The organism is Desulfovibrio subterraneus, assembly GCF_013340285.1.
In the GTDB taxonomy this organism is placed as follows: domain Bacteria; phylum Desulfobacterota; class Desulfovibrionia; order Desulfovibrionales; family Desulfovibrionaceae; genus Halodesulfovibrio; species Halodesulfovibrio subterraneus.
Genome location: NZ_BLVO01000012.1, coordinates 460253 through 517923, shown reverse-complemented (window position 1 = coordinate 517923; position 57671 = coordinate 460253). Strand labels below are relative to the sequence as shown.

The following is a 57671-nucleotide window of genomic DNA, read 5'->3' as shown; positions in this document are numbered from 1 at the left end:
CGTCCGGAACACGGCAGACCAAGACCATACGGGGAACAGCATGGGTTGAAGAGCATGAAAACAAGCTGCTCATGGTGACACACGAATCCAGCACCACCACGACCTGCAACGTGGAGACCTTTGAATCGGTCTGGCGAAGCCTGCGCGTTCGCTGACGCTGACGCGGTCCTGCCCGGAGACAGAGTCGGATACGCTTCGACATTGTGCCGGAAGCCGGACCAGATCACACTCCGGCAGACGCACTGCCCTGCGCAATATTCCTGAAAAACCGACGCATTCGCAGTCGGGTCTCTTATCTGTTCCCTTTTTTCCCCTGCAGGGGGACTGGTGAAAAGCGGGACGGATAGTCGCGCCTACAAATCTTGCCGAAGAATCTTACCGGACAATCTTGCCGGACAATCTTGCCGGACAATCTTGCCGATACTCTTGCCGGATACTCTTCCATACAAATCACGCCGGACAAGCATGCTGCCCAATCAAACCAGACCAGTAAGTCTGGATACCAAGTCTGGCTGCGGGCCCAATACCTGGACCAGACAATTCGACCAGAAAAGGGGATCTGGCAAATGGACCTGATAAGTGGACCCGATATGTGTATCTGATGAGAGGATCTGCAGATTGGGCTAAACGATTAGGCCAAATGACCGCGCCCGACGATCTTGCCAAACGATTTGGCCCTAGGACCTTGCCAAACGATCTTGCCAGACAATTGGGCATGATTTCGGGCAGTACCGCCATGCACGGCAGCACACAGCATCAGCAGGCGACCGAATCAGCAGACGGCTGATACTTATTCGTCAGATTCCGGCTGCGGTTCATCGCCGAACAGCATGGCGCGCAGTTCCGGCATGCTGCGTCCTGTCTTGCGGGCAAAGGCAGCCAGAGCCTCATATTCCGGCTTCTCCAGTTTCTCACCATCAAGCGAATAGACCTTGGATTCCACATCCCCGAAGGGAGCCCGCATGGTGGATGCCTGACGCTGCAGCACAACACGCTCCACGCAACTGCGGCGTATGCCGAGGGTATGCGTATGCCTGAAAAATGCCTCCTGCACAGAGTCCGCGTTATCCTGCGCGCACAGTACTCGCAGCACACCACCCGGCCTGTTCTTTTTCATGATACCGGGCAGATAGAGCACGTCCAGCGCACCGGCCTGCATCAGCGCTTCAAAGCCAAAGCCGATATCCTCACCCGTGAGGTGGTCCACGTTGCTTTCCAGCTGCACCACAGTCTCGACCGTCATGCACGAAGCATGAGCATCGGCACCGGAACGCATTCCCGCCTGTTCCAGCAGAAACACACGCAGCCCGCCGCCCGATTCGCGCGTGCCATAGCCAAGGCCGCTGCCACGCAGTGTACCCTGCGGCCCTTCCGCAAAACGGTCTGCCAGAGCGTCTACAAGCAGCGCGCCGGTGGGAGTTATCATTTCCTGCGTAAAACCGGTCGGGTGTACGGGCTTGCCCTGCATGAGGCGCAACGTTGCCGGTGCGGGCAGCGGCAGGGTGCCATGCTCACATTCCACGGTGCCGGTAAACCACGGCAGGGATGAACAGACCACCTCACACACGCCAAGCTGTTCCAGCGCCCAGAAGGTGCCAACCAGATCAACCAGCGTATCCACGGCACCCACTTCATGAAAGTGTACCGATTCCACCGGCACACCATGCACGGCAGCCTCAGCTTCAGCCAGTTTGTGCAGGGCCTTCAGACTCTTTTCCCTGACCGGACCGGACACAGCCAGGCGCTGAAAGATATCTTCAAGTTCCGGCAAATGCCTGAGCGGCTGCCCGTCTTCCCAGTGAATGCGCATGACGTTCCCGACAATTCCCTGCCGGGATACAGGCATGGGCCTGATCTCCACGGGAATGCCCGCCCCCGCAAACAGGGCTTCCAAGGGGGGGTATTCCACGCCGAGACCGTGCAACGCTGCAAGCAGCATGTCGCCGCCCAGACCAAAGGAGCAATCGAGAAACAGTGATCGCATGCCTACTCCTGATGACTGTTATACAAAACCCGTGCACGGATACCACCAGCGCACCAGCCGGAAGCACGTTCCGCCGAGCATACTGTAATGCAAAAGCGTGTACCGCGCGAACGGGCAGAGCGACACCCAACCTCAACCGACCTCACCGCACCGAACCTGGCCGAACCTGACCGAACAGCAACGACAGCGAGAATGGCAGCGGGAACGGCAGCGGGAACGGCAGAAGACGCGCCTTGCCGGACAATGCACAAACGCACAGAAAATCAGCCCCGTGCGGAGTTCCGGTAAATATCATCACCATAACATGTTATGGTGATTATTTTTTCTTGTTTGCCGTGCCAAAAGATGATTATAGTAAACCTACGGAAAATGAAACCAACGGCCCATGCCTAACATACTTTTCTGGCAGAGCAAGGAGGAGTCCCCATGCTTATTCGCGACTGGATGACAAAGAATGTACTGTCCGTCACCCCTGACACGTCCATGATGAAGGCCTCCAAGATACTCAAGGAGCACGACATCAGCAGACTGCCCGTGGTTGACGCCAACAACCGCGTTGTCGGCATCGTTTCCGATCGCGATATCAAGGAAGCATCGCCATCCAAGGCGACCAGCCTTGACGTACACGAGTTGTACTATCTGCTTTCCGAAATCAAGGTGAAGGACATCATGACCGTGGACCCCGTGTGCGCCAAGCCGCTCGACACGGTGGAAAATGCGGCTGTCCTCATGATCAGCAAGAAGATCGGCGGCATGCCTGTCGTAGACGACAACAACGTTCTGCAGGGCATCATCACCGACAGCGATATCTTTGAAGTGCTGATCACCATCACCGGTGTCCGGTACGGCGGCGTGCAGTTCGCCTTTGAGCTGCCCAACACGCCAGGCACCCTCAAGCCCATCGTGGATACCCTGCGCGAACACAACGCGCGCATCATCTCCATCCTCACTTCCATGGAAGGACCGGAGAAGAACAAGGAGAGCCGCGTGGTCAACATCCGCATCATGCCCATGGACCGCACGGCCGAAAACAAGATCATCGAAGAACTGAAAGCCAGACACAAGATGCTGTTCTGGGCACGCGATCACGTACACACCGTGTCATAGTGCCGACACAGCGACTTGACGTAACACCTGCATGCAAAGGGGAGAGCGAACGCTCTCCCCTTTTTCAGTCCGGATCTTTTTCCGCCCCAAGCGGCGCCCCATTTTCCTTCACTGCATATTCAATCACCAGCAACACGCTGAAATACAATAAAAAACATTCGAACGACTTCTCTTGAAATTTTAATTTCGTTGTGGCATGTTAGGCGACACTTACGGGGTGAAAAGAAATCAGATCGGCACGCGCAGATACAGTGCCACATCCCCCGCAAGGCAACGGGTCTGCAGCGCACACGATGCGCTTTTTTCAGGCAGACCATTGACAAACTCCTATATCCGGCCTTATCCAGTGCGGGATAATAGCTGAAGATTGACCATTCATGCTTTTGAATGGTTTATCATTACCTGTGTGGAAACAAGTAGCGGACAGCTGCTTACATTGGTTGCCGGATTCCATTCCGGTTTCCGGCATAGTCCAGCTCGATACACGCTGAAGAGCATGTCCAAGGAGGACACAAATGGCTGAAGTTTCTTTTAAGGGTAAGAATTTTGAGGTTGATGAAGACGGCTTCCTGCTTCGCTTCGAAGAATGGTCCCCCGAGTGGGTTGAGTTCGTAAAGGAATCCGAAGGTATCGCTGAGATCACCGAAGATCACCAGAAGATTCTGGACTTCCTGCAGGACTACTACAAGAAGAACGGCATCGCTCCCATGGTTCGTATTCTGTCCAAGAACACCGGCTTCAAGCTGAAGCAGGTATACGAACTGTTCCCCTCCGGTCCTGGCAAGGGTGCTTGCAAGATGGCCGGTCTGCCCAAGCCCACTGGCTGCGTTTAGTCGCTACCAGCGCGCAAGTGCACACAAGGCGGAAGCTTCGGCTTCCGCCATTTTTTTTTGCCTTTCCGGCAATGGAACAGACAAAGGCCCCCGCAAGAATCATCTTGCGGAGGCCTTTGGCAATGCAGCATTTCGCATCCTGCTAATGCTCGGTACCGCCGTTGCAGTCATCCATCAGCAGATCCCAGGCTCTCGCGCGGGATATGTGCTCATTGGCCAATGCGCTTGCAACGGAAACGTGCGTCTTGCGCACTGCACCAAACATGGATTCCACGTGCCCGACTATGGAGAGCATCACATCAGCGGGCACTATGAAATCACCATCCTCCGTTCTCTCCACCGCTCGCAGCGTCCCGGCGAACTTGGCGAAGTCCTTCCCCAATTTTTCGATCATATCTTCCATGCAGTTCTTGCGCACAACATCCTCCTGTTACTCTGTCTCGCAGCGGGTTTTCCACATACTTCACACCGCCGTGCAGCAGCGATTGATGCAGAATACCGACAAGCACGTTTTTACTGGGAAAAGGCCGAGTGCAAGAATTAACATACTGCAAATAAATGCAATTTGCTTACTACAAGACACTCCCTAAAACGCCCCCCTTCTCCCTTGAAAGGCAAGCTAGCGCCGACAGGTCGGACCAACAAGTATATTTTTTTCCACATCAGGAGGGGATACTTAGGAACAACTGCAAGAATCTCAGGCACTGAGATTATGCAAAAACGAAATAGAACCGGATCAAATCCGAAAAAAATGTTGCCACAAGTTTTCGGAAACGATAACAGATATTCTTTTTAACTTTCGCCTAACATGTATCCCGCAAAGAAAGTACGCCCCACCCAATACAACAATCCGCCCCGGAATCGCCTATTTCCGGGGCGGATGCCAACCAACCGCACACCATTACGGTGCAACGGTCAACGCGGTGGGGAAATCTGGCACCAAACCTTGGGGCGTGGTGCAATACGGTCCAGCAGCATGCGGCAGATACCGCCCTGCTGCCTAGAACAGGCTCAGCAGCATCTTGGTTGCCACGGCATACAGCAGAATGGCGAATATGCGCTTAAGCTTGGATACGGGCAGACTGTGTGCCAGCCTCGCGCCAAACGGCGCAGTCAGAACGCTGGCGGCAATAATGCCGAGAAGGGCCGGAATGTAGACGAACCCGATGGTCCAGTCCGGCAGACCGGCAACGCCCCAGCCGTTGACCACATACCCGAGCGTCCCGGCAAGGGCGATGGGCAGGCCGATGGCCGATGCGGTGCCGATGGCCACATGCATCTGCACGTTGCACCAGGTCATGAAGGGAACGGTCAGCGTGCCGCCGCCAATACCTACAATGCTGGAAACACACCCGATAATACTGCCTGCGCCGAAGATGCCGGTGGTGCCGGGAATCTCGCGGGTGGGCTTGGGCTTGATGCCCATGAGCATCTGCGTTGCCACATAGTACAGGAAGCAGACAAACACGACCTTGAGAATGCCGGTGGACATGCGGGCGGCAAGCCACGATCCGAGCAGGGTGCCCACGATGATACCCGGCGTGATGCTGCGGAAAATATCCCAGCGCACGGCACCGAGCTTGTCATGCGCCCTATAGCTGGCAACAGAGGTCATGATGATGGTGGCGAGGGATGTACCCAGCGCCATGTGCATCTGGTGTTCGACAGGCAGCCCCTGCCACTGGAATGCAAAATGAAGCATGGGCACGATGACAAGACCGCCACCGATGCCGAGCAGTCCGGCAAGAATGCCTGCAACCGCACCAAGGGCAAGATACAGAATAAGAGTGGTAAACATGGTTCCTCGACAATGCAGCAACCATGCATAAAGCCGCCCCGTAAGGAGCAGGCATGAGGCGCTGCCGGCGTGTGTTCATCAGATGGGGCTGCCGCGTATCTACCGGCTCCCCTGAAGGCGCAGACGGCAGATGTTTATTCCGCCGTCCACCGGTGATGTGCTACTGGCCCAGTTCCTTCAGTGCCAATTGCTCCACGTAGGCAATATGATCGTGCATTTCCCTGTAGGCGGCATCAGGATCACGATCCATCAACGCCTTGAGAATGCGCTCGTGGGTTTCCACAGCCCAGTCACGCCTGTGATCATTCTGCAACGTGAAATCTCTGCTTTCCGCAACAAGGTCGTGAATTCGGGTAACCATCTCCAGCAACACGCTGTTTCCCGTGGCTGCAGCAATGAGCTTGTGAAATTCGCAGTCCGCTTCAGAGCCGGTGTTGCCGTGGCGGATATCTTCAATCTGCGCGTCCAGCTGGGCTCTCAGCCCCACCAGTTCCTCATCGGTGACATTGCGTGCCGCCAGTGAGGCTATCTGGGGTTCTATGAGCTTGCGCAGTTCAAGCACTTCCGCCAGCTTGCCACGGCATCTTTCCAACGCTGTGGCCAGGGGCTCTATCACCTGTTCTTCTTTCTTCTCAAGAACATAGGTTCCGTCGCCCAGACGGCTGGTCACTATCTGCTGCTGCTCAAGCGCCCGTATGGCTTCACGCACGGAGTGACGCGAAACACGGAATATTTCCGCCAGCCGTCGCTCCGCCGGAAGCTTGTCTCCGGACTTCAATTCGCCCTGCGCGATCAGCTCGCGAATCTGGGCCACAATCTCTTCATGCAGGCGCACGCGGCGCGTTGTCTTGGTTTCCACTATTTCCGACTTCATGCGTACCTTACCACGGGAGGAATGCCTCCCGCAAACTGGTCTGACCAATATGGACCAGGTCAGAACTGATTGTCAACTCAAACCCTGCGCGTAAATCTGCGCGACACACCCTGTGCGATACCTCAAGCGCGAGCAACCGGCATGAGGCCCCGATCGTTACTGGTGCACACCTTCCACCATGCGGCCTTCGGAAATGAAGGAAATGCCCTGCGAGTTCTGCGTGCCTATCATAACGGATTGCGCAAGGGGAGCACTGACCGGGCGTGCAGCCTTCCACCGGATGATGAAGCAACCACCCACCCCGGCCTCTTCGTCCGACTCGTCAACGGTCAGTTCCACCGCAGCCAGCGGGCCAAGCGTCTGGGGGGCTGTCAGGTACTGCCGCAGGGTCTTGCCTGCAGAGCTGACGTAGCGCACTTCATGAATTTCTATGGGCGTTGCTGCATCGGTGTTGCGCAAGCTCACCGTGACAGCCACATTGAAAAGGCGCGTCCGCTTTTTCTGGTTGCCGAAATATACGCTTGAATAGACGGGAAGATAGATGGTCTGCGAATACCACTTCTCCGCGAAGGGAACGCCCGCAGCCCCGGCCTGTCGGGGCACGGGTGCAAACAACGTTATGGCGACAAGCAGACTCAGAACCATAAGGCATCGGGTACGCATGTTTCCTCCTGATCTTCCCGCCCGCCAAAGGCGCAGGCAGTGTTCTTTTTCGCAATATGCGCCATAATGCCCCTCTCTTCAAGGAAAACCGGTGACAAAGAATAAAATGTGAATTACGATTCACAAAACACGAACAAGCCGGCTTCTTTCACTGGAAGCATTGCAAGCCGGATGCTATACAAAAAGAGCCGTACTGTAACCGCAGCTCTGCCCTGCCCGACTAGAACAGGAGGCCTGCGGACCCGCAGGCACATAACCAGCCAACACAGGTGCATCATGCGTATATCACTCACAAGAAAACAACTCATATTTCCCGCCATCGCCGCAGGCATACTCTGCCTGTTCGTTCTCATAAAGACTGCCCGCAAGCCCGAACGTATCGATGTGGCGGAACGCATCACTGCCGTCCGGGTAATACAGGCCCCCCGGCTTGCCGTGGTGCCTCGGGTTATCGGCTATGGCCACATACAGGCCGGTCAGGAATGGCAGGCAGTAACGGAAGTAAGCGGGCAGATTGTTGAAATCAACCCGCACTTCAAAAAGGGGGGGCTGCTCGCCAAAGGGGACATGCTGGTACGCATAGACCCTGCCAAGCGGCTCACCGCCCGCCGCCAGTCAACGGCGGATGTGAACAAACTGCTCGCGCAGCTGCGGGAACTGGAACAGACGGAAAAAGACACGCGCCACTCCCTTGAGGTGGAACAGAAATCACTTGCGCTCTACCGCAAGGACTACGAGCGCATGCGCAGCCTGATGGATTCCGGCACCATTGCCCGTTCCGAGATGGAAAGCACCGAACGCCAGTTGCTGACACAGGAAAACAAGGTGCAATCCTACCGCTCCACACTCAACGGCATTCCTGCCCAGAAGCAGGCCCTGCTGGCCAATATTGCAGCCAGCCGCAGCCGCCTCGAAGAAGCGGAAATAGACCTTGGCAAGACTTACATCAGCGCTCCGTTTGACTGCCGCATCACCGAAGTTTCCGTAGAAAAGGGACAGGCGGTCTCCTCCGGCCAGACCATAGCCAAAGCTGATTCCATAGGACTCTCCGAGGCTGTGGCGCAGATGCCCTTATACATGTTCCGCTATGTGGTCCCGAGAGGTGCCAATCCCATTGCGCAGGGAGAAAAGCTGGATACGGAGACATTCCAGCGCTTTCTTTCTCTCGACGCGCTGGTACGCATAGAACTGGGGAACGACACCATTACATGGAAGGGCCACGTCGCCCGCATGAACGATTCCATCGATTCGGTCACACGCACCATAGGTGTCTATGTGGCGGTGGAGGATTCCTATATCAAGGCAGAACCGGGCAAACGTCCGCCGCTGCTTCCCAACATGTATTGCGAGGTGGAACTGCGCGGCAAACCCATCGATCCGGCAATCACCATTCCGCGCTCCGCCCTGCACGGTGACACCGTATATGTGATGAATGCGGACAACCGGCTGGAGCTTCGCAAGGTTTCCGTGGATTTTCCGCAGGGGCACATTGCCGTCCTGCGCTCTGGGCTTGAGGAAGGCGAACAGGTGGTGCTCACCGACGTTATCCCTGCCATGGAGAACATGCTTCTCAACCCCGTAACGGATGAGAAGGTGCTGGAGGCGGTAAAGCGTGAGGCCCTTGGTGAAGGGGATGTCCGATGAAGCGCATTCTTGAATATTTCACCTCGCACCCCACGGCGGCAAACCTGCTCATGGCGGCCTTTCTGCTCATGGGCCTGCTTGCGGCCCCCAAGCTGCTGCGCGAGACATTCCCGAGATTCACGCCGGACAAGGTGCAGATTTCCATCCTCTACCCCGGCGCCACCGCCGAAGACGTGGAAGAATCCGTGTGCGAACGGGTGGAGGAAGCACTTGAAGCCCTGTCTGAGGTGGCAGAGGTAACCAGCGAGGCGCGCGAAGGGTCTGCCGTGATCATTGCGGAGATGACCGAAGGCGGCGATATAGACCGCTTTCTGAACGATGTGCGCACCGAAGTGGATGCCATTGACGATTTTCCCGAAAAGGTGGAAACGCCCATCATCACCCAGCTGAACCGGCTGGATTTCGTGATGTCCGTGGCGGTTACCGGCCCCATGTCCGCGCCGGACCTCAAAGCCTATTGCGATCAGCTCAAACGGCAGCTGCTTTCCGAAACCGACATAACGCAGGTTACCGTGGCCGGTTTTTCCGACCATCAGATTCGCATCGAAGTGCCTGCACAGGCACTCATGCAGTATGGACTTTCGGCTTCCGACATTGCTGATACCGTGGCGGCACAGAGCCTTGACCTGCCCGGCGGCACACTGCAGACCGACACAGGTGACGTGCTCATCCGATTCAAGGACCAGCGGCGTACCATACAGGAATTTGAAGAACTGGTCGTGGTGGCCGGTTCGTCCGGAGCGGAAATACGGCTCGGCGACATTGCGACCATTACCGACCGGTTCGAGCTGGACGAAGACAAGGTCATTTTCAACGGGCTGCGTGCGGGCATTCTGCAGATCAACAAAACCCAGCAGCAGGATGCGCTGGACCTTGTGAGCGAGGCCGAATCATTTCTGGAAAATGAACGCCATCAGGCACCGCCCGGCGTGCACCTGACCGTGACCAAAAACGTTTCCGACATTGTTTCCGACCGCCTCAACATGCTGCTCGAAAACGGCGTGCAGGGTCTTGTTCTCGTTTTTCTCACCATGTGGCTGTTCTTCAGCTTCCGATACGCCTTCTGGGTTTCCATGGGGCTGCCGGTTTCCTTTCTGGCTTCCCTGTACGGCATGCAGGTGACAGGCATGACCATCAACATGATGACCATGGTGGGCCTGCTGCTGGCAACCGGTCTGATCATGGACGACGCCATTGTCATTGCGGAAAACGTGGCCTCGCATATCAAAAGGGGCAAACGTCCCTTCGAGGCGGTGGTGGACGGCACACGGGAAGTCGCAGCGGGAGTTACCGCATCATTTATCACCACAGTGCTCATCTTCGGCTCGCTGGCCGTGTTTATGGAAGGCAATATCGGCAAGGTTCTCTGGGTCATGCCCTTTGTGCTCATTCTTTCGCTGGGGGTCAGCCTTGTTGAGGCCTTTCTCATTCTGCCTCACCATCTGGCGCATTCGCTCGGCGGCATGCGGCAGGACCGTCAGAGCCGCTTCCGCCTTCGATTCGACGCCATGTTCGAGCGTTTTCGCGAGGAAAAGCTGGGCAAAGCCGTAGATGCCGTTGTCCGCTGGCGCTACCTCTTTGTAGGCTTCGTTGTCGCTTTGCTGCTCATCAGCGTGGGCATGCTGGCGGGCGGCCGCCTGAAATTCAAGGTATTCCCCGATCTTGAAGGCGATCAGGTGGAAGCCCGCGTTCTGCTGCCGCAAGGGACTCCCCTTGCGCGAACCGAAGTCGTGGCAGAACGGCTGGTAGCCGCCCTCAAGAGCATTGATGCCGAATACGCCCCGCAGCAGCCCGACGGGCAGCACCTCATCAAAAATATCGCCATATATTACAACACAAACTCGGATGCCGATGAAACCGGCCCGCACGTGGTAACCGTATCCGCCGACCTGCTGGCATCGGACCAGCGCACCGTCCGCCTTGACGACATGACGGCCATGTGGCGTGAACGCACGGGTGTGGTGCCGGATGTCATCTCCATGGTGTGGAAGGAACCCGTTATCGGCCCCGGCGGTGTACCGCTGAGTTTCCGGCTCAAGGGCGAAGATCTGCACCAGCTCAAGGCGGCCTCACTCGATCTGCAACTCTGGCTGTCACAATACAACGGTGTGGTGGATCTGCAGGACGACCTGCGGCCCGGCAAACCGGAACTGCGGGCCACACTGAAAAACGGAGCCAAGTCTCTGGGTATAGACGCACGGCGCATCGCCTCTCAGCTTCGCACTGCATTTTTCGGCGCAACTGCCACCGAACTGCAGCATAACGGTGAATCCTATGAAGTGGACGTGCGGCTTGCCCCCAAGGACAAGGACAGCCTTGCCGATCTGGACTACTTTCACGTCACGGATGCTGCCGGCAACCAGATACCGATCGGCAGCGTCGTCAACATTGAAACCGGCCGGGGCTGGGCACGTATCGCCCGCGTGAACGGTTTGCGCACAGTCACGGTGGAAGGGGACGTGAACACCGCCCTTGCCAATGCCAACCAGATACGCAACGACACCTTGCGCAATTACATTCCCGAACTGCTCAAAAAATATCCCGGCATCCGCATGTCGCAGGAAGGCGAAGCCAAGGAAGGTGCCAAGACAGGCGGTTCCATGAGCACAGCGTTCATAGTGGGCATTGCAGGCGTATTCATGCTGCTGAGTTTTCAGTTCAAGAGCTACTCCGAGCCCATATGCGTGCTCACGGCCATACCCATGGCGCTTATCGGCGTTATTTGGGGGCATATGCTCATGGGGCTCGACCTGACCATGCCGTCCATGATGGGCTTTATCTCCCTTGCCGGGATCGTGGTGAACGACTCCATTCTGCTGGTGGAATTTCTCAAACTCCGCCTTGAGGAAGGCATGGAGCCTCAGCGTGCGGCCCCCGCAGCCAGCCGGAACCGGCTACGCGCGGTATTACTCACCTCGCTGACCACCATCGCAGGCCTGCTGCCGTTGCTTACGGAAACCAGCATTCAGGCACAGGTGCTCATACCCCTTGCCTGCAGCATCATCTTCGGGCTGGGCATGTCCACGATCATGGTGCTCTTTCTCGTCCCGGCGCTCTACTGCGTGCTGGACGATCTGGGACTCACCGGTCCGTCACGGGAGCGCAGGCAACGCCAGAATCAGGCATAATACCATAAAAAAGCCACCAGTTCCGGTGGCTTTTTCTTTCATGAACATCCTCTGGTGCTATTCCCGAATATGTTCCAGTCCCTGCATGAGCAGGCTGGTGACATGATCGTCGTCCAGTGAATAGAACACGTTCTTGCCTTCCTTGCGGAAACGAACCAGCTTGGCCGCCCGCAAATACCTGAGCTGATGCGAAACAGCCGACTGCGACATGCCTATGACAGCAGTAAGATCGCACACGCACAGTTCGCGTCTGGCCAGCGCCAGAAGCATGCGCACGCGGGTACCGTCCCCCAGCAGTTTGAACAGCTCTGCAAGTGCGGCGACATGAGCATCGTCCGCCATGGAGGCACGCACTTCATCTATAGCATCGGTGTGCTCGCAAAAACTCTGACAGACCGGATTCACTTCGGACAAGATTAACTCCCTGCACTGGTCGTGGTAGAGGTTTCGGACGTTGCCAGGGGCACCAGCGCCCTCACCTGTGTGCCAATGCCCTTTTCCGAAAGTATGTGCAACTGTCCGTCCACAAGTTCAAGGCGTTCGCGCATACTGTCAAGCCCTATGCCAGATCCGGACAATTCCTGCGGATCAAAACCGACACCGTTGTCGGCAATGGTCAGGCAGCAGTACCTCCCTTCCTGCAACAGCGTAAAACTTACGGCGTCTGCCCCGCTGTGGCGCACGGCATTTGCCAACGCCTCCTGCGCTATGCGGAACAGAACGGACTTCTGCCGCTCGTCCAGCAGTTCCTCGTGCATATCCGTAAGCAGACGGATGCCTATATGCCCGTGCATGGTGGAAAATTCATCCTGCAGCCAGCGTAACGCCGAGTGCAGGCCAAGATCGTCCAGCACAGTGGGGCGCAGGTCCATGATGATGCGGCGCAGTTCGATTATAGCCCCTTGCAGCAAAGACACTACCTTGCGGGCCACATGCGTATCGTGCGGCAGGGCAGCCCGTTCCTTTTCGGCAAGATCCGCCTCCATCATGAACTTGATGCCGGAAAGGGTCTGCGCCATGCTGTCATGCAGCTCGCGGCCGATGCGCTTGCGCTCATCTTCCTGCGCCGAGAGAACACGGGCGGAAAGCCAGCGCACGCGCTCTTCCGCCTTCTTGCGGGCGGAAACATCCTTGCCGTAGAGAGCAATGCCCCCGACAGCGCTCTTGATATCCAGCACGGGGTAACAGGTAACATCCCACACGGCATCATCCGAACAGTATTCCTCGCGCCGTGGAATACCGCTTTCCATCACCATTTCGATGATTCTCCGCAGGGTTGTTTCATCCTTGGGGGCCACCCTTCCAAAGAGATTCGCACCCACAAGCTCTTCTTCAGTCGCATCCAGCACCTTGGCGGCTGCGGTATTAAGCGTGATGATCCTGCCCTCCGTATCCAGCAGCATGGCACAGTCTGCCAGTGCGTTCATCAGCGCGGTAAGATGGTTGCGCTGTTCAATAACCTGTCTCTCTGCCCTCTTACGCTCGGAGATGTCATGCACGATGGAAAAGGTTGTCCGGCTCAGGTCACCTTCAACGGCACCTGAATACACCTCCACATCCACAACGCTTCCGTCTTTTCGCTTATGCACCGATTCGAAATGCGCACTGCCATCCTCAAGAATGGTGTTATGGCGCTTATGGATAAGGCTACGGTCTGTCGTCGTGATATCGGTAAGGGACAGCCTGAGCATCTCTTCCCGGGTGTATCCGTAAAACTGCAAGGCTGCGGCGTTGGCATCGAGAATGGCCAACGTTTCCCTTTCGACAAGCATCTTGATGGCCTGGTTGGTGAAAAACAGGCTCTTGAAGCAGGCTTCGCTCTCTTCTGTGCGCCGTTGTGCCTCCAGACGTTCCATAGCTTCGTGCACAAGGCGTTCATTCAGTTCTGCCAGTGCCGCAGTGCGTTCCTTGACACGCTCTTCAAGCTCGCTGTGCGCCTGCTCCAGAATAAGCTGTCCCACCTTGCGCTCTGTGACATCCGTTGCAATGCTCAGCGCCAGCACCTCGCCGGAGGGAGTGGGCAAGGGTTTGATGACGGCATCGTACCAGCGGAAAGTACCCATCTCATCTTCAAGCTCGCATTCGAACTGTTCGGAACAACCGCTGGCGCACACATGTGCCGCCCTCTCGCATCCGAACAGTCTTGCGGGGGATGCATCTGAAAATATCTCTGTCGGCAGGCATTCTTCGGAAAAGCCGAACAGGCCCGCAAAAGCCTTGTTTACCAACCGTGGCGAACCGTCCGCCGCGTAAACCGAAATATAGCTGGAATCCGTATCAAGGATGAGCTGAAAGAACTCCCGTTCGCGCCGGAGTGCCTCTTCCGCCCGCATCCGTTCATGCATCTGCTCCTGCAGCGCCGTGTTGCGGGAGGCAACGCGTTGCTCGAGCAGGCGTTGCGTGTGCAGAAACCCCTGACGCAGGGAAAGCCGGTTCGTTATGTCCAGCAGGACGATAGCAACCAGTCTCTTTCCGTCCAGCAGAAAAGGAGCAGAACGCCATTCACTGATGATCCCTCCGCGCTGTTCGATGATCAGGCACCCACCGCCTGTCCGCGCAGCCTCAAAGGCCTGGAAACGGGCGTCATCTTCAGAGAACATATCCCTGATATTGCGCCCGGCAACGGTATCAGCTTCCGCTGTTTCCTGCGATCCCCCTCCGACATAGAGAATCCGGCCGTCCTCGCCGAGCACCATCAGAGAGTCACGGATATTGTCGCTTACTGAACGCATCACGGGAACCGGACATGACAGACTACTCAGTGAACCGGACAGTTCCTCGTTACGAATTCGCAGCAGTTCATTCTCACGCTTCAGGGCGTCCAGTTCCTGCAGAAGCTCGGCTTCTGTTTTCCTGTTCAATAACGTCGGCATGGCTTGTTCCGGTCGTTAAATGCTTGTCGGTTTCCTGCTTTTCAGCCTGACAATAACGAATGCCACTATCTGACATACTTATCAAAACAGAACAAGCCACACGCAAAAAAGCCGTCCCGGAATATATTCCGGAACGGCTTTTCTTTCATTGCAAGGCGCTGCTAGGAAGCGATCTGGTGCGCCGCTGCCTCTGCCGGAGCTGAGACAGGAGCCGACGAAGCGACTTCCGCCAGTTCCTCGGCCGAGAATATCCTGTTCACATCCAGTATGATGACAAAGTGTTCCCCCTGTCTGCCCATACCCTTGATGAACTCGGATTTGATGGCCGTACCCATGCGGGGTGCGGCCTCGATGGTATCCTGCCCCATTTCGAACACTTCGCGAACAGAATCCACCAGCGTACCAATGATCGTGGTGTCGCCGTCCAGCTCCACCTCGACAATGATGATACAGGTGTTCACCGTGTCCTCAACGGCGGGCATGCCGAACTTGCGCCTCAGTTCCAGCACGGGCACAGCGTGTCCGCGCAGATTGATCACCCCCCTCATATAGCTGGGGGTTCGGGGAATGCGCGTGATGGAGGCAAGCTCCAGCACTTCGCGCACGGAACTGATATCGAGCGCGAAAATCTCTTCCGCCAGAGAAAACGTGAGATACTGATTATTTTCGGCCATGGCTCCTCCTGTACTCATTTACTGCCGGCGCCGGAGGCTGGTGGAATAATTATGGTAACACCTTAACAACGCAGCAGGCCGGACTGTACAGTATTTTTTTTACTGAACGCTCCGCACCGTCACCGTCAGGCAAGAGAAATCTGCTGCGCCATTGCCCGCATGCTGTCGGTATCGGGGCACCGGAGCAGCCCGTCCAGACGTTCAAAGGGCAGCAGCGCCGTATCATACTCCACCACAAGCGTGCGGGTGAAGATATTGAGCCGTGTCTTGCGGATGGCAGCAAGGCCGGAAACACCGCTACGGGACAACGTAGCCGCTTTGGGGTGGTTTCTGACAGCCAGATCGACTTTCAGCGACAGCCTGCCCGGCACGTGCTTTTCCACGGCCAGATATTCCCACAAATCCGCGAGAAGGGAAAGTTCCATATATTTGTAATTCCGATATTTTTTAAGGTAGAGTGCAATAATACCCGAGTACCGCGTGAACACAGTACCCCCATCGGGTTCGGGAGACAAGCCCCGCATAGCTCTGCAGCAGGGCTGGTGGATGTCGGAGCAGCCCGCCTGCGGCAGCATGCAGCCATGCAGATCAATACAGGCGTGTTTCCCCCTGCGCTATGAGCCGCACCTCACCCCCTATCCATGCTCCGCCAAAACCTGCCGCGCCGTAATATTCAACACGGGCGTGTATGCTCTGCCCGCTCGGCTGCACTACCAGCGCGGAAAAGCCTTCGCCCGTGCGCAGGGTTTCCAGCACGCCAAGAGCCACACTCCCGGAGCCACACCCCGTTTCGTGATGTGTGGAGCGGGTCTCACGCACCCAGACAACCGGATCTATCTGCATGGCTCCGTTCTTGCGGGCATACCAGACGCAGCCCACGGCATCTTCCTGCTCCAGCTCCAGAAACGCACGGAGACGCGAACATTCCGCAACATGATCGGCGGGCATGGGATGCTTTGCGGCATCAAGCAGCACATGGGTGATCCCTTCCAGCGTCACCACATCCAGCCCCGGCCCCACATGACGCAGCAACCTTTCTGTGTTTTGCGGCAAAGCCAGCCGGACGGAGGCGTCATACGCCTTTCGCACCCCGGAGTTGTCGGCGGAAAATACGGCGGGCACATCGCGCACGGCCACATCCACCCTGACCGGCTCATTGGCGCCGGACACGCGTATCTCACCGCAATAGCGCGAAGACTGGCCATCACCCGCAAGGGCGGGATGTCCCCGCATGACAAGAACCGCGGCAAAGGAACGTGCTGCATTGCCGCAGAACTCACCGCCCATCATCTCAAGATATGGCACATCGCTCCCTTCCGTGGTCATGAAGCCGACCTGCTCTCCGCCAAGATGCAGCGGATTCATCAGCACGTTTGCCAGATGCGCGCGCATCGCCCCTTCCGGAGCGGGCATATCGAGCAGGATGGTTGTGTTTCCTCCGGGACTGAGCTTGGCGAAGGGTATTTTCATCTTTGCGGAACACTCCTTTTGCAAAATCCGACCAGAGCAAGGGTTGTAGCGCAACCGGCAAGCAACACACAACCCACACTTTTGTTGTTCCGCTATCATATTATAATGCGGCAATGGTGAACTCTGCGGTATTTTCAATAAATCTGACGGAAAACACAATTGTAAAGACTATCTGTGATGAAACCACCAAAACATCCAAAAGCATTCTGTCAATCATTATTTTTGATAACATTTTTGTAATTATCCAATTAATTCAGCATATATCTACCAAACTGAATACACAGTCAACGGGTCTATTTTGTCGCAAAGACACAAATTCGTAGCATGTAAAGAGTTGATTTTAAACACTATATTTTATTACAATTTTGTAAATTCATAACATATTGATAATATTTGTTTTATACAAAAAAGGAAACAAGCCAAAAATTGTTTGCAAGAGTCACAGCTTTGGATAGAGTACATCGCACTGGGAAACATTCATTTTTGGCAAAATCATTATGTTGAGGAGGCTATCCATGAGGAAAATCGTGTTTACGGCTCTGTTAGTGCTGCTTTTCGCCGCTCAGGCCTTTGCGGCAGACGCAATCAAGATCGGCTTCAACATCCCGCTCACCGGCGACATCCCGAAAGTGGGTGAAGCCTCCAAGTTCGCAGCTGAAATGCTGAAGGAAGACATCAACGGCGCTGGTGGCCTTGAAGTCGGCGGCAAGAAGTACATGCTGGACTTTATCTATGAAGATAACGAGTCCAAGGCAGAATCCGCTGTTAACGTTGCCCTCAAGCTTATCGAACGCGATCAGGTTGTTGCCATCGTCGGCCCCAACTCTTCCAAGCAGGCTGTACCCGCCGGCGGTACCTGCGACGACAACCAGACTCCCATGGTGACCCCCTGGTCCACCAACCCCGACACCACCCTTGACCGCCCCTGGGTTTTCCGCGCGGCCTTCCTCGATCCCTTCCAGGGTCCCGTGGTAGCCAACTTTGCGGAAAAGACCTTCGGCGCCAAGACCGCGGCCGTCATCTATGACGTATCCAACGACTACTCCAAGGGTCTTGCCGAGATCTTCCAGCAGGTCTGGGAAGGCAAGAAGGGCGCAGGTTCCGTGGTTGCCTTTGAATCCCACGGCACCAAGGACCAGGACTTCTCCGCACAGCTTTCCACCATCGTTGCGGCAAAGCCCGATTTCATCTTCATTCCCGATAACTACAACCAGGTTGCCCTTATCGTTAAGCAGGCACGCCAGCTTGGCTACAAGGGTCCCTTCATGGGCTCCGACGCATGGGGTTCCGCTGAACTCATGACCCTGTGCGGCGACGACTGCGTAGGTCAGTACTTCTCCACCCATTACGCAGCCGCAGGCGCCACCGGCAAGACCAAGGAATTCATCGACCGTTACTCCGCCAAGTATGGCTACACCCCTGACGACGTCGCCGCCCTGACCTGGGACGCAACCCGTCTGGTGCTGCAGGCCATTCAGGAAGCCGGCACGGTTGATTCCGACGTCCGCAAGGAACGCAAGGCCATCCGCGAAGCCATGTCCAAGATTCAGAAGTTCGAAGGCATCACCGGCACCATGAGCTTTGACGAACAGGGCGACCCCATCAAGTGCGCCGTTGTCGTCAAGATCAGCCCCAAGGGTGAATTCGAATTCACCGAATCGGTCTGCCCCGAATAACCACCCGCCACACACCATAAGGCGGCGGGTTCTTCCCGCCGCCTTTTTTACACCACCACAACACCAACCATTTAACGACAGTTCCTGAATGTGCTGTTGAGGAGGTCTCCTCCCTGTGGAAACGCTGCTTCAAGGCTTCCTGCAATACGTCATCAACTCGTTGCAGTGGGGTAGCTTCTACGCCCTGATAGCTGTGGGATACACTCTGGTTTATGGCGTACTGCTGCTGATCAACTTCGCCCATGGAGACATCTTCATGGTCGGGGCATACATTGCGTTTTTCGTTTCAACCCTGCTCATCGCCGAACTGGGTGGCGTGGCTTCGGGCTGGACGCTTGTCATACTTGCCGTTCCCCTTACCATGTTGCTCACAGCCTGCGTGGGCGTGACACTTGAGCGGGTTGCATACCGCCCGTTGCGCCGCAAAGGTGCTCACCGCCTCTATGTGGTTATCACGGCGCTCATGTGCGGCCTTATTCTCGAAAACGGCAACCTTGCCCTGCTGGGTGCGAGCCGCAAGAAATTCCCCGAAATGGTCGACACGGTTGTGCTCACCATCGGCGGAGCTTCCGTTACCAACCTCAAGCTGCTCGTCATTTTCGCTGCATTCGCCGTGTTCCTGTTCCTGCACTGGATCGTGACCAAGACCAAGCTCGGCATGGCCATGCGCGCCGTTTCATTTGACAAGTTCGCGGTTCCGCTCATGGGCATTCCGCTCAACACGGTCATTGTGTTCACCTTTGTTCTCGGTTCGGGCTTTGCCGGACTCGCGGGGCTGCTCTTCGCCATGTCCTACCCCATCCTTGAGCCCTACATGGGAGCACTGATAGGGTGGAAGGCCTTTATCGCGGCCGTTGTCGGCGGCATCGGCGACATTCGCGGCGCGTTCATAGGCGGGTTCCTGCTTGCCTTCATCGAAATCGGCGTTGCCTCAGTGCTGCCCTCGTCGTTCCGCGACCTTTTCGCCTTCAGCATCCTGCTGGTCATCCTCTGGATGAAGCCCACAGGACTTTTCGGCATAGCCAAGACCACCAAGATATAACTCGGGAAACAGGAACTCCGATGCAAAAACACACGTTCACCATCGCGCTATTCCTCTCCTGCCTTGCCTTGGTGGGTTGCGCGCAATACAGTTTTCTCGACCAGTACATCCTCACGGTCATCATGTTCATGGGGATCAACATCATTCTCTCTTCCAGCCTGAACATCATCAACGGCTACATGGGTGAATTTTCCTGCGGTCACGGCGGCTTCATGTGCGTGGGGGCGTATGTCTCCTCCATCCTTTCCGTGGCCCTGTTTGCCAAGGACAAGGTATTCGGCGCTCCGCTGCTGCCACCCGACCTTGCATGGATAGGCTTTCCGGTAGTCATTCTCGGTGGCGCTGCCGCTGCCGCCGTTACAGGCCTTATCGTGGCGCTGCCCTCGTTCAAGACCCGCGGCGACTACCTTGCCATTATCACCATCGCAGCCAACTACATGATCATCTCGGCCATCGAGAACATGGACATCATCGGCGGCCCGCGCGGTTTTCAGGGCATGAAGCGGGTGATCAATTCCATGAGCGACGTGGCAGACATTCCGTGGATGCTGATCTGGATCATCATCGGCACCATCTTCTCCATCTGGATCATCCGCCGCTTCGTGTCTTCCACCTACGGCAAGGGCATCATCGCCATCTGTCAGGATGAAGTGGCTGCGGAAATCATGAGCGTGAACACCAACAAGATGAAGATAGCCGCATTCATGCTCTCTTCCGGCCTTGCCGGGCTTGCCGGCGGCCTGTTTGCGCACGTGTACGGCTATGTTAACCCGCAGTCGTTCAACATCATGAAATCCACCGAGTGCATGGTCATGGTCTACCTCGGCGGCATGGGATCGCTCAGCGGCTCGGTGCTCAGTGCCATACTCTTCACCATGCTCATAGAATCTCTTCGTTTCATCATTCCGGAAATCGACAGCCTGATGCATTCCATAGGCATTCTGCCGGACAGCTATGAGATTTCACAGGTATGGAAGTGGGTTATCATCCCGCTCATCCTGTTCTTCCTCATGCAGTTCAGGCCTGAAGGTATTCTCGGCAACAGGGAACTGCCGGATCTTTTCCCGAAACTGCGTAAATACTACAGCTTCAAGTAGGGGGAACGGTCATGGCACTACTCGAAATATCCAACATGACGCAGAGATTCGGCGGTCTGCAAGCCGTTTCCGACTTCAATATCAGCATTGAAGAAGGCCAGCTGCTGGCGCTCATCGGCCCCAACGGGGCGGGCAAGACCACCGTGTTCAACCTGACCTCCGGTTTCTACCAGCCCACGGAAGGCACCATCTTGTTCAACGGCAAGCCCACTGCGGGCCTCAAGCCGCATCAGGTAACTTCCATGGGCGTGGCACGCACCTTCCAGAACATCCGCCTGTGGCACGACATGACAGTGCTGGACAACATACGCATATCCCAGCACCACCGCATGGGCTACAGCGTGTGGGATGCCTTTCTGCGCACGCGCAGGTACCAGAAAAGTGAAGCTTCCATCGACAACACGGCGTGGGAAATGCTGGAGGCAATGAGCCTTAAGGAATACGCCTACGAGCGGCCCAAGAACCTGCCCTACGGCATGCAGCGCAGGGTTGAGATAGCCCGCGCCATGTCCATACGGCCCAAGCTGCTGCTGCTGGATGAACCCGCTGCGGGGCTTAACTCCTCTGATGTAGAGGGGCTGATCAAACTGATCAGGTGGATTCACTCCGAGTTCGACATCACCATCTGGATGATCGAACATCAGATGAAGGTGGTCATGTCCCTGTGTGAACACATCAAGGTCATCGACTTCGGTTCCACCATCGCCGACGGGACCCCGGAAGAGATTCAGGCGAATCCCGTGGTCATCAAGGCATACCTTGGAGACGATACAATCTGATGCTGCTATCTATCGAAAACTTATACGTAAAATACGGCAATATCGAGGCACTGCACGGCGTAACCTTCCATGTGAACGAGGGCGAGATAGTCACGCTTATCGGTGCCAACGGGGCGGGCAAATCCACCACCCTGACCAGCATCATGCGCCTGCCTCCCCCGGAAGCCCCGCGCGTGATCTCCGGCGACATCAAGTTCAAGGGGCAGTCCATCCTGAACGTGGAACCGCACGACGTGGTTGCCAAGCTCAACCTCGCACTGGCTCCGGAAGGCCGCCGCATCTTCGGCAACCTCACGGTCATGGAGAACCTCACACTGGCAACCTATGCCCGCAAGAACGATCCGGATTCGGAGATAAAGCGCGACCTTGCACGCATCTTCGACCTCTTCCCCCGTCTTGCGGAGCGCAAGAACCAGCGCAGCGAATCGCTTTCCGGCGGTGAGCAGCAAATGCTGGCCGTTGGTCGCGCCATGATGACCAAGTGCGATGTGCTGTTACTCGACGAACCTTCCATGGGGCTTGCCCCCCTGCTCATGTATGAAATGTTCCGCACCCTGAAGCAGATCAATCAGGAAGACGGGCTCACCATCGTGGTGGTTGAACAGAACGCCAAGGTGGCACTCAGCCTTGCCCATCGCGGCTACGTGCTGGATACCGGTGAAATCGTCGCCAGCGGTTCTGCCGAGGAACTTGCCAACGACCCCGAAGTGAAGAAAGCCTATCTTGGCGGGTAGCCCTTCGTGAACTGCAAACACAATCCCCGCTGGCGAAAGCTGGCGGGGATTTTTGACTACAGGCTAAGTCATATCGGGTATTTTTTGGCTCCGCCGGGCAGGAACCTAACGTTCCTGCACCTCGTAGAAGCGATGAAAATCCGTTTTTGGGATCTCATATCCGGCTTAACGAAAATACGGGTTTACTGAAAACAAAGGTTTGGCATTAACCCAAAATCCCCGCCAGTTTGTGCTGGCGGGGATGTCTTTTTATCAGGCGAATAAGGCAAGAACTCAATGCCTGCTATCGTTGCCGGTCCCCGTTATCGGAAAAGGCGACCTGATACTGCCCCGGCGTCATGCCCATTAGCTGCTTGAAACGGTGGGCAAAGTGGCTCTGATCATAAAAACCGGAAGCCAGTGCCGCATCTGTGCTGGATGCTCCTTCGGCAAGCAGGGAAGCGCCATGCCGTATGCGGCAGAGCAGCTGCCATGCAACCGGAGGAAGACCGACAGCGGCCCGAAATTGCCTGCAGAAACGAACGGAAGCCCCACCCGCCCAGCCAGCCGCGTCGCCAGATCCTTCCTCAAGCCCCTTCAGAAAACTCCGCATCGCTACTGCAATTTCCTGCGGACACCGTTTTCCGGCCGATATGGCAGTGTCATCTGCCATAATGCTCAGGCCTTTCTTCTCCGCCAGCAGAGCAGCCAGCTTTTCCAGAAAGGCTCCTTCTGCGGCATCATCAAGATCCTGCAGACGCGCGACCAGTTCCGGCGAAGTGACAATCCGACTTCCGGATACCGGCAGGCAGGCCGCAGACACGCATAGGGTTGAATACAGGAGAGCCGCTTCTTGCACTCTCCCGCCGTCGTGCACGCGACCTTCCGTACAACCGTCAACACAGCTTTCCGCACAACCGTTCACGCAGCCTCCCATGCGACCTTCCACGTAACCTTCCTCGTAACCTTGCCCGCCAGCGTACCCGCCATTGGCCCTGTCGCCTTTGGTCGATTGGGGAAGAAACGCGCCGCACCCGTGCACATGACCGGCCGCTATAACCAGTAATTGTCCGGACTGCAGCCGGAGCACGTCATTGCCAAAGAAAAAATCCCTGCGCCCGGAATGCAACCCGACAATACATACGGTGCGATGCGCATGGCGCATGACCCTGCCTGCGGCGGAACGGCCATGCAGGAGCAGACTGCCCGATGCCAGCCGGATGAGATCTACAATTCCTGAAGGAGGACGCGGCATGGTCACCTCATGCGGATATTGCCACATCCTTCGCAAGGGCACCGGCCGGTGCTACAACAATGCGGGGACAAACGTGGCAAGAATGAAAACGCCATCGTCGCCGGCTACAACCTTATGCGCCACCCCCTGCGGCATAACACCGCAGACACCGGCTGCATATTCGGTGATACGCCCGTCCAGTTCACACCGTGCACTGCCGGAAACCACGGAGTGAAACTCCCAGTTATCAGGGTGGTTGTGGGTTTCCAGCACGCATCCGGGGTCAACGCGGACAAGATGGATACTGAAACGCCCCTGCGTATGGCCTGATGTCACCATATGCCTGAGAGCCACTCCGGTAAAGGCAGGATGAGGGTTCCAGCTCACCTCGGAACAGCAGATATCGGCGTCTGCCAACGCAATATGACTGTTGAGAAAAGGGTTGTTCAACATTATGTTTACCTCCGCGCCGACAGTGCACGAAAATGAATTTCCTGTATTGTACGATACGGATGCCATGCCACACGTCCGCCTGTCCAAAAATGAGACAACCTGCCGTTATGCCAGAATATTCGGCTGCATGCCATCAGACGATTCGCCCGGCAGATGATACTCGGCATCAGGCATCCGTACCAAAAGCGCGGCCACCTATATCATTGTTGCACCGTTACGGTTATTATCATGCTCAGGAATAACCATAACAGCCATATATCGACCATTACGCACCATCTCCAGCATATCCCATTGGTAACACACTGAAATTGTGCTAAACCAGACGCATGAAATCAGGTATTGTCATTTTGCATGAGATTGCTAGCATTCAATCAGCTATCATTTATGAAACGGCACCCGAGGAGAAAACATGAGCTTTGATATGGACAAGGAACGCAAGCGCCTTGAGCGCAAACTCACCCTGCTGAGCAAGAAGGAGTTCTTGCCTGCGCCGTTGCTGCGCATTGTTTCCGACACTGCCACACTGCAACTGGCTGCCCGGGGCGAGGTATCTGTCCAGGCACCTGCCATCCCTACCCCGCCTGACGCCCATGTTCAGGGTATGCCTCTGTTGCCGCGCGAGCTGTTCAGCTTTGATCCCAAGCAGACTGCCATTCTCTTCGGCAAGCTGCTCGCGCTCATGGAGGCGGCAGGCGGCGGCCTCACCGAAGCTGCTTCCACCATTCGCTCCGGACTGGAAGACCGTACCTTCAACCTGACTGAAGCATGCGAAGCCTTTCTGAAAGACGACACCCTGTTCTTTGCCGACTGGGCCGCCAGACTGCCCGGCGCGCCGAGCCTTGTGCGCTACCTTGTTCAGGGCAGCCTCACTCCCTCGCTGGAAGCAGTGGCGGAACAGCTGAAAGAACACCACAACAACGAAGTGCCATGGACCTTTGGGCACTGTCCCTACTGCGGTTCCCAGCCTCTTATTGCCACCCTGCGTGAGAAGGAAGGATTCAAGCACCTCACCTGCTCTTTCTGCCGCGGTGAATACAGAGCAAAGCGCCTGCAGTGTTCCTTCTGCGGTGAAGAGGATCACGAAAAGCTCGAATACTTCAAAGCAGAAGGCGAACCGGGCTTTGAGGTCCATGTATGCCACACCTGCAACTGTTACATGAAAACGGCAGACTTCAGGGAGCTGGACGTTGTAAGCATCCCTGCCCTTGACGATCTTGAATCGCTTGCGCTGGATATTCTCGCCCGCGAACAGGGTCTTTCGCGTCCCACGCTGTCTGCCTGGGGGTTCTGATATGAGCAAACCGCAGTGTCCGCAGGCTGCACCGCGGCCCATAACCATCCGACAGTTCAAAAACGGAGCATGGGAAAGCCAGCCCGATGTGCTGAGCCGCGAAATTCCCATCCGCATTCACACGGACAGCGGCCTGCCCAAGACATTGTGGGCGTGGCCCTGCAATCTGGAAGACCTTGCCCTCGGCCATGTGCTGCTCGACATGGGAGGCGCAGGGCGGTCCGCTTCGGTGTCCAAGCTCAATGATACCGAATTTGAAGTGAAACTGGGCGAGCCGCTGCCGCCTGAGGCAGGCAAACCGGCCCCTATTGCGGCGACAGTGCTGCTCAAGGCCATGGCAGACTTCATGGGCGGCGAGGGTCTGTGGGACGATACCGGCTGCTTTCACCGGGCCGGAGTGCTCAACCCGGTATCCATGCAGGTGTTGCACAGGGCCGAAGACATTGGCCGACACAACTGCCTTGACCGCCTTGCCGGCTGGGCAAACAGATCCGGCGAAGAACTCTCGGACAAGGTGCTGCTGGTATCAGCCCGCGTCACCTCCAGCCTGTGCGCCAAGGCGCTTCGGGCAGGCTTCCGCTTCATCATCAGCCGGTCTGCCGTCACCACGGCTTCGGTAGACATGGCCACGGAACACGGGGCCACACTGGTCGGATTTGCCAGAGACAGAGAAGGACGCTTTTCCGTTTTCACAGACAAGGAAGGCAGGATTATCGAGTGAGCGAAGGTGCGACCGAACCCCTGACAGGCATTGTCCTTGCCGGAGGTCTGAGTACCCGGCTCGGAAACGACAAGACTGTGCTGCGTCTGCACGGCGAATCCGGCCCGGACATGTTGACCCGTGCTTGCGGCCTGCTTGCACAGGTAACAGACGAAGTTTGGATTTCCGGTCGCACCACCAAGCCAAGGGCCAACGGCTATTTCTGGATTTGTGACGAACAGGCGGGCCTTGGCCCTATCGGGGGAGTTGTTACCGCGTTGCGCGCAGCCCAGGGGCCGGTCATGGTGCTTTCGTGCGACCTGCCGTTCATGGACGAGCAAACCCTTGCCATGCTGATAGAAAAGCGCAGGGAAAGAACGGAAAACACCCTCATGACCACCTTTCTGCAGGTGGAGACAGGATTCATCGAATCCCTTGTGGCCATATACGAATTTGCCGCCCTGCCCCACTTTGAGGCAGCCATAGAACGCGGACTGTTCAAATTAAGCCGCGTCATAGACAAATCGGCACAACTGCATATACCCTACACCAGTAAGGATTCGCTCCCCTTCTTCAACATCAACTATCCTGCCGACCTTGAAATGGCCCGCAGAATCATAGCAGCCTTATGACCAAATCAATGCCCGCCAATCCCGCCGATATTGCCGTGCCCTCCCGGACCGTTTCTTCCGAGACGGATGCCTTTCGACGAATTGCGGACAGCCATGGACGTACGGTTGACTATCTGCGTCTGTCCGTGACTGACCGGTGCAACCTGCGCTGCATGTATTGCTGGAGCAGCGAGCACATGCAGTTTCTGCAGCACAACGACATTCTGACCTATGAAGAGATTCTCCGTCTTGTGGATCTGGTCGTGGAAATGGGCATTTCAAAAATCCGGCTGACCGGTGGTGAACCGTTTGCACGCAAAAACATCCTGCACCTCATTGAGCAGATGCTTATGCGTCATCCGCACCTTGATCTGCGGCTCACCACCAACGCCACCCTGCTTTCCGGCAAGGTGCAGGCCCTGAAGGATGCCGGAGTGCGGTGCCTGAACATCTCGCTGGACACCTTCAACCGGCAGAAGTTTCAGCATATCACGGGGCGCGACATGCTGCGCAACGTAACTCGGGCCATAGACGAGGCGCTGGCGCTGGACATGCATGTAAAGTTGAATGCCGTGGCGTTGAAGGGCATTAATGACGATGAGCTGCCCGTATTCATAAATTTTGCCAAGCGCAACCCTGTGGATGTACGGTTCATCGAGTTCATGCCCATGGGCAACTGCAACCGCTGGACGCAGGACAATTTCTGGTCCGCCACCGATATCCTTGCCGCAGCCCGCGAATATGCAGAGCTCACTGCGCTCGGTGCCGGTGAGCGGAAATCAGGCCCTGCCCGCCTGTATGGTATCGAGGGCGGCAAAGGCAGACTGGGCGTGATATCCCCCATGTCCAACCACTTCTGCAACGACTGCAACAGGCTGCGCATAACCTCGGACGGCAGACTGCGCACCTGCCTGTTCTCCGACAAGGAATACTCCCTGCGCCCCCTGCTGAGAAACCCCAAGCTCGGTGAGCGGTTTATCCGCACGGTGCTGGAACGGGCCAACAGCCGCAAGCCGCTGGGCTACAAAATTCTGCAGAAGATGCGCGAACATACCGTGGCCGACAAGCGCATGAACGCCATTGGCGGCTAACGGGCAGACACCATATTCTATGCCGACCAGACGGTCCGATTCGAAAGAGTCGGACCGTTTTGATCTTCACAGTGCACGGTGCTTATGGACGCGTTCCCGCACGGACTAGCCGGTACGCAAAGCAATAATGAAAAAAGCCCGGTCCATATGGACCGGGCTTTCAGATCGTTTGCATGCGGCAAACAGCGTCGGCTTAGAAGCCGAAACCGTCGTCGCCGGCACCGGAAGCGCCGAAACCGAAGGTATCCGGAACTTCGCCGGAGGAAGCGGGCTCATCAAAGCCAGCGGGGGCTTCGGCAGCGGCTTCACCAGCAACAGCGCCTGCTGCAACAGCGGCACCGACGGGCAGGTTGGCCAGAGCTTCCTTGAGACCCTTGGAAACCATATCCTTAACGGAGGATTCGATTTCCTTCTCGTTGATGGCAACCTTGCCGTCGAAGGTCTTCAGTTCCTTCTGAGCGGCGGTCAGGTCAGCCTTGGCCTTGTCCAGCTTTCCGGTCAGGTCGGTAACCTGCTTTTCAAGAGAGCCTGCCTTGCCTTCAAAGGGAGCCAGAGCGGCAACCTTGGCCTTCAGATCTGCAACTTCGGCAGCCTGAGCGGCGATGGTGGCCTTGGATTCAGCCATTTTATCCAGCACTACGGAAATGCCGGCCATTTCAGCTGCGGGAATGGGTTCAATGGAAACGTTGTCACCAAGGGTGGCAACCTGCTTCTGTGCCCACTCTTCAAACGCCACTTCTTCGCTGTAAGCACAGGCCATGAAGCGGGGTTCGAGGCTGTAGAGCCAGCCCTTAGCAATGGGGGCTACTGCGCCGAGCTCTTCAGTGGAGAGTTCGCGCTGAGCAAGGTAGCCAAGCAGATCGGCGACATCAGCACCGCTCTTGCCGGCGATTACACCAAGGATGGTTTCCATTTTGAAAACCCTGCGTGCTTCTTCAGACATTTGGGCCTCCTATAATCAAGGAAAGAATATTTTCTTGTTGAAGTCTTTTCTTGACGCGCTCCCGCTCGAGCGGGAGCGCTTGTCGTTTTCTAACGGCGTCCCATGTGACGCACATAGGTCAGGGCTGCGGTGCGGTATACCAGATGGCCCAACTTGGACCAGGGCAGGTATGCAAAGAGCATCCACACGGTGACCAGGTGCAGGTAATACACGGTGTACGCGATCTGGGGGATGCCAGCCAAGCGGAAGAGCTCGGAAAGCACGCCGGTCAGAGCGACAGCCCAGATGACATTAAGCAGATACCAGTCGTAGTAGTTGGACTTGGTCTTGGCCGCATCCTGTGCACGACGACGGTTGGTCAGAATTGCCATGCCCGAAAGGAGCATGATGGCACCAACGTTGGCCAGAATCTTGACCGGATGGGTCAGATGCAGCGGGGTATGAATGGCGTAGTCGGGGAACAGGTAACCACCCCAGTGGCCTGCTGCAACTATGCCGGTCACAACCATCAGTGCAAGGAAGGCGTAGAAGACCAGCATGTGACCGGCCTTGCGGTCAGAACGGTCATCGCCGCAGTCCTTGAACTTCTTGTGGGTCATGATCTCTTCGAACAGAACGTCCTTCAGGCACATGAGCAGAGGCTTCTGCTTGCCCAGCACCAGCGTGGTGCCTTCCGGCTTGAAGGAGTTGATCAGGTTCTTCGTGCCCTTGAAGAAGCAGAAGACCATGCTGAAGAAGGTGACCATGAAAATGGGGTCAATGGTAAAGTCGCCGGGGAACAGCAGACCGTATACGATGTCACCGGCTTCGGTAACAGGGAATGCGGTGCCGAGCTGACCTGCGCGGATAAACCACACAATCGCCCACAGAATCGCCGGAATAGCGATCAGGTTGATCAGATACTTGGGGCTGCTCATCCACTTCCCGATGGCGGGGAAGAGGTTAACGCGCTGGTACGCCATATTGCGCAGGGCGCTGAGCAGGTCACCGGGTTTGGCACCACGGGGGCACAGGTCGGAACAGGTGCCGCAGTTGTGACAAAGCCAGATGTCAGGGTTGTTGATGAGTTTTTCCTTCAAACCCCAGGAAGCCCAAACCATTTCCTTACGCGGATATGGGTTGCTTGCCGGAGAGATGGGGCACGCCACGCTGCAGGTTGCGCACTGGTAGCACTTCTTGAGCGAGTCCCCACCAACAGCTTGCAACTCTTTTACAAACTGAAGATCAGGTTGGATTCTTACGGACTGAGCCATGTTCCATCTCCTCCTAGTAGCCCTTGAACGGGTTCGGACCCTTTTCGAAGATCATCTGCATGAACTCTTCGATCATGCCCGGCACCTTGTCGTACTCGTCGATGGCGACTTCGTACTGTTCCACACGGTCGGGTTCAACACCGAGGCGGTTGAGGGTCTCGGCAATGTTGTCCTTACGGCGGTTACAGATTTCAGAGCCCTTGACGAAGTGGCACTGGTAGTCGTCGCCGTATTTACAACCGAGCAGCATAACGCCGTCGATACCCTTTGACATGGCGTCCGCAACCCAGATGGCGTTAACGGAACCAAGACAGCGCACAGGAATGATACGCACGTAGGGGCTCCACTTCTTGCCACGGATGGCGGCCATATCCAGCGCCGGGTATGCGTCATTTTCGCAGGCGAGGATGATGACACGGGGACCGCCGGTTTCCATGTTATCCGGAACGTATACTTCGCGGATCATGGTGCCGATCTGGTCAACATTGTAGTTGTCGAAGGATATTACGCGCTCAGGGCAGGCACCCATGCAGGTACCGCAACGACGGCAGCGGCTGTAGTTCGGCAGCGGCGTACCCTTTTCATCGTCGTCCAGTGCGCCGAAGGGACATTCTTCGGTACAACGCTTACACTGGGTGCAGCGGACAAAGTTGAATACGGGGTAGCTGAGGTCGCCGGAACGGGGATGCACAGAAACACCACGGTTGGAGGATTCGATACACTGAATCGCCTTGAGGGTGGCGCCGATGGCGTCTTCTTCAGCGGCATCCAGCATCATGGGCTGACGTACACAGCCTGCTGCGTACACGCCGGTACGGCGGGTCTCGTAAGGGAAGCAGATGTAGTTGGAATCTGCGTAGCCTTCGAAGAGTTCCAGATCGGGGAAGTTCGGGCCCTGACGGTACACGAAGTTCATGATCGGGTCCTTGGCCGTGGCGGGTACGAGGCCCGTGGGCAGAACAACCATGTCTACGGCAAGTTCGACGTCGCCGCCCATCAGGGTGTTTGCGGCAGAGATGACGATTTCGTCGCCATCAGCGGCAATGCCCTTGATGTCAGCCTTGGACATCATGATGCCGAGGCGGTTCTGCGCAGCCTTGTAGTAGCGCTCGTGAATGCCCTGAACAACCATGGAGTCGTACAGGATGAAGGCCTGACCGTCTTCAAAGGTATCACACACGTAGTTGGCCTGCTTGAGGGCAACCACGGAGCTGATGGCGTTGGAGATGGGCAGGTGGCGAACAGACTCAAGGTCCTTGTGAACGTACTTGGGTGCTTCTTCGCCCTCTTCCTTCTTTGCTGCTTCAGCCGGAGCTTCCTCGCAGATGGGGGCGTAGATATCGCCGCCGTCAACAAGGCCGGTATTCAGCACAAAGGCAACGCGCTTTGCGGAAAGGGTGCCTTCCTTGGCCATCTTTTCGAACTCGGCGGCCGTAACCACGTTGGGTACGCTGCCATAGCCGAGGGGGGCAAGCACCTTGGTGTTCTGGGGTACCCAGCCGGCAGCCAGAACCACGGCACCGACAGGGAACACTTCGCCCTTCACGGTTGCCTTGTACTGACCGGGCAGGCCTTCCAGACGCTCAAGACGTGCGCCGGTAATGACCTTGATCTTTTCATTGCCGGTAACGTCGGCAATCTTCTTTTCAATGCCGGTTTCATGGGCATCGGTATAGGGATATTCAAGCGGAGCGGTCTTCAGCATGCCCAGGGCCTTGCCACCGAGTGCTGCGTCCTTTTCCACCAGAATGACGTCATAACCGTAGTCGGCAGCCTGCTTGGCAGCAGTAAGACCGGCCCAGCCACCGCCGATGACCATGATGGTCTTGACGGTTTCGAACTCCGGAGGAGTGGGAACCTTGGTCTTCTGCAGCTTGAACACGCCCATGTTCACATAGTCTTTGGCGAGGAGCATGAGCAGTTCAGGAGCATCGTCACCGGCTTGCGGCACGGAACCATCTGCGTCCATGAAAGCCATGGCACAGTGTTCGCGCAGGTTCACACGGTCAACGATAACGCCTTCGAAGTCATACAGGTCCCAGTCGACACGGGGAGAGGCACCGCACAGCAGAACGCCGTCCAGACCTTCTTCCTCAATGTCGGCGCGGATCTCTGCACGGGCGCTTTCCGCAGCGAGAACGGGGAATACCTTCGCCACGGGGCAGGCACCGCCGAACTTCTTGCCAACGTGCGCAGCAAGCTCTTCGCCATCAATGATGCCAAGAGCTGACTGGTCAAAATATACGCCTATTTTATCGGCCATTATCTACTACCTCCCTCGCACAGTCTGGATGGCTTTAAGCGCGGCGCTAGTGCCGGACTGCGCGGTGCGCATGACGTCCAGGGGCTTTGTGGCGCAACCGGCGGCAAAAATGCCCTTGGCTTCGCCGCCAACGACGAAACCGTCCTCATCCAGCTGAACACCAAACGGATTCTTTTCACCGGACAGGCTGGGCTGCATACCGGTAGCCAGAACCACCATGTCGTGGCGGACCTTCTTCTTCGTACCCTTCACAGCGTCTTCAACTTCCACGATCACGTCACCGGAGGCTGCGTCGCATTCAACGCCGGCAACCTTGCCCTTGACGAGGTGGATCATGTCGTCCGCGGTGACCTTGCGCATGAACTTGTCATAGCGGCCGGGCGTACGCAGGTCGATGTAGTAAATGGTAACCTCTGCATCCGGATACTGTTCACGAACATACAGAGCCTGCTTGAGGGAGGCCATGCAGCAGATGTAGGAACAGAAGTTCAGATGGTTCTGGTCACGCGAACCGGCGCACTGGACAAAGGCTATCTTCTTGGGAGCCTTGCCGTCGGTGGGGCGCTGGATCTTGCCATCGGTGGGGCCGTTGGGGGCGGCGAGACGCTCAAGCTGCATGTTGGACACACAGTTTTTGATCTGACCGGCACCAAGATTGCTCAGATTGGTGACGTCATAGGGCTTCCAGCCGGTGGCGATAACGATGCTGCCCACGTTCAGTTCGAGGGTCTTCTCGGCTTCATTCATGTCACAGAACGCGCTGGACCCCACCTTCAGCTTGTCAGCCTTGGTGAGAGCGTCTTTTTCGAGGACGTAGCGGTTGGGGAAGCCGAACGGAGTGTCCATGTAGAGGGGCTTGCGGGTGGAGAGACCGAAGTTGAAATCATCGGTCACTTCGCCTTCAAGGCTCTCTGCAAGGCCGGCCATGTCGGCGCTGCTGGGGGCAGTGCCGCGGGGCTGAATAGACAGGGTAACGGTGAAGTTGCCTGCTTCGCCCGCCACAGATTCCACCGTGGCCTGGGTAAAGAATTTAACATTGGGGTTTTTCTTGATGCGCTGGAACTGAATTTCCAGACCACAGGACGGAGGGCAGAGCTTGGGGAAATATTTATTCAGCTGTGCCACCCGGCCGCCAAGAAATGGGCTTTTCTCGACGATGTACACTTCGTAGCCGAGTTCCGCAGCTTCCAGAGCGGCTGTGATGCCGCTGAAGCCGCCGCCGACGACGAGTATGGAGTTGGACATTCTTGCTATCCTCCCTACGGATGTTTCGGGCCAATTCGACAAAACGGCCTAAGCCCAGACAATAAGGCATTTAAACTTACTGCCCTGGCTTAGACCGTCTGGGTCAGGGAAGAAAATGGGCGGTTGCGGTTTCCCGCAACCGCCCGGGTAATCTAAGACCTACTCAGATACTAAGCAGTGGGAATGATCTGGTAGTAGGGCTTCTTGAAGATGGTGGTTTCACCGGTCTTCACGTCGTACTTCGAGTTAACGAAGCACTTCCACTTGGAGTCGTCCAGGCCCATGAAGTCTGCACGGTAGTAGAAGCCGGGGTAACGGGATTCCGTACGGAACGCGATGTGCTGCATGTGCAGACGAACGGTCCACAGACGGTGGTAGTTTTCCCAGCAACGAAGCAGTTCGTGCAGGTCGCGTGCTGCGAGCTTCAGGGAGTCTTCTTCCAGCATGTCCAGCAGGTGGAAGCCGGTGTTCAGTGCAGCTTCGGAGGTGGTGTAGTAGGTACCTACGCCGCCGCCGTATTCGTCGGTGCACTTAACGAGACGCATCATGAAGTTCTTGGGAGAGATGTACTCGGGGTTAACTACGGGGCAGGTGGAAGCGTCCTTGCCGGCCAGGTAGTTCTTGTAGGGGCGGTAGATCAGGTCAGCAAGGGCCTTGGAGTCTTCAGCGATGGAAGGCTTGTAGTCCTTGTGATCGATGCACCAGCGAACCATCTGCTTGCCGCAGATACGGCCTTCAGCATGGGAACCGGAGGAGAACTTGTGACCGGAAGCGCCAACGCCGTCAGCGCAGGTCCACAGGCCCATAACGGTGGTCATACGGTTGTAGACCTTACCGTTGGCAGCGCGAACCTTGTAATCTTCGGGTACCCAAGTTTCGTCGGGACCGGAGGTCCAGATACCGCAGCAACCGGAGTGGGAACCGAGCAGGTAAGGCTCGGTGGGCATGATTTCAGAACCGGTTTCTTCGGGCTGAACGTTCATGGAGGCCCACAGGTTAGCCTGACCAACACACATGTCGAGGAAGTCTTCCCAAGCTTCTGCTTCGAGGTGCTTCTGCTGTGCGGGGGTCATGGTTTCGAAGGTGGTCTGCAGAGCGGTCTTGGTGTCCATGTAGATGGGACCACGGCCTTCACGCATTTCACGCAGCATCATGTGGTTACGCAGACAGGTGGGGATAACGTGACCCTTAGCGTAGCCGCGATCTTCGTAAGGCTTCAGCATTGCGCGGTTGGTTGCGCAGTAGTCTTCACCCTTGAAGTTGGTAGCCTTGGCCTTGAAGAGCAGGAACCATGCGCCAACCGGGCCGTAACCGTCCTTGAAACGGGCGGGAACGAAGCGGTTTTCCATCATGGTCATTTCAGCGCCAACCTGTGCACACATGGTGTAGGTGGAGCCGGCGTTCCATACGGGGTACCATGCACGGCCAAGACCTTCACCGGTGGAGCGGGGCTTGTACACGTTAACGGCGCCGCCGCAGGCAACTACCATGGCGTTGGTGCGGAAGATGTGAACTTCGTTGGCACGCAGGTTGAAACCTACTGCGCCGGCGATGCGGTTTTCTTCCTTGGCGTCGAGCAGAAGCTTAACGATGAAGATACGCTCCATGATGCGGGCTTCGCCCAGGGCGTTCTTAGCAGCTTCAGCAACGATACACTTGTAGGATTCACCGTTGATCATCATCTGCCAGCGGCCGGAACGAACGCATTCGTCGCCAGCGCGCAGGGACTTACCGGCAGCCTTGGCGGCAGCGCCGTCAAGGTTGTGGCCGTGTTCGTCCTTGATCCAGCAGGGCAGGCCCCATTCTTCGAACAGGTGAACGGAGTCGTCAACGTGGCGGCCAAGGTCGAAGATAAGGTCTTCGCGAACGAGGCCCATAAGGTCGGTACGAACCATGCGAACGTAGTCGTCAGCATTGTTCTTGCCGAGGTAGGTGTTGATTGCGGAGAGACCCTGTGCAACAGCACCGGAACGCTCCAGGGCGGCCTTGTCGATGAGCATGATCTTCAGCTCGGGAGCGTACTTGTCGGCCCAACGGACTGCTTCGAAAGCAGCGCCGCAGTTACCCATACCACCACCAACCATAAGGATGTCAACGTCGTGTTCCTTTACTACCGGCTCAGCGATAGCAACGCCACGGGGCGTTTCCTTAGCAGGAATCATCGGCATGATAATATCTCCTATAGGAAATTTTATTTCGTTACTTTGACCGGGGGCTACCGCTTAAACAGCGGAGGCCTTGCGAACCATGGTGATTTCTGCTTCAGCAACTTCGATCTTCAGGCCCATAGCTTCGATGGGCTCTACAAGAGCGGTTTCGGTGAACAGCAGTTCGTCATCCAGGTTACCGGCTTCGGGCTTGCCTTCGAAGGGCTTGATGGAACCTTCGGGGGTGGTGCGGATCGGGAACTTGAAGCGCTTCACGTTGCCGTTACGGAACTTAACGGTCCACATGATGGAGTCAGCGGAGCGCATGGGGATACAAGTACCACCCATGGGGGCAAAGTCAGCATAGGGACGAGCGGTGATTGCGCCCTGGGGGCAAATCTTCACGCAGGAGTAGCATTCCCAGCATGCCTCAGGTTCCTGGTTGAAAGCACGCATTGCTTCAGGATCCAGAATCATGAGGTCGTTAGGGCAAATGTACATGCAGGCGGTCTTCTCGCCACCCTTGCAGCCATCGCACTTAGACGGGTCTACGTAAGTCGGCATACCTTAATCCTCCAACACAACGAAATTAAAGGTTTTACCTAAAAGCCTTTTTCCCATTTCGGGTCCATCTTTCGATGGAGGCAAAAAAGCAGTCACAAAATACCTGCCTTTTCTGAAAACTCCATCGAAGCGACGGGACGACACAGACGACTATTCCGCATCGCTTGTGAGAGAAATAACAAAGCGTGAGGCATTCGGTCAAGGGGCTTGTTCGTTTTTTTCACAAAGCCCTCTCAAAACACTGCAACACGCTGATATCACTACATTGTCAAACTCTGCACAGGCCCGAAAACCAACGGCTGGTACCGTACGGTTCATAGCCATTTACATTGATTGGCTCAAGGTTGCAAGTACAGCCCGACTTATTAATGCATTTTTTCACGAAATTCCGGCCAGGCTATTTTTCTAGAATTTCTTCAGAGTTAGCCCTCCCCTGCCCTCAGCTCACAACCCAAACATGTTTGAACAATCAAACCAAATTGTTGCAGAACCTTCATGGCCGGGAAACGGTCGCCTTTCGGGAACGGGCATGCGTTCTCTGCCTGCTGCACAGCAGATGAACCAATTCGCTTGTGAAGCTTGGCACACACCCCAAAACACTCTTTGACTATATATAATGTATGCAGACAGCTTTTCGGTTACAACTTTGAGGACGTGAAGCCTCATTTGCGCAGCATATTATTCTTGTTGCGGACAGTGCCGTTTCAGGCTAGGTGGAACACCAAACATTCCAATGTTCGATGAAAGGCAAATAGCGATGAAAAAGAATATGACCCTCGTTGAGGAAATCAGCGAAATGGACGTGGACCTGATGAAGCTGCTGGCGCGCCGCTCCAAGCTCATTCAGAAAACCCGTCGTCCCAAGAAGGAAGGCTCCGGCACTTCCGGCATCAGCAGCGAAAAGCAATTACGCCTGCTGTGGGAAGCCAATGCCGCCAAGTTCAGCAAGGACCCCAGACTGGCACGCCAGCTCTTTACCCTTATTCAGGATATAGAGTTCACCAGCAAGTCCGAGTCTGAAGAAAAGACGGAGTTCACCCTTTCTCCCAACCGTAAGCCGGTCAATGTTGACCTGCCCGGTCCTGCGTCTCTCAAAAGCGCACGACTCTGGATGACTCTTGCAGCCACGTCCGGTGCACGGTGCCGTTTGAGAACGCTGCTTACCGCCGACCCCGTTACCGAACTGGTTAAAGCCCTGAGCCAGGCCGGTGCGAACCTGTTCTGGCAGGATGGCGACGTTGTTTCCAAGGGAGGCGAAGCCCTGAGCTTTGCCGACAAGGTCATATTCGCAGGGGACGACACCCTGAATTTTTACCTTCTTGCCCTTCTGGCAGCCGGTCGTCACGGCACCCTCAAATTTACCGGCGACTCCGCCCTCAAGGATGCGGATCTCACCGCCTTCCGCCACTTCCTGCCCCAGATCGGAGCTCGTGTGGCTCACGTTGTACCCCGCTCCAATGGCCTGCCCGTGCGCCTTGAATGTTCCGGTGTCATACCCGATGCCATTGCCATTCCTGCCGACCTGCCTGCGGAAGCCGTTACGGCCTGCCTTATCGCGGCCACTTCATGGGATGTACGCATCACCATCAATCTCACCAACAACGCCCACGCAGAAAACAGCCTCGCGGAAGTGCGCCCCCTGCTTGACCAGTGCGGCGTACAGTACTCCGGCGGAACGAGCGACTTTACCATATTCCCCGGCCCTGCCACCGTGCCTGCCGAGCCTCAGCTTTCTCTCGACCCGCTCATCGGCACCACCCTGCTTTCCGTACCGGTGTTCACCTCCGGCACCGTGAAACTCGACGGCGTATGGCCTGTGGAGAGTGAAGAAGGCGAAGCCGCCCTTGCCCTGCTCCGCTCCGTAGGCCTGGAAGTAACCGCCCGCGACGGCAAGGTCATTGCTTCCGCCACCGGCGCAGTAGCCAGGGCCGTACAGCCCGACATGGGCCCCCTGCCCGATTCCTACTACCCTCTGAGCGTTGCCATGGCCTGCGCACGCGCCAAGGCCAGCGGCGAAGCTGTGGCCCTGCCCCGCATGCCCGCCGGCATGGACCCCGCTCTGGTAGACGGCTTTGTGGCACAGGCGCACATGCTCATTGATGATGGCAAGGTATACGCCTCCGTCGATGTGCCTGCCGCCCCCCTCTGGAGCAGCCCCGATGCGAACTGGACCATGGCATTTGCCATGCTCGCGTTCCTGAAGCGCTCCATCAAGCTGTCCAACCCCGGCAACATCACCGACCTGATGCCCTCGTTCTGGACGTTCTACAACGGACTGCCCGAGCCGACCATGATGCGCAAGCCCAAGCAGGAGGCCAACAGTGACCAGCCCAAGCGACGCAGAATCATTGCCCAATAGCATTCCGGCCCTCCAGGAGCTTGTTGCAACCTACCAGCAGGAACTGAAAATGCTGGATGAAAAGCAGAAGCGTCTCTTCGAGGCGGAAGATCCGAAGAACGGCATATTCTTCGCCAACGAGATTCACGCCAACCGTCAGGAAAAGAATATGATGCAAGTGCAGATGCAGTTTGCGCAAATTCGGTTGAATCGGTTGAAGATGGAAGCCGAACCGCTCTTCTAGAGTGGTTTGAAGATGAAAGAAAAGCCCCCGATGGAAGCATCGGGGGCTTTTTTTATCTACAGAATTGAATGGAATCTGCTTGCTGCGAGTTCTATCTTGTTAAGCCTTTCACCGACTATATTAAGTCTTGCCAAGTAATGCCCGTTGTTGCCTCTGGCAGGGAGAGCGGGGCCGCCAGCGCGCGGCCCCCTCTCCACTCCCCCCGCGCTTTTTTGCTCATGAAAGGCCGTGCCTTAGGTATAGTCTTCCGCTGACTGTCACTCTACTCACCTTCACCCTTTGCAACTGTCTCGGATGAAAGCTTGCGTTCATCACACCACCCATGGCCTCGACAGCAAAGGGCTTCGGCATGCCGGTTGGCATTTCTCTTTACCAAACCAAATCATATGCTCTAGCGCCAACGCTTTGCATGCTATCGAGGTAAGCTGTGCCTTAATTCCTACAAAACTACAGGCCGATTGGAAGCGCTTCGCTTCCACGGCGGAAGAGAATGATCAGACAACGAATCGCAGGGGCGAGGCAGGGGGAGTCCAGAGGGGGTCTTGCTAAGGGGCGGCACGCCCCGGCTGAGGCCCCCTCTGGTCCTGCTGAAGGCAGCAAAAGGATACATTAGATAAGATTCCATTGAATCGATGAAAGGATAAACACTCCCCCTTCACCACCTCCCTAACAAGCCTTCTCCAACGCCTGCCCTACATCTTCCAGAATATCATCAATATGCTCGATGCCTACGGAGAAGCGAATCAAATCCGGGGTAATGCCACCTGCACGCTGCTGCTCTTCAGTCAATTGCGAATGCGTGGTAGAGGCGGGATGAATGGCCAGACTCTTGGCATCTCCCACGTTAGCGAGGTGCGAAACAAGTTTGAGGCTGTCTATGAACTTCGCCCCCGCCTCCGCACCGTTGCCCGATGCGCCCTTTATCCCGAATACGACCATGCCCCCGTATCCGCCTGTGAATTGCTCCCGCGCCGCCGCATGCGAAGGATCGCCTGCAAGACCGGCATACCGCACCCACGCCACATGCGCATGCTGCTGCAGATACTCGGCCACGCGCTGGGCGTTTTCGCAGTGCCGTTCCATACGCAGGCTCAGGGTTTCCAGCCCCTGCAGGAATATCCAGCAGTTGTCCGGGCTGATGCAGCCACCGAGATTGCGCAGCGGCACAAGGCGCAGACGCAGGGCAAACGCTACGGGGTTCAGCGGCCCGAGATCATGGGCATAGCGTATTCCGTGGTAGGAAGGATCAGGCTCGTTAAACAGTGCGAACTTCGGATCGGTCCAGTCGAAGTTACCGCCATCGACCACGATGCCGCCAATCCCTGTGCCATGCCCGCCAATCCATTTGGTCAGCGAATGCACCACCACATGCGCACCATGCTCCAGCGGACGGAACAGGCTGGGGGGCGTGAAGGTGGAATCCACCACCAGCGGCAGATGAAATTCTTCCGCAACCTTGGCCACAGCACGCAGATTGACCACATCCAGAGAAGGATTACCGATCACCTCGGTGAACAGCATGCGGGTGTTCGGCGTAATCTTGGCGCGAATGTCGTCAGGATTGGTGAAGTCCGCAAAACGGGTGGTGATGCCCTGATCCGGCAGAATGGCATCGAACATGGTGTAGGTGCCGCCGTACAGGTTGGATGAAGAAACGATTTCATCACCTTTCCGGCAGATATTCAGCACGGTGTAATGAATGGCCGTGGTACCGGAAGCAAGCGCCACAGCGGCGGCTCCCCCCTCCAGCGCGGCAATGCGCTGCTCCAGCGCATCCTGCGTGGGGTTGCCCAGTCGGGTATAGATATTGCCCAGTTCCTTCAGCGCAAACAGGTTAGCGGCATGCTCCGTGTTGTTGAACAGATAAGCCGCCGTACGGTGCACCGGAATGGCGCGGGCGTTGCTCTGATCCTTGGAAAAGCCTGCATGCAGGGCCTTGGTCTCGAAACGGTATGATGCGGTCATGGTGGTCTCCATGGTGTTATCTGTAATGGATGCAGTTTCTCGTGATTATCGGGGCCGGATTTCCGGTCAGCGCCCTTCAATCATGAATATGCCGTACGATGCGCGAAGGTTGGGCAGCAGACTCACATGCTTCGGATACTGATCTCCGGCTGGCATGGTCACGGCCTCCTGCCGCATGATGCGGAAGGGAATCTCGGCTCCGTAATTATGAAAATCGTTCAGGGTCAGCACACGGATGTTGGGGGTGTCGTACCATTCATAAGGCAGTTCGCGGGTCTTTGGAGCGCGGCCGCCGAATATGGCCTGCAGGCGCACCTTCCAGTACCCGAAGTTGGGAAAGCTCACGATGCCGAACCGCCCCACACGCAGGAGCTGCTTCAGCATTCTGGTGGGCCGGTGCACCTGCTGCAGCGTCTGGCTGACGATGACATAGTCGAACGCCTTGTCGGGATAGTTGGGCAATTCCTCGTTCACGTTGCCGTGCACCACGGAAAGTCCCTGCCCTATGCACTGGGCCACGCGGGCTTCTGAAAGTTCAATGCCCGTGCCGAATACGCGCTTGTCGCGCACGAGATGGCCGAGCAGCTGGCCGTCTCCGCAGCCGAGGTCAAGCACGCGGCTTTCCGGCTCAATCCACGAGGCGATGACCTGCTGGTCGAAACGGAGCGGCCGGTCAGATGGCCGCGCGCCACGGGAGGTATCTGTCTGGTTAGCGGACATGGCGGAAGAACCCTCCCAGAATATCGGCAAAATGGTTGTTGGGAAGCAGAAAGGCATCGTGTCCCCATTTCTCCGTGATGTCGCAGAAGCTTACGTCCCTGCCTGTCCGCTGCAAATGCGCGACCAGCCCCTTGGACTGATAGCTGGGGTACAGCCAGTCCGAGGTGAAGGAGATGACCAGAAAACGCGTGTCGGATGCGGCAAAGGCCTGCGCTGCGTAGCTTTCCGGCTTTTCCAGCTCCAGGTCGAAGTAATCTGCCGCCTTGGTGACATATAGAAAGGAGTTGGCGTCGAAGCGCTGCACAAACTTGCGGCCCTGATGATGCAGATAGCTTTCCACCTGAAAATCCGTTTCGAAGTTGAAGGACAGATGCTCCCTGTTCTGCAGGTTGCGGCCGAACTTCACGTGCATGGATTCATCGGAAAGATAGGTGATGTGGCCTATCATGCGCGCCACGGCGAGGCCGAGATCCGGCGCGGGACCGCCGTAATACCCGCCCTGCTTCCAGTTGGGGTCGGAGATGACAGACTGCCGGGCCACCTCGTTAAAGGCGATGGCCTGCGCCGAGTGCCGCGTGGTCGTGGCAATGGGAACAGCCGCGGCAACCATTTCAGGATACCGCGCCGCCCACTCCAGCACCTGCATGCCCCCAAGCGAACCGCCGAGAACCGCGCACAAGCGGGTAATACCGAAATGCCGCACCAACTCACGCTGCGCCCGGACCATGTCGGTAATGGTGACCACAGGAAAATCCAGCCCGTACGGTTCACCCGTGGCCGGATTCAGACTCGCCGGTCCGGTGGAACCGTAACAGCTGCCAAGAATGTTGGAGCAGATGACAAAGAACCGGTTCGTATCCACGGGCTTGCCGGGGCCGACATACTCGTCCCACCAGCCGGGCTTTTCCTGCCCGTCGCGAGTTGAAGCCGCCACATGCGAGTCGCCTGTCAGGGCGTGACAGATGAGCACGGCATTGCTTTTGTCGGATGCCAGCGTGCCGAAGGTTTCATAGGCAAGCTGCACACCGGCAAGCTCCGCCCCGCTTCTGAAAACAAGCGGCTCAGGCAGGGTGAACAGGCTTGCCCCGTTGGCTGCGGTTTCCGCCCCGGAAGAATTGGATTGCGTCATACGTATACCTCTGCATCCGCAGAGAGCCGCGCACGTCCGCCCTCGCTGGAGGGAGGATATGACACGGCAACACCGCAGAATACGGTAGATGCGTTGCACGAAAGCACACTGGTTACAGCATGGCAGAAAACGGGCCGCGCTGCACCAGTGAAGCATTATATTTAGTGAAGCATTATATTTACGGGTAGCAACAGAAAGAGAGTAAGCCCTTCAGGGCCTGCTCACTAGCGAGGGCGATGCCCTGACCGCATTCGCCGACCACGGGTACAGTCGGAAACACGGACGGGCACAAGGCGGGGTTCGGGACGAACCGCGCGAAGGATCATGGCGGCAAGACCACAGGCGAGGCCTATGGCTATGATGGTCTGTATGGCGAGGGTAATGGTGATCATAGTATTGTTACCTCATCGGTCCCGCTGTGCGGGCTGGCAGTAGCACCTTGACCAAATGTCGGATTCAGGTTGCTAGGCGGTCTGCGAGCCAGGTCTCTCACGCCTTCTTAATGATCTTTGATCCTGATAAGACGCCCGACGATCGCCGTCAAGCAGAACAGCCAAGAAAACTCCCGCCACTGAACCGAAAGCCGTACCAGCAGTGTACGCCCCGCATCCGGAGAGAGTCCCTCACAACGGCGCACTGCGTATGGCGACTGGCCGCGCCGCGCCCCCCCCCTGCATAGACGCCAGCTAGACATTCACCCCGCATTCGCGATTGGCCGGACATTCACCCCGCATTCGCGATTGGCCGGACATTCACCCCGCATTCGCGGTTGGCTGCAGATTCACGCCGCGTACGCCAGCGGCTGGACATTCGCGCCAGCATGCCCTATCCAGACCTATCCGGAGTCCGGCATCACGGGCTGCGGACACATCATACGCAACATTCCCGGCACCCAAGCCAATCAGAGGTACTGCAATGACACTTCTCTCCCAGCAGGTTTCCGGCTTCATCGAGAACTCCTCATGGATCCGGAAGATGTTCGAATCAGGCATCGCCCTGAAGAAACAGTATGGCGCGGATGCCGTATGCGATTTCAGCCTCGGCAACCCCGACGTGCCCGCCCCCGCACTGGTAGGCGACATTCTGCGCGACCTTGCCGACAAGTGCGAAGAGCCCTTCACCTTCGGCTACATGCCCAATGGCGGTTTTCCGTGGGCGCGCCAGATCATTGCCGACCTCGTGAAGAAGGAACAGGGAGTGGAAGTCTCCGGTGATGACTGCCTCATCTCCTGCGGCGCTGCCGGTGCCATGAACGCCTTTTTCCGCGCGGTGATGGAACCCGGTGACGAGGTGGTGGGCGTGGCCCCCTATTTCGTGGAATACGGTTTCTACACCTCCAACCATCAGGTGACCTTCAAGCCTGCCAAGTCCAAGCCCGACACCTTCGAGCTGGATATCGACAGCATTGAAGCCGCCATGACGCCCAAAACCCGCGGCGTTATCATCAACTCGCCCAACAACCCCACCGGCGCGGTGTATACCAAGGAAGAAATCACTTCCCTCGCTGCCCTGCTGGATGCCAAGAGCAGGGAATACGGCCGCCCGATATTCCTGATCTCCGACGAGCCTTACCGCTTCCTCGCCTTTGACGGCGTTGAAGTGCCGAGCGTACTGCCCCTGTATGACTACGCCGTGGTGCTTTCTTCGTTCTCCAAGAACCTGTCGCTGGCAGGCGAGCGCGTGGGCTATGTTTGTCTTTCGCCCCGCATGCCCGAACGCGGCAAGCTCATGGCCGGACTCATGCTCACCAACCGCATTCTCGGCTTCGTGAACCCGCCCGTCATCGGCCAGCATCTGCTCAAGGCCGCCCTCACTGCACAGGTGGATGCAGGCATCTACGCAAAGCGCCGTGACGTGATGGCCCGCGTGCTCACCGAAGCCGGATACGACTTCCTCATGCCCAAGGGGGCGTTCTACTTCTTCCCCAAGGCTCCCGGCGGAGACGATGTTGCGTTCTGCCAGCGCCTGATGGAAGAAAAGGTGCTCGCCGTACCCGGAACGGGCTTTGGCGGCCCCGGTTACTTCCGCCTGACCTTCTGCGTGGGCGAAGAAGTTATCGAACGCGCGGCAGAAGGCTTCAGAAAGGCCAACCGCTAGCGGCGAAAAACTCACGCGTTATTTTGTGCATCATTCAAACGGCGCATCCCCGCAAGCGATGCGCCGTTTTCCTTGAATGACTTCAGGCGGTTGTCACCAACGCTTTTTTTGAAAACGCCTGTAACTTTCCCTTGACAAGCGGACCGGAACCCTTGACTTTCCTTCGGGACTCGATTACCGATCTCGCTCTTATGTCTTTCTCGTGGAGTGCTGATGTTTGAGACTCTTTCCGACAGACTGAATTCTGTATTCAAAAAGTTCAGTGGTCAAAAGACCCTGAACGAGGAAAACGTGCAGGAGGGCCTGCGCGAGGTTCGCCTTGCCCTGCTGGAAGCGGACGTTAACTTCAAGGTGGTGAAGGATTTCACCGACCGTGTCCGTGAGCGTTGCCTTGGTCAGGAGGTGCTCAAAGGCGTCAACCCTGCGCAGCAGGTCATCAAGATCGTTCATGACGAACTGGTGGAACTGCTCGGCGGCGACACCACGAGCCTGAACCTGAGCGGTGCAAAGCCCCATGTCATCATGATGGTGGGCCTGCAGGGGTCCGGTAAGACAACGTCGTCCGCCAAGCTGGCCAACTTCCTGCGCAAGCAGAAGCTGAAGCCCTACCTTGTGCCCGCCGACGTCTACCGCCCCGCTGCTATCGACCAGCTGCACACGCTGGCGAAGCAGTTAGGCATTCCGGCGTATGCATCCACAACGCAGATGAATCCTGTGGATATCGCCGTTGCTGCCTATGCGGAAGCGCGCGAACAGCAGTGCGATGTGATACTGCTCGACACCGCCGGCCGTCTGCATGTGGACGAACAGCTCATGAACGAGCTGGTCAACATCAAGGAAAAGCTCAATCCGGCTGAAATCCTTTTTGTTGCAGACGCAATGACCGGTCAGGACGCCGTTACCGTGGCCGAGGCGTTCAACGCCAAGCTCGGCCTCACCGGTGCCGTGCTCACCAAGATGGATGGTGATGCCCGCGGCGGCGCAGCCCTTTCCATCAAGACCGTTACCGGCACTTCCGTGAAGTTTGTCGGTATGGGCGAAAAAATTTCCGACCTTGAAGTCTTCCATCCGGACCGAATCGCCGGACGCATCCTCGGCATGGGTGACGTGCTCACCCTCGTTGAAAAAGCGCAGGCCGAGGTATCGCAGGAAGAAGCCGAAGCCATGGCCCGCAAGATGCAGAAGGCCGAATTCGACTTCGAGGACTTCCGCACCCAGATGCGCCGCATGCGCAAGCTCGGGTCGCTGGAAGGGATTCTCAAACTTATCCCCGGCATGGGTGCGCTGAAGGAAAAGCTCGGCGACCTGAACGTGCCGGATAAGGAAATGAACCGCATCGAGGCGATCATCAACTCGATGACGGATCAGGAACGCCGCAATCCCGACCTCATCAACGTCAGCCGCAAAAAGCGTATTGCAGGCGGCTGCGGTCTGAAGGTGCAGGACGTGGACAACCTCATCAAAAGCTTCTCGCAGATGCGAATGATGATGAAGCAGATGATGGGTGGCGGCGGCAAAAAGGGACAGATGGGCAAAATGCCCAAGATGTCCAACATGCCCACCATTCCCGGGATGAATCTGCCCGGAATGGGCAAACTGCGCGGCCTGCCCGGCAAGGCAAAGGCCGATATGTCCAATCTGGATGCCATGCAGGCCATGCAGAGCATGGGCGGGATGGGCGGCATGCCTGGAATGCCCGGCATGCCCGGTTTCCCCGGGATGGACGATGGCGAAGCGTCTCAGGGTCCTTCCAAGGACGACCTGAAGAAAAAGCGCGACGCCCGCAAAAAGGAAAAATTGAAAAAGAAGCAGGGTCGCAAGAAAAAATAGCGGCTCCTTGGTACGATAACGAAGACACGGAAACCGGGGGATTCTTTCCCCTTGCGCTTTCCGGGAAAAACCATATTATTACATAATATAATGGGAGAACAACGAGATGGCCGTTAAACTCAGACTGACCCGTATGGGCAACAAGAAGCGTGCATTCTACCGCGTCGTGGCGATCAACACTCTGTCCCGCCGCGATGGTCGTCCTCTTGAATACTTGGGCTTCTACAACCCCATGGTCGAGCCTGCCGAAATCAAGATTGACATGGACAAGGTTCAGAAGTGGATCAACGACGGCGCTGAGCCCAGCGACACCGTTCGCGCCCTTCTCAAGCAAGTTAAGTAACTTCTGTTCATGGCGACCTGCCTAGGCAGCTCACCTATTGCTGACATCCTGCTGAACAACGACTGGAGGTGAGCCATGTTGAAGGATCTGGTTGAGTACATCGCGAAATCGCTTGTAGACAACCCTGACGCAGTGTCCGTAGCTGAGGTCGAGGGTGAACAGACTTCTGTTCTTGAACTGAAGGTAGCCAAGGAAGACCTTGGTAAAGTAATTGGCAAGCAGGGCCGTACGGCCCGCGCGATGCGCACCATCCTCGGTGCCGCCTCCACCAAAGCCAGGAAGCGCTCTGTTCTGGAAATTCTGGAATAAAGCCTCCGCCCGGGCGGATGACTGACAGTCGACTCTTACAGATAGGCTTGATCGTCAAGCCACACGGATTGCGGGGGGAAGTCTGCGTCGAATACTACGCGGACTCCCCTTTACTTCTGAGCGATCACGTGTGGCTGCAGAAAGGCAAGTCAAAGCCCACCCTTCACAAGGTGGTCTCTACGCGTACCCATCAGGGACGCGAGTTGCTTCTGCTTGAGGATTGCCGCGATAGAAACTGCGCAGAAACCCTGCGCAACGTAATAGTGCTCGTCCCCGAGAGCTCTCTGCCCGACCCCGATGAAGATGAGGTATACCTCTATCAGCTCGAGGGTCTTGAAGTGCGCCTTGAGGATGGCTCGTCCATCGGACACATCGTTAACTTTCAATTCAACGCCGGATCAGAGGTCTGGGTGATAGAAACGCCGGACAAGCGGGAAGTACTCTTCCCCGCCACCGACCAGTTCGTCACCGGTGTGGACCTCGACAACGGCACCGTCACCATTGCACCGCCAGAAGGACTGCTCGACCTCTATCTGGGCGGCGAGTAGTACATCCATCATGCAGTTTACCATCGTCACACTCTTTCCGGAGTTCTTCGACTCTGCGCTCGGGTGCGGACTCATGGCCAAGGCCAGTGAATCCGGACTCGTTTCGTTCGCGTTCAAGAACCCGAGGGAACATACGACGGACAGACACCACACCGTGGACGACCGCCCCTACGGTGGCGGTCCCGGCATGGTCATGATGGCAGACCCTCTGGCAAAGACTCTTGGCAGCATTCAGGCATCTTCGGGCAAACCCGGCAGAATATTGATGATGGCCCCCAAGGGGCGTCCGTTCACGCAGGCCATGGCCCGCGAACTGGCGCAGGAGGAATCCGTCACCATCATCTGCGGGCGCTACGAAGGGTTTGATGCACGGTTGGAAGAACTCTTTTCCATTGAGCCTGTCTCCATAGGGGACTATGTGCTCAACGGCGGAGAAACCGCTGCCCTTTCGGTTATCGAGGCCACATCGCGCCTTGTGCCCGGCTACATGGGACACGAAGACTCCGGCGAAGAAGAGAGCTTTTCCGCAGGCTTACTTGAATATCCACACTACACCCGCCCCGATGTTTATGAAGGGCTGGCAGTGCCGGATGTTCTGAAATCCGGCGACCACAAGCGCATAGCCGAGTGGCGTCGTGAGCAGGCGTTGAAGATAACATTGCACAGCAGACCTGATATTTTGCAGGAAGCACCGCTATCTTCCAACGATCTGGAAATATTGAAAAAAGAAGACAGAAATCGCGTCGGACGAAATCTCTTTTGCGCACTGGTTCACTATCCTGTTGTAAATAAAGAGAAAAAATCTGTCGCAGTTTCTTTGACAAACCTCGATATACACGATATAGGCCGCTGTTCATGCACCTATGGTCTCGGTGGTTACTACATTTCCACTCCCATCGAAGATCAGCGGCGCATGCTGGATGAGCTGCTCCGGCACTGGGTGACCGGTCCGGGAACCGCCGCCAACCCTGACAGGGGAGAGGCATTGCAGATCATCCGTGGTGTCGGATATATTGAAGACGCCGTGCGCGATATTTCGGAACGGACCGGACAAAAGCCCCTGTTGGTTGCGACGAGCGCCAAGGGAGCGGGCAACATGAGTGTTGCCGACCTTCGCCAGCTGCTGGCGGAACGTCCTGTCTTGCTTCTGTTTGGTACGGCTCACGGTCTCGCCCCGCAGGTTCTTGAGGAGTGTGACGGGATACTGCGGCCGGTTCGATACCTTGACGGCTACAACCACCTCTCGGTGAGGACGGCTGCAGCCATTATCATTGATCGGATACTGGGCGACGCCCTGTGAGCGCCGCACCGTAAAGTTTACAAACGAACGCAAACCCCACGTAACCCGTGTTGCGAAAAATTAGGCCAAAGGGGACACTAATATGAATGCTATTCAGAAGATCGAACGTGAACAGATGCGCATCGACATGCCGAAGTTCAACAGCGGCGACACCGTTAAGGTGCACATGCGTATTATCGAAGGCGAAAAGGAACGCATCCAGGTTTTCCAGGGTGCCGTAATCCGCATCAGCAACGGCACCACCGGTGCTACCTTCACCGTCCGCAAGGTTTCCGAAGGTGTTGGCGTTGAGCGCGTGTTCCCCATGCACTCTCCCTCCATCGAACGTGTGGAACTGGTTCAGGAAGGCCGCGTACGTCGTAGCCGCCTGTACTACCTGCGCGACCTTAAGGGTAAGGCTGCCCGCATCAAGCCCAAGAACCGCTGGTAAGCAGTTCGGGCTCTTGCACCAAGGTGATGAAAGGGGTTGGCACTGCCAGCCCCTTTTTTCGTGCCTGAAGAACGGTACTGCCAACCCCGTCTTGCCTGCATTATCCGCCCCGAGCCGCCATAAAAGCGGACCTCACGCGCTTTTCCCTTGAACTGGCAGGAAAAACCTGTCTACAAAGACACACAGCCCGAACCAACTTCAACCATTCCCGGAAGATACATGCCACGCAAAAAAGCCGCCTCCACCCTTACCATGAACCTGCTCACGCCGGACGGAACCGAACCGGATCTGCAGGCAACATGGCCGCTCCCCTTTGCCGGAGTGGACGAAGCAGGCCGTGGCTGCCTTGCGGGTCCTGTTGTGGCCGGTGCCTGCATTCTTCCGCAGGGCCTCGTCATAGAAGGCCTCACCGACTCCAAAAAGCTTACCGAGAAAAAGCGCGAGGCGCTCTACCCCGTCATACGGCAGCAGGCCCTTGCATGGGGCGTGGGGGTTGTCTGGCCCGCCGAGATAGACCGCATCAACATTCTGCAGGCCACCTTTCTGGCCATGCATCGTGCCGTGCAGGCACTGAAGGTGCCACCGGTCTTTCTGGCCATTGACGGCAACCAGAAGATACCCGCGGAACTGGCAGGAGCCATGGCCCAGACCACGGTGGTCAAGGGCGACCTCAAGATTCCGGCCATATCCGCAGCGTCCATTCTGGCAAAGACCTTCCGCGACAGGCTCATGAACAGCCTGCACCACCGGTATCCCCAGTACGGATTTGCACAGCACAAAGGCTACGGCACGCAGGAGCATATTGCCGCCATCGCAGCATCAGGCCCCTGCCGGATGCACCGGCTCACCTTTGCCAAAGTGCGTCCCGAGAAGGCATCAGAAGTGATGACGGAGCAGGCTTCGCTATGGTAGGCAACCACGGTGGATTCACAGCAAAGCCGCAGCATCTCGTCACCGGAGCAAACGGGGAAGAGGCCGCAGCCCGCTTTCTGACCGACCGCGGGTACCGCATTGCCGCGCGCAACTGGCGGCACGGCAAGCTTGAGCTGGACATCGTCTGCACACGTGGCAACGAAACCATCTTCGTGGAAGTAAAAACGCGTGCGCAGGGTTCGCTGCAACGCCCTGACGAAGCGCTGACGGCAGCCAAACGGCGCAGCCTGATACGGGCGGCGCAGCAGTATATTTCAGCGGCAAACCTGTGGGACAGGCCTTGCCGTTTCGACCTTATCGCCGTTGTGCGCAGCGGCGACACCTATCACGTGGAGCACATGGAAAATGCCTTTGATCTCTCCCAACCTGTGGGTAGTGGCAACACCGCTTGGCAACCCTGGTGATCTTTCTCCCCGTGCGCGCGAGGTGCTGGAAGCCGCCGACCTTGTGCTGGCGGAAGACACCCGCCGCGCCGGAACCCTGTTCAAGATGACAGGGGTTACCGTAAAAAAGCTCGCCAGCTTCCACGACCATAACGAGGAAGCAAAATCTCCCTCGCTGGTAGAGGCCATGCAGCAGGGACAGGTTCTCGCGCTGGTTTCCGATGCGGGCATGCCCCTGTTTTCCGACCCCGGCTACAGGTTGGTCCGGCTTGCCCGGCAGGAAGGTCTTTCCGTCTCCGTGGTCCCCGGCCCGAGTGCTCCCCTGACGGCGCTCGCTGCCAGCGGCATAGCGCCGCAGCCGTTTACCTTCATGGGCTTTCCCCCGCGCAAGAAAAGCGATCAGGAAAAATTTTTCGGCGAATTCCGTTCCGTGCAGACCACACTGGTCTTCTTTGAGCGAAAAAACCGCCTTGCGGAGACGCTCGCAGTTGCCTTCGGCGTGCTCGGCCCACGGGAACTGTGCGTTGCGCGGGAATTGACCAAGACACATGAGGAGTTTATCCTCACCCGCCTGGAGGCGCATGCCACTGTGCCGGACGACCTGCTGGGAGAAATCACGGTTGTTGTCGGCCCGCCGGAAAGTGTGGACAAACCCGGTGATGAGGCCGTTCTCGACCTTATCAGGGAAGAGTCCGCTGCCGGCGGCAAACCCCGGGATATTGCCCGCCGCGTGAAAGACCGCGTGCTGGGCTGGAGCGTGGGCGAAATATACCAGCTCATGCAACGCTGATGCATTTTCCATAAACGGCTGCAAAACACAGGACACTTTCCGGCCAACGAGACCACGCCATGAAGACCATGACGGATGCCCGAACTCTGCTGCGCTGCTTTCTGCGCACCTACCTTGTAGGTGCCGCATTCAATACGCGCGGCCTGCAGAATGTGGGAATAGTCTATGCCATGGAGCCGGGTTTGCGCGCCATATATCCCGACCCGAAACAGCGGCGTGATGCCAGAAAGCGGTACCTGAAGCATTATAACACCCACCCTTTCTGGACCCCGTTGCTGGTGGGCACCTTCCTCTCGCTGGAAGCACTCATTGCCCGCGGCAAAGCGCCGCCGGAAATGCTTACGACCCTGAAGGACACCACCACATACACCCTTTCCGCCATCGGCGACTCCGTATTCGGCGGCAGTTTTCTGGTATTCTGGTCGCTGACCACCACGTGTATGCTCGTGGCGAACCTGCACTGGGCAGCACTATGCTGGACAGGTTTACTCTTTCTCAGCCTGCAGGCTTTCAAGCTGTTCACCTTTGCCGCCGGCCTTCGCGGCGGGCTGAAAGTGCTGAACATGCTCAGAAATTGGGATCTTATCAACTGGGGGGAGCGACTGAAACTCGCCAACGCAGTTGTTCTTGTGATACTATTATATGAAGTCTGGCCCGGTGCGCATCCCCAATACGCATGGGAACGCCCGGGGGAGCTGGCATGGGGGCTTGCCAGCGCCGGATTGTGTCTGGCCGGTTGGGTGCTTGCGCGCTTCCACCTGTCCAGAATAATACTCTTCTTTATTCTGGCACTGGTTGCGGCAGCCGTACCCATGCTGACAGGATATTTCTCTTCCGGCATATGAGCCGGCAGAGCCCGAAAAGGAATGCACAGAGTGCGTAATACGATTACCGAACACGAGGATTGCTTCGCAGCAATCATCCTTGTGCAAAATGAACTGGGGCTGCATGCGCGCCCTGCTGCGCGCATAGCACAGGAAGCCCAGAAGTTCCGGTGCGAACTCCGGCTTGTGGTGGAAGATCAGGAGGTGGATGCCAAGTCCATCCTCGACATTCTTTCCCTTGCCGCCGTGCGTGGAACCGAGATCACCCTGAAAGGATGGGGCGACGATGCACGTCAGGCCCTTGAGCATATGGCCGATACCCTGCACCGCACATTGGGAGAGGGGGCGTAAGTGGCACGCGAAATTCTTCACGGAGTAGCGGTTTCCGCCGGCATATCCATCGGCAAGGCGTTTTTCATCAACCGCCAGAGCAGACGGCATATCCCCCGCGAAACCATTCCGGCCAGCAAGGTGGATTACGAGATCGACCGGCTCACCGCCGCGTCCAACATGGTGCGCGACGAGTTCGAGGCGGCCCGCGCCAAGGTTCCGGAAGAACTCCGGGAGCATGGGGCCATCATAGATTCGCACCTCATGATATGTCAGGACCCCAAACTCATGCTGGCCGCAGCCACACGCATACGCGATCGTGGCATTACGGCGGAATGGGCGCTTGAACAGTCCGTGGAGACCATTGCCGCAGCCTTCAGTGCCATTGATGATCCGTATATCCGCGAACGGATTCAGGACGTGCGCGTGGTTGCGGAGCGCATCATGCAGCGCTTACTCGGCGGCGCGGACACCTCGCGCGCCCTTGAGGAGCGCATGGTGCTCATGGCGCACGATCTTACGCCGGCGGACACCATCGAGCTGGAGCAGGACAAAATCATGTCCTTCACCACCTGCGAGGGTGGCAAAACTTCGCATACGGGCATTCTTGCCCGTTCGCTGCAGATTCCCGCCATTGTCGGCGTGGAAGGTCTGGAAGAATGCGTTCGCGACGGAGAGCTCGTCATCGTGGATGCCCTGCGCGGGCGAATCCTCATCGATCCCACCGAAGACGAACTGGCAGACTATTCCGACCTGAAATACCAGTTCGAGAACTACCAGAAATCCATCATCCACCAGTGCAAACTGCCCGGTGAGACCGTGGACGGGTTCCGGCTCGATATTCAGGCCAACATTGAACTGGCCGACGAACTGCAGAGCGTGCTTGATAACGGTGGCGAGGGCGTGGGCCTCTACCGTACGGAATATGCCTTTCTGAACCGCAAGAAGGCTCCCACCGAAGAGGAGCTGTATCGCGAATATGCCACACTCGCGGAACGGCTTGCCCCTGCCAAGGTCACTCTGCGCACGCTCGACGTGGGCGCGGACAAGATGATGAACACGCAGGAAAAGCTGGAAGAGGCAAACCCCGCCCTCGGGCTGCGTGGCATACGTTATTGCCTGAAAAATCTGGATCTTTTCCGCATGCAGCTGCGGGCCATTCTGCGGGCCAGCGTGCATGGCAATGTGGCTGTCATGTTCCCCATGATTTCCGGAATCAAAGAGGTACGGCAGGCCCGCTACCAGCTCAACCTCGTCCGGCAGGAACTGGACGAGGCCGGTATTCCCTATAACCCCAACATGCCTGTGGGCATCATGATCGAGCTGCCCAGTGCGGTCATGATATCCGAAACACTGGCGCAGGAAGTGGACTTCTTCTCCATCGGCACCAACGATCTCATCCAGTATTCGCTGGGGATCGACCGTGCCAACAAGCATGTCTCCTACCTGTACCAGCCCCTGCACCCCGCCATTGTGCGGTCCATCAAATATGTGGTGGACGCGGCGCACCGTGCGGGCATAGAAGTGAGCGTCTGCGGCGAAGTGGCATCCGACCCCTACTGCATCCCCATCCTCATGGGCATGCAGATTGATGCGGTCTCCATCGCTCCGCAGGCCATACCCGGCATAAAGCGCATCATCCGTCAGGTGAACATGGAAGAGTGCAAGCAGCTGCTGCGCGATGTGCTCAGCCACGCCACTGTTTCCAAAATCAACCGCAAGGTGCGCCAGACCATATTCAAGCGCTTCCCGGAAGAGCTGACATTTTTTGCATCCCTGCTCGATCAGGACGATTAGACACAGACATGAGCAAGAAGAACAAAAAGGAATCCAGCGGGCATATCGCAAAGAACAAGAAAGCCCGCCACTATTACGAACTCATCGAAAACCTTGAAGCCGGTATAGAACTGCGCGGCACCGAGGTAAAATCGTTGCGCGCGGGCCTTGTGGCCTTCCGCGACAGCTACGTTCAGTTCAGAAACGGTGAGGCATGGCTTGTGGGCCTGCATATCGCCCCCTATGAAAACGCAGGCTACGCCCAGCACGACCCCGACCGCGAACGCAGGCTTCTGCTGCACAGCCGCCAGATTTCTGCATGGGCCGCCAAGGTGGACCAGCGCGGTTTCTCCGTGGTGCCCGTTTCCATATATTTCAAGGAATCCCGCGTGAAAGTGGAAATTGCGCTCGGACGAGGCAAAAAGCTGCACGATCAGCGCGACACCATCAAGGAACGCGATATTCAACGCGACGTGGCCCGTCAGTTGGCAGGCATGTAGTGTTGTTGAAAGCCGGAGGAGTGAAGAGAGCCTCCGGCGGGGAGGGCTCTGCCCTCCACCCGACAGGGGGCTAAGCCCCCTGTACCCCGTGAATGACGTAGGTATTTGGAGCTTCGCTCAGCATATGAGGCTGAGCCGAGTGTGTCTTTCACTTCACGCTTTTTGATACGGGCACGGAGAGCACAAACGCCTCTCTCCCCGCTCCCCCTACCGGGGTTTCCAAAGGGAATCATTCCCTTTGGCGGGGTCGGGGCAGCGCCCCGATTTCCCCTTTCAGCAACCTGCATCGTCTGTAACCAACATTCAACCGCCCGTACCACCCTGCAGCCACACTCAGACAACCAATGACGAAGACCGCCAGCCTCACCGCCAATCAGCATCGCTTTTTGCAGAATCTGTTTCCCGGCACTGACTACCTGACAACACCGGAACAGATGCTGGTCTTCGAAACTGATGCAAGCCGCCTCACGGGTGTGCCGCTGGCTGTTGTCCGCCCGCAGACAGAAGAACAGATCGTCGAACTGATGCGCTGGGCGCACACTGAGCGTATTCCGCTGTACCCGCGCGCCCGTGCCACCAACGTGGTGGGCCTGTGCGTGCCGGAAAAACCCGGTATCGTCATTTCCACCCTGAAGATGAACCGCATCATAGACGTGGACGCAGACGATTTTGTGGCCGTGGTGGAACCGGGTATTGTTACCGGCGACCTGCAGAAACATGTGGAGGCCATGGGCCTTTTCTACCCGCCGGACCCTGCCAGTTTCGGCATTTCGACAATAGGGGGCAATGTCGCGACCTGTGCGGGCGGCATGCGCGCCGTGAAATACGGCGTAACCCGCGAGTGGGTTCTGGGCTGCCGCGTGGTGCTCCCCGGTGGCAAGGTCATTGAATGCGGAGGCCGCAACCACAAGAATGTGGTGGGGCTGGATCTTACCCGCCTCATGGTGGGCAGTGAAGGCACACTGGGGGTCATGAGCAACATCACCCTCAAGCTCATGCCCAAGCCCGAGGCAACCGCCTCCCTCATGGCCGGTTTTTCGTCGCTGGAAGATGCCATGGGCGCGGTGAGCAGCGTATTCCGTGCGGGCATTCTGCCCACGGCGCTGGAGTTCATGGGTGCCGAAGTGCTGGACTGTCTGGCCAGACTTACGACAGTGCCCTGGCCGCAGGGAGATAATGGCGCCCGCGCCGTGCTGCTGTTCCGGCTTGACGGAAGCGAGGCTGCCCTGCCCCACGACCTGAAACGGCTGCATACGGCCCTGCAGAATGGGCAGAGTACGCCTGTATGGCTTGAACAGGGCATCGGCTCCGAGCAGGAAGAACCGCTCTGGGAAATCCGCCGCCTCATAAACCCCGCATCCTTCTATGTGGCCCCCAACAAAATTTCCGACGATGTCACCGTACCGCGTGGCCGCCTGCTTACCGCACTGCTCGGCATTCGCAGAATAGCGGACGAAAGCGGCCTCACCATCCTCACCTTCGGCCATGTGGGCGATGGCAACATCCATGTAAACGTCATGCACGATGCCTCGGACCCCGACCAGAAGGAACGCGCGCAAAAGGCCAAACTCGCCGTCATGGAGCATGTTCTTGCCTTGCGGGGCACGCTTTCGGGTGAACACGGCATAGGCTTGACCAAGGCACCCTATGTGCATAGGCAGCTGGGGGAAGAAGAGCGTCGCATCATGCGGGATATCAAGTCTGCGTTCGACCCCCATCATATAATGAATCCGGGCAAAGCGTTCTGACAGGGCAACGCTGCCGGACACGTTTTTCCTGCCCCCGCTCCCGCTTCCTCTGCCGCATGTTGAGCGCATGCAACTCAGCCCGTACACGGCGCCACTCCCACCGCAAGCAGCACAACATCATGCGGCAAATGTGTCACATTCTGCCGAATTGCTTCTTTTTGTTTTTCCCTGCACTCGCGGCCGTTGCCCAGTTCATAAAAACAGGCTAGGCTTAAAGGAATTGCATCATGAATGCGCCATACTATTGGGTTCACATGCATGTGGAACTGCCTTTGCACCTTCCGACGGAGAACACCCCATGGGCCTTGCACGACCAGCACGCGGCACCGTAGCCGCTCTCGCCATTTGTCTGCTGGCCTCCCTTATGCTGGGAGGCTGCACCGGCGCACGTCATGCAGGCCGCACGGACGATCCTTCCGCCGCGCAACAACAGGTGAACAGCGCCCTCACAGCCCTTGAAAGGCTGGACAAGGAGCGGAGCGTTCCCCCGTTCGCATCCTATCTGCGCAAAGCCCGCGGTGTTGTCATCTTTCCCTCTCTCTACAAGGGCAGCTACATCGTCGGCATGGAAGGCGGTAACGGCGTCATGCTGGCCCGCAGTGCCGACGGTTCATGGACTGCCCCGGCGTTCATAACCATGGCCGATCTCAGCGTGGGTCTGCAGGCCGGTGGTCAGGTTTCCACCGTCATGCTCATCCTCATGGACCAGAGATATCTGGACGCAGCCCTCAAGGACGGCCTTACCCTGAACGCCGACATTTCTGCCGCGCTCGGCCCCACGGGTCACAGCGGACAGATTGATTACGCCACGCATACGCGGGGCATCATCTATGTTGCATTCACTCAGGGCCTCGCCTTCAGCATGGCGCTGGAAGGCGGCACCATTGCCATAAACAACGACCGCAACCTCTCATATTACGGCCTGGGGGTTACTCCGGCCGAGATCATTTCGGGCAAGGTCGATAACAGTGGCTCGCTTGCATT

Annotated in this window: 54 protein-coding genes and 1 riboswitch (2 of these 55 running past the window's edge); of the genes, 32 read left to right on the top strand and 22 right to left on the bottom strand. The window is 57.0% G+C overall.

Features of this window, described 5'->3' with window-relative positions; genetic code table 11:
* Positions 1-155 carry the 3' portion of a hypothetical protein gene (locus tag HUV30_RS06240; RefSeq protein ID WP_174404543.1) on the top strand. 847 nt of this gene lie to the left of the window's left edge, so the window shows 155 of its 1002 coding nt (coding positions 848-1002); the start codon falls outside the window, past its left edge; the stop codon is at positions 153-155.
* A gap of 635 nt (positions 156-790) precedes the next feature.
* Here the strand turns inward: HUV30_RS06240 and larC are convergent.
* Complete coding sequence (gene larC / locus HUV30_RS06235) at positions 791-1984, bottom strand: nickel pincer cofactor biosynthesis protein LarC (protein ID WP_174404542.1); 1194 nt, start codon at positions 1982-1984, stop codon at positions 791-793.
* A 426-nt stretch (positions 1985-2410) separates the two neighbouring features.
* On the opposite strand from larC, the gene HUV30_RS06230 reads away from it, so the two are divergent.
* On the top strand, positions 2411-3091 hold the full coding sequence (locus HUV30_RS06230) for a CBS and ACT domain-containing protein (protein ID WP_174404541.1): 681 nt from the start codon (positions 2411-2413) through the stop codon (positions 3089-3091).
* Between the two features lie 515 nt (positions 3092-3606).
* Positions 3607-3924 (top strand): TusE/DsrC/DsvC family sulfur relay protein, encoded by a 318-nt coding sequence (locus HUV30_RS06225; protein ID WP_174404540.1) that lies wholly within the window; start codon positions 3607-3609, stop codon positions 3922-3924.
* Positions 3925-4066: 142 nt separating this feature from the next.
* Here the strand turns inward: HUV30_RS06225 and HUV30_RS06220 are convergent, their stop codons facing one another.
* From HUV30_RS06220 to HUV30_RS06205, 4 genes are all read right to left on the bottom strand, one after another.
* On the bottom strand, positions 4067-4342 hold the full coding sequence (locus tag HUV30_RS06220) for a hypothetical protein (RefSeq protein WP_174404539.1): 276 nt from the start codon (positions 4340-4342) through the stop codon (positions 4067-4069).
* Positions 4343-4924: 582 nt separating this feature from the next.
* Positions 4925-5722 carry a sulfite exporter TauE/SafE family protein gene (locus HUV30_RS06215; protein WP_174404538.1) on the bottom strand — a complete coding sequence of 266 codons (798 nt, stop codon included), beginning with the start codon at positions 5720-5722 and terminating at the stop codon, positions 4925-4927.
* Between the two features lie 160 nt (positions 5723-5882).
* Positions 5883-6596, bottom strand: a complete 714-nt coding sequence (locus HUV30_RS06210; RefSeq protein WP_174404537.1) for a FadR/GntR family transcriptional regulator — start codon at positions 6594-6596, stop codon at positions 5883-5885.
* A 156-nt stretch (positions 6597-6752) separates the two neighbouring features.
* A complete protein-coding gene (locus tag HUV30_RS06205) occupies positions 6753-7259 on the bottom strand; it encodes a DUF3124 domain-containing protein (protein WP_205245196.1) in 507 nt (168 codons plus the stop codon).
* 276 nt (positions 7260-7535) lie between these two features.
* Here HUV30_RS06205 and HUV30_RS06200 point away from each other — a divergent pair, with 276 nt between their 5' ends.
* Positions 7536-8903 (top strand): efflux RND transporter periplasmic adaptor subunit, encoded by a 1368-nt coding sequence (locus tag HUV30_RS06200; protein ID WP_174404536.1) that lies wholly within the window; start codon positions 7536-7538, stop codon positions 8901-8903.
* Positions 8900-12031, top strand: a complete 3132-nt coding sequence (locus tag HUV30_RS06195) for an efflux RND transporter permease subunit (RefSeq protein WP_205245195.1) — start codon at positions 8900-8902, stop codon at positions 12029-12031. Before HUV30_RS06200 ends, HUV30_RS06195 begins: the two co-directional genes overlap by 4 nt.
* 57 nt (positions 12032-12088) lie before the next feature.
* Here HUV30_RS06195 and HUV30_RS06190 read toward each other — a convergent pair whose 3' ends face one another.
* The 5 genes from HUV30_RS06190 to HUV30_RS06170 form a co-directional block, all read right to left on the bottom strand.
* Positions 12089-12448 (bottom strand): ArsR/SmtB family transcription factor, encoded by a 360-nt coding sequence (locus tag HUV30_RS06190; protein ID WP_373869326.1) that lies wholly within the window; start codon positions 12446-12448, stop codon positions 12089-12091.
* On the bottom strand, positions 12448-14904 hold the full coding sequence (locus HUV30_RS06185; RefSeq protein ID WP_174404535.1) for a sensor histidine kinase: 2457 nt from the start codon (positions 14902-14904) through the stop codon (positions 12448-12450). Before HUV30_RS06185 ends, HUV30_RS06190 begins: the two co-directional genes overlap by 1 nt.
* Positions 14905-15065: 161 nt before the next feature.
* Complete coding sequence (locus HUV30_RS06180; protein ID WP_174404534.1) at positions 15066-15578, bottom strand: chemotaxis protein CheW; 513 nt, start codon at positions 15576-15578, stop codon at positions 15066-15068.
* A gap of 125 nt (positions 15579-15703) precedes the next feature.
* Positions 15704-16003 carry a hypothetical protein gene (locus HUV30_RS06175; protein ID WP_174404533.1) on the bottom strand — a complete coding sequence of 100 codons (300 nt, stop codon included), beginning with the start codon at positions 16001-16003 and terminating at the stop codon, positions 15704-15706.
* A 163-nt stretch (positions 16004-16166) separates the two neighbouring features.
* The gene (locus HUV30_RS06170) at positions 16167-17048 is read right to left on the bottom strand and encodes a histidine racemase CntK family protein (protein ID WP_174404532.1); all 882 of its coding nucleotides are present in this window, start codon (positions 17046-17048) and stop codon (positions 16167-16169) included.
* A 515-nt stretch (positions 17049-17563) separates the two neighbouring features.
* On the opposite strand from HUV30_RS06170, the gene HUV30_RS06165 reads away from it, so the two are divergent.
* The 5 genes from HUV30_RS06165 (at position 17564) to HUV30_RS06145 (ending at position 22376) form a co-directional block, all read left to right on the top strand.
* Positions 17564-18724 (top strand): ABC transporter substrate-binding protein, encoded by a 1161-nt coding sequence (locus HUV30_RS06165; RefSeq protein WP_174404531.1) that lies wholly within the window; start codon positions 17564-17566, stop codon positions 18722-18724.
* A 124-nt stretch (positions 18725-18848) separates the two neighbouring features.
* Positions 18849-19766: a branched-chain amino acid ABC transporter permease gene (locus HUV30_RS06160; RefSeq protein ID WP_174404704.1), complete on the top strand. Its 918-nt coding sequence runs from the start codon at positions 18849-18851 to the stop codon at positions 19764-19766.
* Positions 19767-19786: 20 nt separating this feature from the next.
* Positions 19787-20863, top strand: coding sequence for a branched-chain amino acid ABC transporter permease (locus HUV30_RS06155; protein ID WP_174404530.1), 1077 nt, complete (start codon positions 19787-19789; stop codon positions 20861-20863).
* Positions 20864-20874: 11 nt separating this feature from the next.
* The gene (locus HUV30_RS06150) at positions 20875-21642 is read left to right on the top strand and encodes an ABC transporter ATP-binding protein (RefSeq protein WP_174404529.1); all 768 of its coding nucleotides are present in this window, start codon (positions 20875-20877) and stop codon (positions 21640-21642) included.
* Positions 21642-22376, top strand: a complete 735-nt coding sequence (locus HUV30_RS06145) for an ABC transporter ATP-binding protein (protein WP_174404528.1) — start codon at positions 21642-21644, stop codon at positions 22374-22376. Before HUV30_RS06150 ends, HUV30_RS06145 begins: the two co-directional genes overlap by 1 nt.
* A gap of 283 nt (positions 22377-22659) precedes the next feature.
* Here the strand turns inward: HUV30_RS06145 and HUV30_RS06140 are convergent, their stop codons facing one another.
* Complete coding sequence (locus tag HUV30_RS06140; RefSeq protein ID WP_174404527.1) at positions 22660-23610, bottom strand: helix-turn-helix transcriptional regulator; 951 nt, start codon at positions 23608-23610, stop codon at positions 22660-22662.
* 51 nt (positions 23611-23661) lie between these two features.
* Complete coding sequence (locus tag HUV30_RS06135; RefSeq protein WP_174404526.1) at positions 23662-24042, bottom strand: cupin domain-containing protein; 381 nt, start codon at positions 24040-24042, stop codon at positions 23662-23664.
* 409 nt (positions 24043-24451) lie between these two features.
* Here HUV30_RS06135 and HUV30_RS06130 point away from each other — a divergent pair, with 409 nt between their 5' ends.
* The 4 genes from HUV30_RS06130 to moaA are packed head-to-tail and all read left to right on the top strand — an operon-like array spanning position 24452 to position 27735.
* Positions 24452-25333 (top strand): formate dehydrogenase accessory protein FdhE, encoded by an 882-nt coding sequence (locus HUV30_RS06130; protein ID WP_174404525.1) that lies wholly within the window; start codon positions 24452-24454, stop codon positions 25331-25333.
* Position 25334: 1 nt separating this feature from the next.
* On the top strand, positions 25335-26054 hold the full coding sequence (locus HUV30_RS06125) for a formate dehydrogenase accessory sulfurtransferase FdhD (protein ID WP_174404524.1): 720 nt from the start codon (positions 25335-25337) through the stop codon (positions 26052-26054).
* Complete coding sequence (gene mobA / locus HUV30_RS06120; RefSeq protein ID WP_243452088.1) at positions 26051-26665, top strand: molybdenum cofactor guanylyltransferase; 615 nt, start codon at positions 26051-26053, stop codon at positions 26663-26665. The genes HUV30_RS06125 and mobA overlap by 4 nt, the downstream gene beginning before the upstream one ends.
* Complete coding sequence (gene moaA / locus HUV30_RS06115) at positions 26662-27735, top strand: GTP 3',8-cyclase MoaA (protein WP_243452087.1); 1074 nt, start codon at positions 26662-26664, stop codon at positions 27733-27735. The genes mobA and moaA overlap by 4 nt, the downstream gene beginning before the upstream one ends.
* Positions 27736-27928: 193 nt before the next feature.
* On the opposite strand, the gene HUV30_RS06110 is transcribed toward moaA, so the two are convergent.
* The 6 genes from HUV30_RS06110 to aprB form a co-directional block, all read right to left on the bottom strand.
* Entirely contained in the window at positions 27929-28678 is a 750-nt protein-coding gene (locus tag HUV30_RS06110; protein WP_174404523.1) for a hypothetical protein, read from the bottom strand.
* An 89-nt stretch (positions 28679-28767) separates the two neighbouring features.
* Positions 28768-29931 carry a quinone-interacting membrane-bound oxidoreductase complex subunit QmoC gene (qmoC, locus tag HUV30_RS06105; protein ID WP_174404522.1) on the bottom strand — a complete coding sequence of 388 codons (1164 nt, stop codon included), beginning with the start codon at positions 29929-29931 and terminating at the stop codon, positions 28768-28770.
* A gap of 13 nt (positions 29932-29944) precedes the next feature.
* Positions 29945-32194, bottom strand: coding sequence for a hydrogenase iron-sulfur subunit (locus tag HUV30_RS06100; protein WP_174404521.1), 2250 nt, complete (start codon positions 32192-32194; stop codon positions 29945-29947).
* Between the two features lie 6 nt (positions 32195-32200).
* Complete coding sequence (locus HUV30_RS06095; protein ID WP_174404520.1) at positions 32201-33439, bottom strand: CoB--CoM heterodisulfide reductase iron-sulfur subunit A family protein; 1239 nt, start codon at positions 33437-33439, stop codon at positions 32201-32203.
* A gap of 170 nt (positions 33440-33609) precedes the next feature.
* Entirely contained in the window at positions 33610-35607 is a 1998-nt protein-coding gene (gene aprA / locus HUV30_RS06090) for an adenylyl-sulfate reductase subunit alpha (protein WP_174404519.1), read from the bottom strand.
* Between the two features lie 54 nt (positions 35608-35661).
* Positions 35662-36150, bottom strand: coding sequence for an adenylyl-sulfate reductase subunit beta (aprB, locus tag HUV30_RS06085; RefSeq protein WP_174404518.1), 489 nt, complete (start codon positions 36148-36150; stop codon positions 35662-35664).
* Positions 36151-36907: 757 nt separating this feature from the next.
* Here aprB and HUV30_RS06080 point away from each other — a divergent pair.
* Together HUV30_RS06080 and HUV30_RS06075 are read left to right on the top strand one after the other, a co-directional pair.
* Complete coding sequence (locus HUV30_RS06080; protein ID WP_174404517.1) at positions 36908-38509, top strand: carboxyvinyltransferase; 1602 nt, start codon at positions 36908-36910, stop codon at positions 38507-38509.
* Positions 38472-38732 (top strand): hypothetical protein, encoded by a 261-nt coding sequence (locus tag HUV30_RS06075; protein WP_174404516.1) that lies wholly within the window; start codon positions 38472-38474, stop codon positions 38730-38732. Before HUV30_RS06080 ends, HUV30_RS06075 begins: the two co-directional genes overlap by 38 nt.
* Before the next feature lie 666 nt (positions 38733-39398).
* On the opposite strand, the gene HUV30_RS06070 is transcribed toward HUV30_RS06075, so the two are convergent.
* The 4 genes from HUV30_RS06070 to HUV30_RS06055 form a co-directional block, all read right to left on the bottom strand.
* A complete protein-coding gene (locus HUV30_RS06070; RefSeq protein WP_205245194.1) occupies positions 39399-40697 on the bottom strand; it encodes an O-acetylhomoserine aminocarboxypropyltransferase/cysteine synthase family protein in 1299 nt (432 codons plus the stop codon).
* A gap of 66 nt (positions 40698-40763) precedes the next feature.
* Positions 40764-41417: a methionine biosynthesis protein MetW gene (gene metW, locus HUV30_RS06065; RefSeq protein ID WP_174404514.1), complete on the bottom strand. Its 654-nt coding sequence runs from the start codon at positions 41415-41417 to the stop codon at positions 40764-40766.
* A complete protein-coding gene (gene metX, locus HUV30_RS06060) occupies positions 41407-42546 on the bottom strand; it encodes a homoserine O-acetyltransferase MetX (protein WP_174404513.1) in 1140 nt (379 codons plus the stop codon). The genes metW and metX overlap by 11 nt, the downstream gene beginning before the upstream one ends.
* A gap of 224 nt (positions 42547-42770) precedes the next feature.
* The gene (locus HUV30_RS06055; protein WP_174404512.1) at positions 42771-42938 is read right to left on the bottom strand and encodes a hypothetical protein; all 168 of its coding nucleotides are present in this window, start codon (positions 42936-42938) and stop codon (positions 42771-42773) included.
* 9 nt (positions 42939-42947) lie between these two features.
* A riboswitch (SAM riboswitch) is annotated at positions 42948-43055 on the bottom strand.
* A gap of 406 nt (positions 43056-43461) precedes the next feature.
* Here HUV30_RS06055 and HUV30_RS06050 point away from each other — a divergent pair.
* The 16 genes from HUV30_RS06050 to HUV30_RS05975 all read left to right on the top strand — a co-directional run.
* A complete protein-coding gene (locus tag HUV30_RS06050) occupies positions 43462-44643 on the top strand; it encodes a pyridoxal phosphate-dependent aminotransferase (RefSeq protein ID WP_174404511.1) in 1182 nt (393 codons plus the stop codon).
* A 213-nt stretch (positions 44644-44856) separates the two neighbouring features.
* Positions 44857-46473 carry a signal recognition particle protein gene (gene ffh, locus HUV30_RS06045; protein ID WP_174404510.1) on the top strand — a complete coding sequence of 539 codons (1617 nt, stop codon included), beginning with the start codon at positions 44857-44859 and terminating at the stop codon, positions 46471-46473.
* A 106-nt stretch (positions 46474-46579) separates the two neighbouring features.
* Positions 46580-46816 carry a 30S ribosomal protein S16 gene (gene rpsP, locus HUV30_RS06040; protein ID WP_174404509.1) on the top strand — a complete coding sequence of 79 codons (237 nt, stop codon included), beginning with the start codon at positions 46580-46582 and terminating at the stop codon, positions 46814-46816.
* A gap of 75 nt (positions 46817-46891) precedes the next feature.
* On the top strand, positions 46892-47125 hold the full coding sequence (locus tag HUV30_RS06035; protein WP_174404508.1) for a KH domain-containing protein: 234 nt from the start codon (positions 46892-46894) through the stop codon (positions 47123-47125).
* Positions 47126-47142: 17 nt separating this feature from the next.
* Complete coding sequence (rimM, locus tag HUV30_RS06030) at positions 47143-47673, top strand: ribosome maturation factor RimM (protein ID WP_174404507.1); 531 nt, start codon at positions 47143-47145, stop codon at positions 47671-47673.
* 10 nt (positions 47674-47683) lie between these two features.
* A complete protein-coding gene (gene trmD, locus HUV30_RS06025; RefSeq protein ID WP_174404506.1) occupies positions 47684-48973 on the top strand; it encodes a tRNA (guanosine(37)-N1)-methyltransferase TrmD in 1290 nt (429 codons plus the stop codon).
* An 82-nt stretch (positions 48974-49055) separates the two neighbouring features.
* The gene (gene rplS, locus HUV30_RS06020) at positions 49056-49403 is read left to right on the top strand and encodes a 50S ribosomal protein L19 (protein ID WP_174404505.1); all 348 of its coding nucleotides are present in this window, start codon (positions 49056-49058) and stop codon (positions 49401-49403) included.
* A 252-nt stretch (positions 49404-49655) separates the two neighbouring features.
* Positions 49656-50315: a ribonuclease HII gene (rnhB, locus tag HUV30_RS06015; protein WP_205245201.1), complete on the top strand. Its 660-nt coding sequence runs from the start codon at positions 49656-49658 to the stop codon at positions 50313-50315.
* Positions 50309-50740 (top strand): YraN family protein, encoded by a 432-nt coding sequence (locus HUV30_RS06010; protein WP_174404503.1) that lies wholly within the window; start codon positions 50309-50311, stop codon positions 50738-50740. The genes rnhB and HUV30_RS06010 overlap by 7 nt, the downstream gene beginning before the upstream one ends.
* Entirely contained in the window at positions 50682-51509 is an 828-nt protein-coding gene (gene rsmI / locus HUV30_RS06005; protein WP_174404502.1) for a 16S rRNA (cytidine(1402)-2'-O)-methyltransferase, read from the top strand. The genes HUV30_RS06010 and rsmI overlap by 59 nt, the downstream gene beginning before the upstream one ends.
* A 68-nt stretch (positions 51510-51577) precedes the next feature.
* Entirely contained in the window at positions 51578-52354 is a 777-nt protein-coding gene (locus HUV30_RS06000) for a PTS system mannose/fructose/sorbose family transporter subunit IID (RefSeq protein ID WP_174404701.1), read from the top strand.
* Between the two features lie 21 nt (positions 52355-52375).
* On the top strand, positions 52376-52684 hold the full coding sequence (locus HUV30_RS05995; RefSeq protein WP_174404501.1) for an HPr family phosphocarrier protein: 309 nt from the start codon (positions 52376-52378) through the stop codon (positions 52682-52684).
* Positions 52685-54460, top strand: coding sequence for a phosphoenolpyruvate--protein phosphotransferase (gene ptsP, locus HUV30_RS05990; RefSeq protein ID WP_174404500.1), 1776 nt, complete (start codon positions 52685-52687; stop codon positions 54458-54460). It abuts the gene before it with no gap.
* 8 nt (positions 54461-54468) lie between these two features.
* On the top strand, positions 54469-54939 hold the full coding sequence (gene smpB / locus HUV30_RS05985; protein ID WP_174404499.1) for an SsrA-binding protein SmpB: 471 nt from the start codon (positions 54469-54471) through the stop codon (positions 54937-54939).
* 344 nt (positions 54940-55283) lie between these two features.
* Positions 55284-56687, top strand: a complete 1404-nt coding sequence (locus HUV30_RS05980; protein WP_174404498.1) for an FAD-binding oxidoreductase — start codon at positions 55284-55286, stop codon at positions 56685-56687.
* Positions 56688-56985: 298 nt separating this feature from the next.
* Positions 56986-57671, top strand: partial view of a lipid-binding SYLF domain-containing protein gene (locus HUV30_RS05975; RefSeq protein ID WP_174404497.1) — the 5' portion only. It continues 55 nt past the right edge of the window; only the first 686 of its 741 coding nucleotides appear in the window; it begins with the start codon at positions 56986-56988; its stop codon lies beyond the right edge, outside the window.

Bases quoted from the DNA above. Each gene is read 5' to 3' on its own strand.
- larC (WP_174404542.1), bottom strand. From the start codon at position 1,984: ATGCGATCACTGTTTCTCGATTGCTCCTTTGGTCTGGGCGGCGACATG.
- HUV30_RS06230 (WP_174404541.1), top strand. From the start codon at position 2,411: ATGCTTATTCGCGACTGGATGACAAAGAATGTACTGTCCGTCACCCCT.
- HUV30_RS06225 (WP_174404540.1), top strand. From the start codon at position 3,607: ATGGCTGAAGTTTCTTTTAAGGGTAAGAATTTTGAGGTTGATGAAGAC.
- HUV30_RS06215 (WP_174404538.1), bottom strand. From the start codon at position 5,722: ATGTTTACCACTCTTATTCTGTATCTTGCCCTTGGTGCGGTTGCAGGC.
- HUV30_RS06210 (WP_174404537.1), bottom strand. From the start codon at position 6,596: ATGAAGTCGGAAATAGTGGAAACCAAGACAACGCGCCGCGTGCGCCTG.
- HUV30_RS06205 (WP_205245196.1), bottom strand. From the start codon at position 7,259: ATGCGTACCCGATGCCTTATGGTTCTGAGTCTGCTTGTCGCCATAACG.
- HUV30_RS06200 (WP_174404536.1), top strand. From the start codon at position 7,536: ATGCGTATATCACTCACAAGAAAACAACTCATATTTCCCGCCATCGCC.
- HUV30_RS06195 (WP_205245195.1), top strand. From the start codon at position 8,900: ATGAAGCGCATTCTTGAATATTTCACCTCGCACCCCACGGCGGCAAAC.
- HUV30_RS06185 (WP_174404535.1), bottom strand. From the start codon at position 14,904: ATGCCGACGTTATTGAACAGGAAAACAGAAGCCGAGCTTCTGCAGGAA.
- HUV30_RS06180 (WP_174404534.1), bottom strand. From the start codon at position 15,578: ATGGCCGAAAATAATCAGTATCTCACGTTTTCTCTGGCGGAAGAGATT.
- HUV30_RS06175 (WP_174404533.1), bottom strand. From the start codon at position 16,003: ATGGAACTTTCCCTTCTCGCGGATTTGTGGGAATATCTGGCCGTGGAA.
- HUV30_RS06170 (WP_174404532.1), bottom strand. From the start codon at position 17,048: ATGAAAATACCCTTCGCCAAGCTCAGTCCCGGAGGAAACACAACCATC.
- HUV30_RS06165 (WP_174404531.1), top strand. From the start codon at position 17,564: ATGAGGAAAATCGTGTTTACGGCTCTGTTAGTGCTGCTTTTCGCCGCT.
- HUV30_RS06155 (WP_174404530.1), top strand. From the start codon at position 19,787: ATGCAAAAACACACGTTCACCATCGCGCTATTCCTCTCCTGCCTTGCC.
- HUV30_RS06150 (WP_174404529.1), top strand. From the start codon at position 20,875: ATGGCACTACTCGAAATATCCAACATGACGCAGAGATTCGGCGGTCTG.
- HUV30_RS06145 (WP_174404528.1), top strand. From the start codon at position 21,642: ATGCTGCTATCTATCGAAAACTTATACGTAAAATACGGCAATATCGAG.
- HUV30_RS06140 (WP_174404527.1), bottom strand. From the start codon at position 23,610: ATGCCGCGTCCTCCTTCAGGAATTGTAGATCTCATCCGGCTGGCATCG.
- HUV30_RS06135 (WP_174404526.1), bottom strand. From the start codon at position 24,042: ATGTTGAACAACCCTTTTCTCAACAGTCATATTGCGTTGGCAGACGCC.
- HUV30_RS06130 (WP_174404525.1), top strand. From the start codon at position 24,452: ATGAGCTTTGATATGGACAAGGAACGCAAGCGCCTTGAGCGCAAACTC.
- HUV30_RS06125 (WP_174404524.1), top strand. From the start codon at position 25,335: ATGAGCAAACCGCAGTGTCCGCAGGCTGCACCGCGGCCCATAACCATC.
- moaA (WP_243452087.1), top strand. From the start codon at position 26,662: ATGACCAAATCAATGCCCGCCAATCCCGCCGATATTGCCGTGCCCTCC.
- HUV30_RS06110 (WP_174404523.1), bottom strand. From the start codon at position 28,678: ATGTCTGAAGAAGCACGCAGGGTTTTCAAAATGGAAACCATCCTTGGT.
- qmoC (WP_174404522.1), bottom strand. From the start codon at position 29,931: ATGGCTCAGTCCGTAAGAATCCAACCTGATCTTCAGTTTGTAAAAGAG.
- HUV30_RS06100 (WP_174404521.1), bottom strand. From the start codon at position 32,194: ATGGCCGATAAAATAGGCGTATATTTTGACCAGTCAGCTCTTGGCATC.
- HUV30_RS06095 (WP_174404520.1), bottom strand. From the start codon at position 33,439: ATGTCCAACTCCATACTCGTCGTCGGCGGCGGCTTCAGCGGCATCACA.
- aprA (WP_174404519.1), bottom strand. From the start codon at position 35,607: ATGCCGATGATTCCTGCTAAGGAAACGCCCCGTGGCGTTGCTATCGCT.
- aprB (WP_174404518.1), bottom strand. From the start codon at position 36,150: ATGCCGACTTACGTAGACCCGTCTAAGTGCGATGGCTGCAAGGGTGGC.
- HUV30_RS06080 (WP_174404517.1), top strand. From the start codon at position 36,908: ATGAAAAAGAATATGACCCTCGTTGAGGAAATCAGCGAAATGGACGTG.
- HUV30_RS06070 (WP_205245194.1), bottom strand. From the start codon at position 40,697: ATGACCGCATCATACCGTTTCGAGACCAAGGCCCTGCATGCAGGCTTT.
- metW (WP_174404514.1), bottom strand. From the start codon at position 41,417: ATGTCCGCTAACCAGACAGATACCTCCCGTGGCGCGCGGCCATCTGAC.
- metX (WP_174404513.1), bottom strand. From the start codon at position 42,546: ATGACGCAATCCAATTCTTCCGGGGCGGAAACCGCAGCCAACGGGGCA.
- HUV30_RS06055 (WP_174404512.1), bottom strand. From the start codon at position 42,938: ATGATCACCATTACCCTCGCCATACAGACCATCATAGCCATAGGCCTC.
- HUV30_RS06050 (WP_174404511.1), top strand. From the start codon at position 43,462: ATGACACTTCTCTCCCAGCAGGTTTCCGGCTTCATCGAGAACTCCTCA.
- ffh (WP_174404510.1), top strand. From the start codon at position 44,857: ATGTTTGAGACTCTTTCCGACAGACTGAATTCTGTATTCAAAAAGTTC.
- rpsP (WP_174404509.1), top strand. From the start codon at position 46,580: ATGGCCGTTAAACTCAGACTGACCCGTATGGGCAACAAGAAGCGTGCA.
- HUV30_RS06035 (WP_174404508.1), top strand. From the start codon at position 46,892: ATGTTGAAGGATCTGGTTGAGTACATCGCGAAATCGCTTGTAGACAAC.
- rimM (WP_174404507.1), top strand. From the start codon at position 47,143: ATGACTGACAGTCGACTCTTACAGATAGGCTTGATCGTCAAGCCACAC.
- trmD (WP_174404506.1), top strand. From the start codon at position 47,684: ATGCAGTTTACCATCGTCACACTCTTTCCGGAGTTCTTCGACTCTGCG.
- rplS (WP_174404505.1), top strand. From the start codon at position 49,056: ATGAATGCTATTCAGAAGATCGAACGTGAACAGATGCGCATCGACATG.
- rnhB (WP_205245201.1), top strand. From the start codon at position 49,656: ATGAACCTGCTCACGCCGGACGGAACCGAACCGGATCTGCAGGCAACA.
- HUV30_RS06010 (WP_174404503.1), top strand. From the start codon at position 50,309: ATGGTAGGCAACCACGGTGGATTCACAGCAAAGCCGCAGCATCTCGTC.
- rsmI (WP_174404502.1), top strand. From the start codon at position 50,682: ATGCCTTTGATCTCTCCCAACCTGTGGGTAGTGGCAACACCGCTTGGC.
- HUV30_RS06000 (WP_174404701.1), top strand. From the start codon at position 51,578: ATGACGGATGCCCGAACTCTGCTGCGCTGCTTTCTGCGCACCTACCTT.
- HUV30_RS05995 (WP_174404501.1), top strand. From the start codon at position 52,376: ATGCACAGAGTGCGTAATACGATTACCGAACACGAGGATTGCTTCGCA.
- smpB (WP_174404499.1), top strand. From the start codon at position 54,469: ATGAGCAAGAAGAACAAAAAGGAATCCAGCGGGCATATCGCAAAGAAC.
- HUV30_RS05980 (WP_174404498.1), top strand. From the start codon at position 55,284: ATGACGAAGACCGCCAGCCTCACCGCCAATCAGCATCGCTTTTTGCAG.